This is a genomic window from Mesorhizobium sp. B2-4-14, assembly GCF_006442155.1.
In the GTDB taxonomy this organism is placed as follows: domain Bacteria; phylum Pseudomonadota; class Alphaproteobacteria; order Rhizobiales; family Rhizobiaceae; genus Mesorhizobium.
The window spans coordinates 1-55,681 of sequence record NZ_VFVA01000013.1; the positions used below are offsets into that span (position 1 = coordinate 1).

Genomic DNA, 55,681 nt, shown 5'->3' on the forward strand with positions numbered 1-55,681 from the left:
GGTACTCGTAGGGCGAAAGCCTTGGCCCCATATGCGATAGCCCTGCTTGCGGGGGGGGGGGAGATGTCCGGCAGGACAGAGGGGAAGGAACGCTACCGATAGGGACGCACGGTCATCAAGCCGTAGCAATGCCGATCCCAGATTGACGGACCAGAAACGGACCAGCCGAGATGCCAGTCGCACAATGGAAGAACCGCGCCGTCGCCGCTTCAATATTGGCCATCGCCGCGATCTTCTCTGCAACCATCGTCCGCGCCGGCGCCGGCAGCGCTCATCCCGGGCCGCTATCACGCGCGCAAGCCTTCGCGCGAGCCAACGCGCTGACCGCGCTTGGCCGGAAAATGTTCTTCGACCCCTCTCTGTCGGCCTCGGGCAAGCAGGCCTGCTCGTCCTGCCATGACCCGCGCCATGCCTTTGGCCCGGCCTCGGCCACGCCGGTCGAGAGGGGCGGGCCGAACCTCGACCGGCCGGGCGTCCGCGCGGTCCCCTCGCTGCGCTACCTGCAGGCGGCGCCCGCCTTCACCGAGCATTTCCACGATTCCGAGGACGAGGGCGACGAGAGCGTCGACAACGGGCCGACCGGCGGCCTGACCTGGGACGGCCGCGCCGACCACGGCAAGGACCAGGCGAAAATCCCCCTGCTCTCGCCTTTCGAGATGGCCAACAAGGATGAAGCCGCCGTCGCCGCCGCCTTGCGCAAGGCCGCCTATGCCGACGAAGTCAAGGCGGCCTTTGGCGACGACGTCTTCGACCATCCCGACGCTGCTTTCGGCGCCGCCGTCGAGGCGCTCGGCACCTTCGAGCAGAGCGCGCCCGACTTTTATCCCTATTCCAGCCGCTACGACGCCTTCCTCGCCGGCAAGGGGACACTCTCCGCCCGGGAATTGCGTGGCCGCGCGTTGTTCGAGAACGAGGCCAAGGGCAATTGCGCCAGTTGCCATCTCAGCGAACCCGCCAACAATGGCGAGCCGCCGCAATTCACCGATTTCGGCCTGATCGCCATCGCCGTGCCGCGCAACCCTGCCATTCCGGCCAATGCCGATCCCGCCTACGCCGATCTTGGCCTCTGTGGCCCGCTGCGCATGGATTTCAAAGGCCGCACCGAATACTGCGGCCTGTTCATGACGCCGACGCTGCGCAATGTCGCGCTGCGCCAGAGCTTCTTCCACAATGGCCGTTTCCACACGCTGCGCGACGCGGTCGCCTTCTATGCCAGCCGCGACACCGATCCGGGCCGCTGGTATCCAAGGAACGCCGACGGGACTGTCAACAAATATGACGACCTGCCAAAGGTTTATTGGCCAAACCTCAACCAGGACCCGCCCTTCAACGGCAAGAAGCCCGGCGACCAGCCGGCGCTGACGGATGCCGAGATCGACGACATCGTGGCTTTCTTGCAGACGCTGACGGATGCGGATCAATTGGTCGCGAAACCGGCGCAGTGAATGCGTGGCACGGATGACGCAAAGCTAGCTTCTGGCCTTGATGGCCAATTCCGAACGCAGCCGGGCCACTTCCGCGAGCAATGCCGGGATATCCTGCCGTGCCGCAGCAATGAAGCCTTGATCGGCGTTGGTGGCTCCCAGCAATTCTATGTCGGCATCGCTTCCGGTTCGGATGATATTCGACCCTGAAGTGTGATCGCGACCCTCAATCCAGGACTTCCATGGCCCTGATGTGGCACGTAAGCATCGCTCTGCAATTTCCTTGAGTTCCTGCTCTTCCATAATCCATCCCGGGCGTCAGAGGTGCTGCCAGATCACCTTCAGCGGTGAACCCATGGCTTGCTCAATCGTCCGCAATTGTTCACTGCTGACGGAGTTCACGCTCGGACTGATGACCGTAAGCGCACAAACGCCAAATGCCGCCGGCCAGACGTAGCGCAGATCGTTCAGCGAGGTCGGCCTGTGGCAGCATGGCGTGGTGACCGAAAGGTTCTCGAAGCGCAACTCAGCCGCTTGGTTCATCGCGTCGTCCCACCATTCCTCGATATCGCTGCCACAAAACGGACAATGGACGCTTTCCGTATTGGCTCCGGCGTCGAAGAAAGTCACCCCTTGCTCGTATTCGACAGCAATATGTCCCGCCGCCGGGAACAGCCCGTGCGCAGCATTCACAGCCGCAGTCGCCGCGTGTTGAGCCGGATACCAGTGTGGATTATAGGGCACCAGTCGCAGGTAGTTGTCAGACATTGCTCTCTCCGTCTCGGGCCAAGGATGAGCGTTCAACCAATAGCATGCAACAGCCGCGAGACCGTTCAGGCTAGATAATGAGGGTCTCTTTCCTTGACGTCTCTGCTGTTCCGCTGGCGCAAATTCCGCGTCCCGACATAGGCTTGCCGCCCCAGCCCTTCACAGCGCCCGAATAATACCCCCATCCACGCGAATATTCTGGCCGGTGATGTAGCCGGCTCCGTCCGAGGCCAGGAAGGCGATGGTCGCTGCAATCTCCTCCGACGTGCCGTAGCGCTGCATCGGCACGCTGTCGCGGCGCTCCTCTGTGATCGGCAGGCTGTCGATCCAGCCGGGCAGCACGTTGTTCATGCGCACATTGTCTGCCGCATAGGTGTTGGCGAAGATCTTGGTGTAGGCGGCAAGGCCGGCGCGGAACACGGCCGAGGTCGGGAACATCGCGTTCGGCTCGGCGACCCAGGCCGTCGAGATGTTGATGATGGCGCCGCCCTTCTGCTTGACCATCTGTGGCGCCATGATGCGCACCGGCCTGATGACGTTGAGCAGATAAACATCCATGCCGGTGTGCCATTGCTCGTCGGTGATGTCCAGGATCGGCGCGCGCGGCCCGTGGCCGCCGCTGTTGACCAGCACGTCGATGCGGCCATAGCGCTCCAATGTCAGGTCGGCGAGGCGCTGCAGGTCGTCGTTCGACAGGTTGGAACCGGTGACGCCGAGCCCGCCCAACTCCTTGGCCAGCGCCTCGCCCTTGCCCGAGGACGACAGGATGGCGACCTTGAAACCATCCGCCGCCAGCCGCTTGGCCGCCGCCGCCCCCATGCCGCTGCCGCCGGCCACGATGACAGCTGTTTTTTCTGAACTCATTGGGTTTTCCTCTCGGGTTGGCCGGCAACGGAACTGCCGCTTCGGCGTCGATATAGCCGGTTTTACCGGCCAGTTCGAACCGGAAAGACTGAATTCAGCCTGCAGAAAAACTCAACGCAATCCGGCGCCACCGGCCAGCCCTGAACCAGCTGGGGCAGCAACAGCCTTTATTGCTGATGTCCGGGGCCGCCCTATCTTTGCGCTCGCTGATTCCCGAACTCATCCGGCCAGGCGCCAATCGTTGCCCCAGCTTGCGGAGGACTATCCGATGAATGAAGACGAGAAAGCCATCAGGCAGGTGGTCGACACCTGGATGACGGCCAGCAAGAACGGTGACACGACGACCGTTCTCTCGCTCATGACCGATGACGTGATCTTCATGGTTCCCGGCCGGGAGCCGTTCGGCAAGGCGGCCTTCGCCAAGGCCTCGCAAGGCATGGCCGACGCGAAGATAGACGGAACGAGCGAAATCGTGGAACTGCAATTGCTTGGGGACTGGGCCTTTATCCGCAACCGCATTGAAATGAGCGTCATCTCGCCGGATGGCAGCGTCCATCGTTCGGGATATACGCTGACGCTGCTGCGCAAGGAGAAGGACGGCCAATGGCGCGTCGCGCGCGATGCGAACCTTCTTGCGACGAAAAAGGAATAGCCAGCATCGACAGGCACATATACGGCATCGATAGCCGGATCACCTCCGCTGACATGTCAGCGCCGATGACATGTCAGCGCCGCTGAGATGTCAGCGCCGGCTGCTGTCGGTGTCCAGCAGCAAGGCCAGATGACGCGCTGCCGCACTCTCGATGATCAGTTGTTCGAGATCGAAGTCGTTCAACTCGGTTTCGACCAGCTTCCGAATGGCCTCGATTGCATGAGAGAGCGAGATCGGTGCGAGCTTGGCCTGATCATCCAGGTAGCGGCCGATCTCGATGACTGCGTCCGCATCGACATTCCTTGGCAATTCTCGCATGGCCACCCCCATTCGGTTCGCCGACGAATAATAGCGCCGATTCGTTGTCCGCCGCATCATCTGTATGAATTCCAAAACGCCGCCCCCGGAATAGGAAGCCCCTACCCCTCCACCGTCTCCAGCACGCTGAGCAGCGTGCCTTCCATGTCCGGCTCCTCGCCGGAGCAGACGCACAGCACTTCGGCGTCGTCCTCACTGACCGACAGATAGGCATGGCCCATGGTGGAATCGATGTAGACGCTCTCGCCTTGCTTGAGCCGCACCGGCGCGTACAGGTCGGTGTGCAGTTCGATCTCGCCCTTGAGCACGATCAGGAACTCCTCGCCGGCATGCCTGGTCAGCGGGCCGAACTCCTCCGGCGTGCGGGCGCGCGCATAGGCATGGATCGGCACCATGCGTTTGCGCACCAGGTCGGTGGCGAGATACCGGTAGTCGTAGTTGCGGGTCAGCTGGCGCAGCGTGTTGGACTGTGACGTCACCGAGCGCCGGGTGCGCGCCGCCGGCTGCTTGCGGTCGCCGCTGAGCAGCTCCGTCACATGGATGCCGAGCCCCTCGCAGATCTGCAAGAGCTTGTCATAGCTCAGCGACATCTGGTCGTTCTCGACCTTGGACAGCGTCGACACCGCGACGCCGGTCAGCGCGCTGACTTCCTGCAAGGTCCAGCCATGCGTTTTTCTCAAGGCGCGCAGACAATCACCGAGGTTCGGTTGCTCCGACATTGTCAGCTCCATGGCGCGGCCACGAGACCGCCTGTTCACCCTACGTAGTCCAACTCCCCGCCACCATCAACAACGCCAGAAATTTTCTTATACGCTAAATATTGACTGGATACGAAATTATTTTTACAACTGATGGATGCAGTCGAATTCTCCCAAAAAAATCGTCGTTATCGGCGGCGGCATCGCCGGCCTGTCAGTGGCTGCCGCGGTGGCGGACTGGGCCGATGTTATTGTCCTCGAGCGCGAGCCGCATCTCGGCTACCACGCCAGCGGCCGCTCGGCCGCCCTGTTCACCGAGACCTACGGCAACCGGGTGGTGCGCGGGCTGACGCTGGCCAGCCGGCTGGCCATCGTGGAAGGCGGTTTCGTCGCCCATCGGCGCGGCGCGCTACATGTCGGCTGGAGCGGCGACGGCGACGCCATCGACAGGCTGGCCGGCGAATTGCAGGCGCTGGTGCCCAGCGTGCGGCGCCTGTGGGCGGCCGAACTCCACGCGCTGGTCCCGGTCATTGCCGCCGAGGCCACCTGCGGCGGCGTCTACGAGCCGGACGCGGTGGATGTCGACACGGGCAAGATGCTGGAGTCAAGCGCCTCGGCGCTGAAGGCCGGCGGCGGCATCATCCGCATCGGCGAGGAGGTCCGCGCCATTTCGCCCGACGGCGGCGGCCTGCGGGTGGAGACGAATGCTGGTGTCTATACGGCCGATATCGTCGTCAACGCCGCCGGTGCCTGGGTCGATGTCGTCGCCGGCATGGCGGGGCTCTCCGGCCTCGGTTTCCAGCCGAAACGGCGCACCGCCTTCCTGTTCGACCCGCCCGCCGGCACGGACATATCCGGCTGGCCGCTGGTCGTCGACCTGCACGAACAATTCTACTTCAAGCCCGATGCCGGCAGGTTGATCGGCTCGCTCGCCGACGAAACCGATAGCGAGCCTTGCGACGCCTATCCTGAAGACATCGACGTCGCCATCGCCGTCGACCGCATCGAGCAGGCGACGTCGATGCGCATCGACCGCCCGTCGACGCCCTGGGCCGGCCTGCGCACCTTCGCGCCGGACCGCACGCCAGTCGCCGGCTTCGACCCGCGCCTGCCCGGCTTCTTCTGGCTCGGCGGCCAGGGCGGCTACGGCTTCCAGGTATCGCTGACACTGGCCAGGCTGAGCGCGGCGCTGATGCGCGGCGAGCCTTTGCCCGCGGACGTCACGGCCCTTGGCGTCACTGCCACAGCGCTGGCGCCCGACCGCTTCCTTGTCCCGGCGGCGACGCCATGAAGTTCATGCCCTTCCCTCAACCCGTAAAGTGTCATCAGGAGCGTTTGCGATGAAATCCACCCTTCTGCGCGCAGTGCTTACCTCGACCCTTCTGGCTTCGTCCGTCCTTCTCGGCGGGCAGGCCTACGCCAAAACCCTGGTCTATTGCTCCGAAGCCAATCCCGAGACCTTCAACCCGGCGATCGGCATCGCCGATTCGACCATGGACGCCGCCGCCAAGACGATCTTCAACCGGCTGGTCGAGTTCAAGCCGGGCACGACCGAGGTCGGGCCGGCGCTGGCCGAGAGCTGGGATGTCTCGCCCGATGGCAAGACCTACACCTTCCACCTCAGGCACGGCGTGAAGTTCCAGTCGAACGAGCACTTTACGCCGACACGTGACTTCAACGCGGACGACGTGCTCTACACCTTCAACCGCCAGCGCGATGCAAATAATCCCTATCACAAGCTCGGCGGCGGCTCTTACGAGTATTTCAATGCGCTCGGCATGGGCACCCTGATCGACAAGATCGACAAGGTCGACGACTACACCGTGCGCTTCACGCTGACCGCGCCCAACGTCACCTTCCTGGCCGGCATCGCGCTCGACTATCTCTCCATCCTGTCGCTGGAGCAGACTGAGAAGATGGTCGCGGCCGGCACGCCGGAGCTGATCGACAGCATGCCGGTCGGCACCGGGCCGTTCGTGCTTCAGGCTTATGTGCCCGACAGCCAGGTCCGCTATGCCGCCAACAAGGATTACTGGCGCGGCGCGCCGAAGATCGACACGCTGGTCTTCGCCATCACCCCCGAGCCGACCAGCCGCGTCGAGCGCATCAAGGCCAATGAATGCCAGGTCGCCGCCCCGCCGCCGCCAAGCGCTGTCGCCGACCTGCGCAATGATCCCGACATCACCGTGCTCGACCTCAAGGGCCAGAACATCGGCATCCTCGGCTTCAATGTCGAACACCAGCCGTTGGGCGACAAGCGCGTGCGCACCGGACTGGCCAAGGCCATCGATCGCAAGGCGATCGTCGAGGCCGTCTATGCCGGCGCCGGCACCGTGGCCGGCAGCGTCGTGCCGCCGGCGCAGCTCGGCGCCGTCACCGATGCCGGCATCGACTATGATCCCGACGGTGCCAAAAAACTGCTGAAGGAAGCCGGCCACGAAAGCGGCCTCAAGATCAGCCTCTGGGCGATGCCGGTGTCGCGCCCCTACAACCCCAACGCCAAGCGCATGGCCGAGATGATCCAGGCCGACTGGGCGAAGGTGGGCGTCCAGTCCGAGATCGTCAGCTTCGAATGGGGCGAATATCTCAAACGCACCGCGGCGGGCGAACAGGACGCGTTTCTGCTCGGCGGCAGCAGCGACAATGGCGATCCCGACAACATGCTGAGCTATCTCCTGTCCTGCGACGGCGTGAAGGGCGGCTCCAACCGCTCGCGCTGGTGCGACAAGGACTTCGAAAAACTGCTGGATGAAGGCCGCGTCGCCGCCGACCCGAAGCAACGCGCCGCGATCTACGGGAAGGCGCAGGCGATCCTGAAGGACGAGGTGCCGGTGGCGCCGATCGCCCATTCGGTGGTGGCGATCCCGATCCGCAAGAGCGTGCTCAACTACGTGCTCGACCCCTTCGGCCGACAGAATTTCGCCGCCGTCGACATGGCGGAGTAGGATGCATCTTCTTCCTTCTCGCCTTGTGGGAGAAGGGAAGAACGAAATGACAAGCGAGACCACCATGCGTGAAAACCTGACCGCCCTCCTCAACCGTTACCTCGCCGATGGCGCGGTGGGTGCCTCGCTGGCCTATGCCCTCGACGGGGCGGCGCCGACCGCCCTCACCGCCGGCCTCGCCGACCGGCAGCACAATGTCGCCGTCGCGCCGAACCAGCTGTTCAAGATCGGCAGTTGCACCAAGACCTTCGTCGCCGCGGCACTCGTCAAGCTCGCCGAGACCGGCAAGCTCGATCTCGGCGCGCCGATCGCCGCCTGGTTCCCGGACCTGCCGGGCGCGAAAGATATTTCGGTGCGCCAGTTGATCAACCATCGCAGCGGCCTGCCGGAATTCGAATATTACATTCCGATGGATCCGAGCCGGCAATGGACACCCCGGCAATTGGTCGACATCGCCTTCGCCTCCGACAAGCAGAAGGCGCCGGGCGGCCCGGCCGTCTACAACAATACCGGTTATGTGCTGGCCGGCATGGTGATCGAGGCCGTTTCCGGACAGTCGCTCGGCGCCTGTGTCAGGAGCGCGGTCCTGCAGCCGCTCGGCCTGGACAACACCTGGTCGCCGGCGACCGAAGCCTTTCCGGAAAAGTCGATGGTGCGCGGCTACTACCACCGCCCGCCGCCGGCGCCGGACGCGCCCACCGACATCGCCTCGGGCGGCGAGATGTGGCGCATGGACGGCGTGCTGCCCTATTCGGATGACTTGCAGGATTCTTCGGACTCGTTCCCGTTCTCCGCCGCCTATGGCTGCGGCGACATGGTGTCGACGCCATCCGACATGGTGGGTTTCATGCGCGGCCTGTTCTCCGGCAGGCTGTTGTCGCCGCCTTTCTTCGCGGAGATGTTCGAACACCGCGTTCCCGCAAGCTTCCCCGGCACCCGCATGCGCGAGACGGGTGCGGGCATGTTTCAGAGCGCCTATGCCGATCGCGCCTTCTACGGCCACCAGGGCAGCATTCCGGGCTACGTCGCCGTCATGCTGCACGATCCCGCGTCAGGCCTCACCATCGCCATGACCAGCAATGTCGGCTCCGGCAACCGCCTCTCCTTCCAGGCGAGCGGCATGCACCCCGTGGTCGACCAGGCGATCGCGACAATCTTGCGGCTGTGATCTGGGTAGGAAATCGAACTGCTGCCTTCAGACAGCCTCACGTCCCAATCTATAGGCTGGCAAAATCCATATTTCAGAAACATCCTCAATTTCTGCAATAGCAGAATCCATATGTCAGATTCGATCAACTTCCAAAAGCTGCTTCATTTCCACGACATGTTGCTGAAATAACAATCGGCCCTGTTTCAGAAACTTGCCTACGCGGCGCTCCGGGATGGTGGAAGCCGCGCCGGGATATGAGATCTCCCGGATGCGAGACTAACTTTGCCGCTGCTGTTGAGCTTCAATCACCGCCATGTCGACACGGCCGGCTTCCAGGCGAGCGGCATGCACCCCGTGGTCGACCAGGCGATCCAAATCATTCTCGATTGAGGGCGTTCAGCCGCTCTGCCCGGACGACGGGTCGGGCAGGCCCGGCACCATCTGGCTCAGCACGCGATCGCGCAGGAAGACGTGATGGAAGATGGCCGCGGCCGCGTGCAGGCCGGCGAGCCACATGATGATATCGCCAAGCGTGCCATGGATCTCCGCCAGCGGAGCGCCCCAGGTGCCGGAAAACGGACCGATCGCTCCCAGGCCGTAGACCGTCACCGGGTGGCCGCCGAACCATGCACCGAGCATGGCGGTCGCCGGGACCGCGAACAACAGCGCGTAGAGCGCCCAGTGCGTTGCCTTCGAGGCGACCTCCATCCAGGTGGGCATGGCCGGGGCTTCGGGAATACGGTCGAACGGGCGCCAGACCAGGCGAATGACCAGCAGACAGAAAACGGCGAAGCCGAGCGACTCGTGAAGCCGCAGCGTCGACGCCCTGGCCGCCGAATAGACGCGCTCCGGCGGGCCACCCGCCGAAACCAGGAAGGCAATGAGCACCAGTAATGCCGTCAGCCAGTGCAATGCCTGGGCGAGGCCTCCGTAGCGGGTTGTCGTGCCGGACAGCGACATGCGAGAGCTCCGAAACAGTTGGACACGTTCCTCCCGCACCCCTCCCTGAACGTGCCCTCATTTCAATTGTTCCTCAAGTGGCTTCTATCCCGTGACGCGTGACGGGATGCGCCCGGCGCCCGCGAAGACCGAGGCGCCGCATCGAGGTGGAACGCTGCGCCGGGATATGAGACGCTGTCTGATCCCCGGACGCGAGGCCGCCGCCATGAAACCCACTTTGCCGCTGTTGTTGAGCCTCAATGGCGGTTATGTCGACACGGCCGGCTTCCTGGCGCTGCAGGGCCTGTTCACTGCGCATGTGACGGGAAATTTCGTCACCCTGGGTGCCTCGTTGGTACTCGGCATTTCAGGCGTGCTGGCGAAGCTGCTGGCGCTGCCGGTGTTCTGCGTCGTGGTCATCCTGACCCGGCTTGCCGGCGAGCGCTTGCGCAGGCGCGGACGACCGGCGCTCGGCGTGCTCTTGGCAGCCAAGCTGGCGCTGCTTGTCATCGGGGCCGCGCTCGCGATCCGGTTTGGCCCCTTTGCCAGCGGCGACAGCGCCGCCGCGATCCTCACCGGCATGGTGCTGGTCGCCGCGATGGCGATCCAGAACGCGGTGCATCGGGTCCATCTGGCCGCCGCGCCGCCCTCGACGCTGATGACCGGCACCACCACCCAGATCATGATCGATCTCGGGGACCTCATCGGCGGCGTGGTCCCGGACGCCCGGCCGGCTATTGTGGCGCGCCTCAAGCGCATGGCCGCGGCGGTCGCCGTATTCGCCGCCGGCTGCGCGGCCGCCGCTCTCGGTTATGCCTTCGCCAACATCTGGTGCTTCGCCGTGCCGCCGGTGATTGCGCTCATCGCGCTGCTGCAGCGGCTTTCCGCGCCCGAGGGGGAACCCAGCTAGCGGAAGAACCTCAATCGGTGTCCCGATCGGCCCATGGCCAAGGCCTGGCAAGTGTCTGACGGCGCCTGCCGCCTGCTGGCTTCATCGAGCGTCGCCGCGAAATACCGCTACCGCGGCCGCCACGATTTCCGCATTGTCCTTCGCCGTGCTGCCATCCGCCAGCGTCTTGCCGTCTTCCAGCCCGACTCGCGTCGACCAACGCTTCCGGCGCGCAAGCTCGACGAACGGCCAGACCGTGGTATCGACGCCATGCAGCAGGATCGGCCGCCGCACTTCGGCGCGCTCGAGTACTGCCGCGATGCCCTGCGCCTCGTCGAGCGCGGCGGACAGGTCCTGCATGTCGATCTCGATCAGGATGCGCAGCACCCGGTTGTGGCCCGCAAGCGCCACAAACCGTTCCGCGTCGGCCGTCGTGGCAAGCCCGGCCTCGATGCCGACGTCGCGTTGGCGCAACAGCTCCATCACGGCCGGCGCGTCGGCCTCGGAGAGATTGACCGAGGCATAGTCGGGCAGTTCGCGCCAGCCGGCGATTGCCTCGCGGGTGCGCGCGACGTCGTTCTCGATCCAGGCGCCGGTCGACACACCTATCAGCGTGCCGGGACAGGCGCCGCGCACCGCAAGAACCGTCGCGTCGACGGCCAGGCTTTCGCGCCCGTCGGCGCCGCGCGGATGCATATGCAGTTCGGCCGCACCGGCGGCGACGCAGGCCATGGCGTCGCTGGCCATCGCTCGCGCCGTCAGCGGCAGCGCTGGATGGAAATCACGCGGACGCGCGCCGTTGATGCAGGCCTGGACGATCATGGCACCACCTCGGGGCAGGAAGAGCCGCAGTCTAGTCGCGCAGGAAACGCTCGCAAAGACCAGGCAACCTCGCTCCTGACAGCGCGGCAGCCAAGCTGCCGTGCCCTTCGCCAAAGCTCCTTCCCGCATTTGAATAAAAACCGTCTGTGGATATTTACCCCGCGTTCCACCAGTTGGCCCAAGGTATATTAGGGCGAGGCAATGGAGGAACCATTGACCAGCGATTTTTCGGCCGCCCGTATTCACATCGAACGCGCCTACCACTATTTGCGCGGCAATGACGGGACGAGCCGCTCGGCCTGCGAGGCCCTCGACCTGCTGATCGAGATGGTGGCTGAAGCCCAGCACAGGTGCCCCGAGGCAGGCGCGCTGGAGTTCCCGCAAACGACGGTGCGGCAACCCTTATGATCATGACGCCTTGCGGGTGGGCGCTCTGCTTGCCGGCCTGGTCGCGCGGATAACGATCTGCTCCAGCGGTTCAGGCCGGTGCAGCAGGAACCCCTGGCCGAAATCGACCCCCATGGCCTGCAGGACGTCGAGCGTCTCCGGTTGCTCGATCTTCTCGGCCACGACGCCGCAGCCGACGCCGCGGGCAATGCCCGCTATGGCTGAGACGATCTCGCGGTCGAAGCGGCTCTCGGCGATATGCTCGATGAAGGAGCCGTCGATCTTGATGGCATCGACCGGAAAGCGCCTGAGATACTCGAACGAGCTCATGCCGGCGCCGAAATCGTCAAGGCTGACCCGGCATCGCCGCTCGCGCGCCTTGCGCACGAACGCCTCGGCGGCGTCGAAATTGGTGACGGCCGCGGTCTCGGTGATCTCGAAGCCGATGCCGGAATGCGGCGCCCCGGTTTCCTCGATGATGCTGTCGACGAAGTCCCACAGACCGGGATCGCTCAGCGTTTGTGCCGACAGGTTGAAGCCAAGCGTGATCGCGCCGGACTTCATGGCCGCGCCATGCAGCGAGAGCGCCGTGCGGATGATCCAGCGATCGAGCCTGGCGGCAATGCCGAAGCGCTCGGCCGCCGGGATGAATTCACTGGGCGGGATGAGCTTGCCGCCGCGCCCGGCCAGCCGCGCCAGCACCTCGACATGGCGGCTTTCCTGCCAGGGCCGGCCCAGCCGGTGGATCTCCTGGCCGAACAGTTTCAGCCGGCCGTCATCCATGGCGTCGACCGTGTCGGCGGCGAGCCGCGCCGCGTTGAGGCCGCCCGAGGCCGCCTCGGCCGAAAACACCGCGAAGCGATCGCGCCCCGCGGCCTTGGCCGCGTAGCAGGCGTCGTCGGCGCAGGCCAGCGCGTCGGCCACCGTGGTGGCGTGATCGTCGACGATCGCGATGCCGATGCTTGCCGCGAGCCGCCGCGAGGTCGCTGCAAGACCGAGATCGGCGCCGCGCACCGCCGCCAGGATGGCGACGGCCAATGGCTCGGCTCGCGCCGCGTCGCAATTGGGCACCAGCAGGGCAAACTCGTCGCCGCCGAGCCGCGCCGCATGCGCCGAGGGCGGCAAGCAGCGGCCAATGCCCGCCGAGACGCTCTTCAGCGCCAGATCACCAGCCGCGTGGCCGGCGAAGTCGTTGAGCGCCTTGAAGTAGTCGAGATCGACATAGAACACCGCCAGCGGCACGCCCGTGGCGATGTGGTCGGCGAGCAGCCTGTCGAAGGCGGCGCGGTTCCACAGGCCGGTCAGCGCGTCGTGACGGGCGGCGAAGGCAAGCTCCTGTTCGCGCAGCTTGTCCTCGGTGATGTCGCGCACCGTGCCGAGGATCTGGCCGGCGGCACCCGCGGCGGCAATGAACCGCACCAGCGATTCGATATGGCGGATCTCACCGTCGCGCCTGATGATGCGATATTGATTGGCGATGACGCCGTCCGTTTCGAGCGGAGCCCGGTGGGCGCGCTCGGTGGCTTCCTTGTCGTCGGGGTGCAGATAGCTGTGCCAGAGGTCGCCCGGCACCTCGTCGATATCGGCGACAAGGCCGAATATGTCCCTGGTGCGGGCGTCCCAGTAGCTCTTGTTGGTGGCGATGTCGAAATGCCAGATGCCGGTGCCGCTGGCGGCGAGCGCCAGGCGGAAGCGCACATTGACCTGTTCGAGCGCGGCTTCGGCCGCTTTCTGCTTCGAGATGTCGGTCTGCACGCCCATCAGCCGCAGCGGCTGCCCGTCCGCGCTGCGCTCGACGATGCCGCCGCGGTCGAGCACCCACACCCAGTGGCCCTGCTTGTGCTTCAGCCGGAGTTCGGTCTCGATGGTATCGGTCAGTCCGGCAATATGGCGGTCGCCGCTGGCCAGCGCCCGCTCGCGGTCGTCGGGATGGGTGAGTTGCAGCCAGAGGTCGCTGGTATTGGCAAGTTCATCCTCGTCATAGCCGAGCATGCGCGCCCAGGTGGCCGAATAGAAGCAGTCGCTGGTGCGCAGATCCCAGTCCCAGACGCCGAGATGGGCGCGCTCCAGCGCCTTGGCCCAGAATGCTCCGCTACGATTTTTCTTGTCCTGACGCGCCATGTCCTGCTTCGCCCGCCCCCACCATCGGACAATCTGCCGCAGAACCAGAGAAGAAACCGTTACTCGGCCTCGCGGGAGATAAAAATAGGCGCCTCGCCGTCCGCCGGCCCGCCGCCATTGGCTTTCGATTGGCGGGCAAGAACCGGAGTTTTGCGGGTCCGGGATGGTCTTATCGCTTACCCCGGGTCGGCGAAAACCGCCGATCCCTGCCAAACACCATAAAGGACCTCGCAATGACCAAACAGGAAGACAACAAGGCGGTCGTCGTCCGCTGGTTCACCGACTTCTGGGGTGAAACCTGCGATCTCTCCGTCGTCGACGACATCGCGGCACCCGACATGCTGCTCAAATATTCCTTGCATGAGCCGCGCCGGGGCCGTGACGACATCAAGGCCTTCATGACCGATTTCCGCGCCGCCTTCCCGGACCTCAACTTCTGGGCGACCGCCGATCTCATTGCCGAGGGCGATTATGTCGTCGGCCAGTGGGAGGGCGGCGGCACGCATACCGGCCCAGCCTTCGGCGATTTCCTCGCCGGCTCGCTCCCCGCCGCCACCGGCCGCGCCATGCGCTTCACCGGCACCACCGTGCTGAAGGTGATCGACGGCAGGATCGTCGAGGAAATCGGCCTCGATGACGGCGTCGCCGCCCTCACCCAGCTCGGCCTCATCAAGCCCGCCTGATCGGAGGGCCATCGCCGACGCGGCGGTGGTCCGCCTTCACAGGTGAAGCGGACGTGCTGCATCTTGGTCAACAAATTCTTGAAAACAAATAATGTATTATAAACATCTAATATCTTGAGGATTTACTTTGAACAGAGTGTAACCAACCGGTAATACATAGCATGTGAAATAGTAATCGGGTTTTAAGCGGCTGACGGGGCGTCCTTCGATGAGCATGCAGACCGGGCGGAGCGGCGAGGATGGTCGCTCCGGTGTCCTTCTTGGCCTGGATAGCGTGGCAACCAGGAGCGGCTGGCTGCTGACGGCCTTGTGTCTGGCCTATGTTTTGACGGCGGTTTGCCTTCGGCCGGAGCGTTACCTGCGGCTGTCCATACAGTATTTCGGGACATTCCTCAGCGTGCTGCCGGTTCTCCTGGTGGTTGGTCTCGGACTGGCGGCCCTGATATTAGGTGGGGCAAGGCCAATAGAGTTCATGGTGCACATGCTCAAGGAACGTGGGCCGGGGGCAGCGCGGGTCGTCCTCTTGTTCTTTCTCGGCATCACCGCTTTCACGGCGTTCAGGATCACCATACCGGAGATCGTGCCCTACTATGCCGATCCCAAGCTGGCCGAAATCGATCTTTCGCTGCACGGCATCGATCCTTGGGTATGGACGCACAGCATCGTTTCAGAGCCCGCCTCCATGCTGGTTTTCGAGGCCTACATGTCCTGGTGGTTCATGCAATGGTTCGGCGTCGTGCTCTTCGTCGCCTTCTGGAACGATCCCGCCCGGCGCCTCCGCTATCTCTGGGCATTCGCGCTCACCATGCTGGTATGCGGCACCGTTCTTGCAATCACACTGTCGTCCACCGGGCCGATATTCTACGAGCGGTTCTACGGCGACGACCGATTTGCCGGGGTGCTGGCCGCGCTGATGGCTGACCCGCATGCCTTGCCGGTAAGATTCGCCGCCAACTATCTGCTCGACGCACATGAGAGCGGCAGATCCCAGTTAGGCACCGGCATCACCGCGATGCCAAGCATGCATGTCGCCATCGCCACGCTCAACGCCTTCTTTCTCGGCGGTTTCGGCCGCCGCTGGGCCGTCGCCGGCTGGTGCTTTGCGGCACTCATCCTGTTCGGCTCGGTCTACACCGGCTGGCATTATGCGGTGGATGGCTATCTCTCGATCCTGGTCGTGTCCATGCTCTGGTACCTGACCGGGCGTTTCGTTCTGCCGCAAAGGAAGAGGGAGATCACCGGGATCGGGCTGCCAATGCCCGAACCCGTATCGCGATGATCAGGCCTGTCTGACATCATCAGCGGCAGCGAGAAATCATCTGCTTCGCCGCATGGCTGATGCCGGCGGTGATCGACAAAAGTCGACGGAACTTCGGACAACGGCCGGGCGGCATTGGCGCCGCCCGCCCCTGCCGGCTTACTGGCTTGGCGCCATCGCGTGTTCGCACGACACTTTCGGGTTCATGTCGGCGAAGGTGCCGGTCGGGTTGCCTTTCCAGGCCCAGACATGCAGTTCGTAAAACTCGCCCAGGCCATAGCGGTTGGGGGCGCTGTTGAAGTTGAATAGCTGTCCTTCCAGCGATGCCGGACCCTTGGAGGTGATGTATTCGACCGCCACCAGCTTCAGCGTGCCGTCGGCCATCGGCTCGTACATCACGGCTTCAGGACGGGCGATGTCGATCTTGTCGTCCTTCAGGTATTGGCCGTTGACGTAGTGGATGCCCATGGCGCCGCCGGTGATGCCGCTGGCGCAGGGAATGGGCGCATAGCCTTCGGCCGTAGCCGCCCTGACGTCGAGAAACCGGCTGTTCGCTGCCCGCACCTTGTCGGCCAGCGGATTGGGACCGGACGTGGCTTCAGCCGCCTCCTGATGCGCCTGCGCGACGCCGGTGCAGGCGCACAGCATGGCCGCGGCCGCGGCCATGAAGAGCCTGTTGCGAAAGTTCATTGTCATGCTCATTCCATTCTTCCTGAAAATGCACAGCGGGCCGGCCGCCGGAAATACGGAGGCCCGACAGGCAAGCGCTGTGGCTGTTGTTGCTTGGTGATCCCGGATAGGGTGCAAGAAATACCGGGAAGGATCATCCCTTCGGCAGATACGGGATCGTTCCGGCCAGATCGGTGTTGTCGATCAGCTGGAAGCGGCTGTCGCTGCCATCCTGACGCGCCGAAACGAAAGGCGCATAGGCAGGATCGTTGGCGAAGGCGCGTGCCGCTGCTTCCGACGGGAAGGCCATCAGCGCGATCAGCGTGGTGTCGAGCGGCTTGCCTTCAAGCGTCTTCACATTGCCGCTGCGCGACAGATATCTGCCGCCATGCTTGTGGACGAGGTCGTGCACCGAGGCGGCGTAAGCCGGCACCCACTTCGGGTCCTTCACCTTGATGTCTGCAATGACGTATGCGGTCATGGGTAGTCTCCTGGTTGCGGCGCACAGGGGGATCCCGTGCAACCGGCCAAAGGGCTCGCATGACCGGGCCCGCGCCAACCAGTCCGCGATCTGTACCGGGCCAGTACAGTTTCCGTACTGGCCGCTTCCTTCACGAGAGCCTAATGTTGCGCCCAGGTTCGAGGGAGGGACGTCGACCATGGTCCAGCACGGATACAAACAGTTCTGCCCGCTGTCGATGGCCGCCGAGGTGCTGTGCACCCGCTGGACGATGGTGCTGATGCGCGAACTGGTGGCGGGTTCCACCCGTTTCAACGACCTGCGCCGCGGCGTCCCCAAAATGTCGCCAACCCTTCTGTCGCAACGGCTGAAGGAGCTTGAACTCGCCGGCATCGTCGAGCGCAAGGAGGTCCAGGGCGAGAAGGGGATTTTCGACTATCGGCTGACTGAAGCCGGCCGGGATTTGCGCCCGGTCGTCGAGGCAATGGGCTTCTGGGGACAGAAATGGGTGGAGTCCCGGCTGTCGCTCAAGAACCTCGATCCATCGCTGTTGATGTGGGACATGCGGCGCAACCTGAACCCCTCGCCGCTGCCCGAGGGCCGCACGGTGATACAATTCCTGTATCAGGAGCTTCCGGCGTCCAAACGCTCGTGGTGGCTGATCGTCGAGAAGCACGGCGAGGTCGATCTGTGCTGGTACGATCCGGGTTTCGACGTCGACCTGTATGTCTCCACGGACCTCTACACGATGACGGCGATCTGGATGGGGCTGCTCACCGTCGAGAAGGCCGGCGCGAAGGTGGCCCTGACCGGCGATCAGGCGATCGGCAGGAAGATGCAGGCCTGGCTTGGGCTAAGCCCGTTCGCGATGGAGCCCAAGCGGGCGGCATAGGAGCGAGGCGAGCCTCAGCGATCCTGCGGCTCTTGGCAGGAAACGGGTGGCGGAGCCGGCCCTTGGCGGCTTCAATGGCGCCATGTTCATCACGCTTCAAAGAGAGCTGAAATCCGCGCCGCTGCCGGTGGCCGAAGATCCGCGCTGGAGGCTGATCGTCAGGCGCGACAAGTCGGCTGACGGCAAATTCTGGTATTCGGTGGCGACCACCGGCGTCTATTGCCGGCCCTCCTGTCCATCGCGGCGTGCCAACCTCAGGAATGTGCAGCTGCACGACACGCTGGCCCAGGCGAAGGCGACCGGTTTCCGCGCCTGCCGCCGCTGCAACCCGGATGGCCCGTCGATCGATGCCGGCAACGCCGCGATGGTCGCCAAGGCCTGCCGCATGATCGAGGACAGCGAGGAAGAACCCTCGCTTGACCAGCTGGCGGTCGCGGCGGGCCGCAGCCCCGGCTACTTCCATCGCGTCTTCAGGGCGATCACCGGACTGACACCGAAGGACTATGCCGCCGCGCGCCGTGCCGCCCGGGTCCGCCAAAGCCTGGAAGACGGCGTCAGCGTGACAGCCGCGATCTACGATGCCGGTTTCAATTCGAGCGGGCGCTTCTACGAGAAATCGACCGGCATGCTCGGCATGACGCCGACGCGCTACCGCGCCGGCGGCGCCAACGAAGACATCCGCTTCGCCGTCGGCGAATCCTCGCTCGGCGCCATCCTGGTCGCATCGAGCAAAAAAGGCGTCGCCGCGATCCTGCTTGGCGACGACCCGGACGCGCTGGTGCGCGACCTGCAGGACCGTTTCCCCAAGGCGCGGCTGATCGGCGGCGACCGCGACTACGAGGCGCTGGTCGCCCGCGTCGTCGGTTTCGTCGAGGCGCCGGCACTCGGTCTCGACCTGCCGCTCGACGTGCGCGGCACCGCCTTCCAGCAGCGCGTCTGGCAGGCCTTGCAGGACATCCCGGTCGGCGGCACCATATCCTACGCCGAGATCGCACAGCGCATCGGTGCGCCGAAGGCGACCCGTGCCATCGCGGCCGCCTGCGCCGCCAACGCGCATGCCATAGCCATTCCTTGCCATCGCGTGATCCGCAAGGACGGGACCCTGTCAGGCTATGCCTGGGGCGCCGAGCGCAAACGCGCGCTGCTCGAGCGGGAGGCCGGCGGGTCGATGAAAGCAGCCGACAACGCCCGCCGGTCTTCGCGGGGCTGACGACCGGCGATGCGCGCGATGGCAAGCTCTTCCGCCGCCGGTGCGAACAGCCAGATTTCCGCCGGCGCTGCCGTTAGCCGTGAGGATGCGAAATCACAGGTGTTGGCCGCCATCGGCGAGCTTGTCGATGCCGGCAAGGCCGAGTTGCGCCACGGGCCGAAAGGCGAGACCGAATTGCGGCTGCCGTCAGGCGAGGTTTTCGTGCTCGGCGAAGTCGCCGTCACGCGTGTCGCGTGAATATACTCAGCACCTGCGGCACTTACCTTTTCACCGCTCGTCCCCAGACCCCGAGATTCGAATTTGAAAGCAAGCATCGGAGTGAGAGACGCAAAGCAGACGTCTAGGGTCAGCCACACAGAAGGAGTGAAGGCAATGAACCTCATGCAAACCGACGTGCCGGCGGCACCCTTTGACGCCGCCACCCTCGCCACCATCGCCTACGCCATCGGCGAATCCGCGATCGGCACCATCCTGGCGGCGCGCAGCCGCATCGGCGTCTGCGCCATCCTGATCGGCTCCGACGCAGAAACACTGGAGCAGGATCTCGCCGACCGCTTCCCCGGCAGGATGCTGGCCGAGGACGGAGCCGCCCTGCGCGACGACCTCGTGGCAATCGCGCGCTTCATCGAGACGCCGGCCGCCGGCCTCGACCTGCCGCTCGATATGCGCCACGGCACGCCTTTCCAGCAAAGGGTGTGGGAGGTGCTGCGCACCATCCCGTGCGGTGCCACCATCACCTATACGGCCCTTGCCCGGCGCCTCGGCCTGCCCGATGGTGCCCGCGCCGTGGCGACGGCTTGTGCCGCCAACGCGATCGCGCTCGGCATTCCCTGCCACCGCGTCCTGCGCGCCGACGGCACGCTGTCCGGCTACCGTTGGGGCGTCGAGCGCAAGCGCGCTTTGCTCGACAGGGAGGCCGCGATATGAATGCCCACGCCAAGGTGGCCACAGCGGCGGTCGAAGCGGCGGAGACACGCATCGCAGGCTACGACTGGCAGGCCTTGGCCGCCGAACTCGACGGCTTCGGCTGCGCGGTGATGGAAAAGCTGCTGTCGCCGCAGGAGTGCCGGCAAATCGCCGGCCTCTATCCGCAGGAAGAGCATTTCCGCAGCCACATCCACATGGCCAGGCACGGTTTCGGCAAAGGCGAATACCGCTACTTCCGCTATCCCCTGCCGGACCTGATCGGCGGCCTGCGCACCGCACTCTATCCACGGCTGGCCGAAATCGCCAACCGGTGGAACGAGCGCATGGGGATCGCGATGCGCTATCCCGCGACGCATGCCGAATTTCTCGACCAGTGCCATGCCGCCGGACAGGTCAGGCCGACGCCGCTTCTGCTGCAATATGTGCCCGGCGACTTCAACTGCCTGCACCAGGATCTCTATGGCGATCTCGCCTTCCCGCTGCAGGTCGCGATCCTGCTTTCGGAGCCGGGCAAGGATTTCACCGGCGGCGAGTTCGCGCTGACCGAGCAGCGGCCGCGCATGCAGAGCCGGGTCGAGGTGGTGCCGCTGCGCCAGGGCGACGCCGTCGCCTTCGCCGTTCACAATCGGCCGGTGCAGGGTACGAAGGGCAACTACCGCGTCAATCTGCGCCACGGCGTCAGCCGCCTGCGCTCAGGCATGCGCCACACCGTTGGCATCATTTTTCATGATGCCACCTGAGTGCCGGCTCACGCCTCCCAATAAGGCGGATCGCCGAAGACATCGCGCAGCCATGCGATGAGCGCGCGCAGTTTGGCGGACCCGCGCCGGTCCTCGGGACAGGCGATGTAGATGGTGGCTCCTTCCGGCTCGGCACCGACATCGACGACCGCCAGTCGCTTGTCGGCAAGCTCCGCCTGGATGAAGTATGCGGGCAGCAGCGCCAGGCCGAGGCCGGCAAGCGCGGCATCGCGCATCAAAATCCCATTGTTGACGCGCAGCGCGGTTTCCGGGCGGATCGTCACCAGCCGCCGCGAAATCTTGAACCGCCAGTCGGCGGCACCCCGGATGGAAAAGATGATGCCCTTGTGGCGTTTCAGGTCCTCGATCGTCGCGGGCCGTCCAAACCGCTCGAGATAGTCCGGCGAAGCCACCAGAGAGCGGCGGCTGGAAGCCAGTTTCTTGACGATGACGGGTCCGTCCTCGACGACCGGCCCGTGACGCAAAATGGCGTCATAGCCCTCGGCCACTATGCTGACGAAGCGGTCATCGAGATCGAGCGTCAGTTCGATCCCCGGATGCCTGGCCAGGAAGCCGTACAGCGCCGGGCCGAGATGCAGGATGCCGAAACTGGTTGGAGCCGCTATCCTGAGCGGCCCGGCAAGTTCGCCCCGGCGCTCCGCGACTTCGGCGCTGGCATCGGCCACCTCCTGCATGATGCGCTTGGCGCGTTCGTAGAAACTGCGCCCCGTCTCGGTAATGGAGAGCTTGCGCGTCGTGCGATCGAGCAGCTTCGTGCCGAGGCTGCGCTCGAGTTCCGACAACCGCTCGCTGACGACCGATTTGGACAGCGCCATGCGCCTGGCCGCTTCGGTGATCGAACCGGATTCCGCGACGGCGACAAAGGCGGCGGCGGATTCGAGCTTCAGCATTGTTCGGCTTTCCCGAATTCACAATCAGGCGACCGTCGCCTAACGAAATCAAGGACATGGTGTCATAGTTGGCGAGGCCGCGATATGGCGGCCGCAAACAAAATCTCGGCGGGAGTATGGTATGTTTCGTCCTTTGGTCATCGTCCTTGGTCTGTTGGCAATGAGCGTTCCAGCTTCGGCCCGCGTGGTCCCCTTTCCGGCCGGTTTCAAGACGCGGACGATCGAGACCAACGGCACCAGCCTGCATGTGCGGGTTGGCGGAAAAGGCCCGGCGGTCGTGCTGCTGCACGGCTTTGCCGATACGGGAGACATGTGGGGAGCGGCAGCGATAAGGTTGATGAAAGATCACACGGTGATCGTGCCCGACCTGCGCGGCATGGGCCTTTCGGCGCATCCCGACGGCGGCTATACCAAGAAAAACCAGGCCGCGGACATCGCCGGCGTGATGAATGCGCTCAAGATCGACAAGGCCGATCTGGTGACGCACGACATCGGCAACATGGTCGGCTATGCGCTGGCCGCGCAATATCCGAAGCGCATCACCAAATGGGTCGTCATCGACGCGCCGCTGCCGGGCATTGGCGACTGGGACAAGATCAAGCAGAGCCCGCTTTTGTGGCACTTCAATTTCCGCGGCCCCGACATGGAACGGCTGGTCAAGGGCCGCGAGCGCATCTATCTCGATCGCTTCTACAACGAACTGTCGGCCGACCCGAAGAAGATCGACGAGGCGACGCGCGTCCACTACGCCAAGCTCTATGCCCGGCCGCATGCGATGCATGACGCCTTCGAGCAGTTCAAGGCATTCGATCAGGATGCGATCGACAACCCGGCGATGCTGGCCAGCGGCGGCAAGCTGACAATGCCGGTGCTGGCGGTGGGCGCCGAGAAATCGGCCGGCACGAGCCAGGCCGACATTCTGCGCCTCGTCGCCAGCGACGTGACCGGAGCCATCGTGCCCGCCTCCGGCCATTGGATCATGGAGGAAAACCCTGACGCCACCGTCAAGCTGATCACGGATTTCCTCGCCAGGTAACAACCTCGCGGAGCGGCCATTCCGGGCTTTGCCGAGACCGGTTTTGTAAGGCAAAACCGAACGGGGTTGACCGGCCACAGCCCCCGGTCACCCCGCCGGCGCGTAGCGGCTGACCACCATGCCGCAGGCATAGGCCTTCGAGGCGAGCAGCCGCAGCTTCCCGAAACCGCCCTGGTCGAAGATGCGGCGGCCCGCGCCCAGCACGGCCGGGTTGACGAACAGCTGGAACTCGTCGACCAGCCCGGCCGCGATCAGCGAGGAAGCAAAACCGGCGCCGCCGAAGACGGCGATGTCGCCGCCCTCGCCGGCCTTCAGCGCCGTGACCTCACGCGGCAGGTCGCCGCTCACCACCGTCGTGCGTTCCCATCGCGAGGCCTTGAGCCTGTCGCTCGGCACCACCTTGTGGGCCTCGACGATGCGCCGGGCGAAGGCGTAGAACGGATCGGCCGGATATTTCCGCGCCGCATTGCCCCAATGGGTGAGATAGCCCTCCTCGGCCATCTTTCGGCTGAGCAGGATGGTGTCGATGCCGGCGAACACGGCATTGAAGTCCCGCTTCAGTTCGGCGTCCCAGCCATTGTCGTCGCCCCATTCCCAGAGCTGCCAGTCATGGTCCTCATTGGCGCCGACGAAACCGTCGACCGATATCTGCATCTGAAGGATCAGCTTTTTCATGTCTGGATGTGCTCCTCGTCTCAATCGCCAAAGTGGTTTACTTCTGGAACCATTGACGCGAAACCAAAATGATGTCAATAGTAAAGTGATTTAGAAAGGGAACCATAGACATGTCGACGCGCGAAAGATCCGGCTGCCCGATCAACCTGTCGCTCGAACTGCTCGGCGACCGCTGGACGCTGCTTATCATCCGCGACCTGGTCTTCGCCGGGAAAAAGCATTTTCGCGAGTTCCTGCAATCGGATGAAGGCATTTCCTCGCGTACGTTGGCCGAGCGGCTGCAGACGCTGCAGGATGAAGGCATTCTCACCCGCAGCGACGACCCGACCCACGGGCTGAAGGCGATCTACCGGCTGACCGAGGCCGGTATCGACCTGTTGCCGGTGCTGGCCACGCTCGGCGCCTGGGGCAGCAAGCATCGCAAGGCCGACGATCATCTCGCCCGCATCGCCGACGAACTGGCCGCCGGCGGCGATGCGGCGCTGGAACGGATCAAGGCAGCGCTGCGCGCGGAGCATGCTGGATAGGGCCGTGGCAGGCCTTCCGTCCAGGTGATCGGTTTAATTTTAGCGTTTCGTAAAACAATACGTAGAAACCCCTGCTGTAGTACCTGGTACTGATCTGACGAGGGGCGCTGTCGTGTTGAAAGACTTCTGGGCTTCGGAGCGCGGCAATTTCGCGCTGACCACGGTGATCGCGATGCTGCCGCTGATGCTTGGCGTGGCCGGCGCGATCGATCTGGTGGGCACGAGCGACGACGCCGACCACTTGCAGAACTCGCTGGACGCGGCGGGACTCGCCATCGGGACAAAATATTATGCCGGCATGGCGGCTGGCGACGTGCAGCAACTCGGCCAGAACTTCTTCACGGCCAATATGCGCGCCGCCGACCAGCAGGAATATTCGGGAAGCGTCGCAGCCCTCTCGAGCGCCGCCAGCGGCGGCCCCAGCGCCTACTATATTTCGCTTTCGTCCAGCATCAGCCGTCCCAGCTTCATCAGCGCCCTGCCCCCCTGGCAAGCCTCGCGCTCCACCATGGTCAAGATCGTGCCCGGTGCGCAGGCCTGCGTACTTGCGCTCGATCCTCACGCATCCGCTGCGGTCAACCTGCAAGGCTCGACCGACGTCGCGATGAACCATTGCGTGATCGCCGCCAACTCGGACGCGGCCGATTCCGTCAACAGAGGCGGATCTGCGCTGGTGAGCGCCAGCTGCGTTTCGACCGTTGGCGGCACGTCCGGCCTCTTGCCGCCCAACGCCAGCTTGAGTTGCGGCAATCCGCTCGAACATCAGTACGCGTCGTTTGACCCGCTGGCTAACGTCACCCCTCCCCCTTACACGCTTTGCCAGAACGCACCCAACGGCAAATCCATCACCCTTTCGCCCGGCACCTATTGCGACAAGACATGGTCGGGAAACATCACGCTCAACCCCGGCGTCTACATACTGCGTGGGGTCACCATAAAGCCCGGCGGAAATGGCAGCCTCACCGGCCAGGGCGTGACGATATTCCTGATGGAAGGCGCGCAAATCTACATCAACGCAAATGAACAGGTGACCCTCTCGCCGCCCACCAGCGGCACCTATGCCGGCATCACCATATTCCAGGATCGCGGCAATACATCGCCGCTGACACTGAATGGCGGGGCCGGCTCGGTGATCAGCGGCTTCATCTACGCACCGGACGCGCCGATATTCTACGCGGGCAACTCGGATATGAATTCCCAGGGCGACTGCATCCGGCTCGTCGGCGATACCGTGCAGATGACAGGAAATTCGGCCGTGCAGTCGGATTGCGCGGCGGCGCTCGGAAATCGCGAAATGTATGCGGGCCGCCTGATCACGCTTGTCAAATGAGCCGAGAGAGCTGGCCGCCGGCGGCAAGCCGTCTCTGGAAGCGATGAAGACGGCGTTGCGGGCTGGACATATTGGTTAGGCGGCGATGCTTTTCCAGGTTCAAGCGAAGCAGCTTTCTTCTCTAAGCCAGCGCCGCCCCTCACCTGCCTGCCGGCATCCTCTCCCCGTAGAGTTACGGGGAGAGGATCGCTCATCGCCGATTTCGCCAATCTGCGGGACGCCTTCAACAAATCCGTTCCTTGCTTGACAATGATCCCTTTTTGTTCTTCATTCGTTCGCATCTATCAGCAACTGCGGATGAGCGGTCGGGAATGGAGACGACAGCCACCATCCTGCATGCCGATCTCGATGCCTTCTATGCCTCGGTCGAGCAGCTGCTCGATCCGTCGCTGCGCGGCAAGCCGATCGCGGTGGGTGGCGGCGTGGTGCTGGCCGCCTCCTATGAGGCACGCGCCTTTGGCGTGCGTGGCGGCATGCCGGGGCGCAAGGCGCGCGAGCTTTGCCCGCAGCTGATCTTCGTCGGCGGCAATTTCAGCCACTACCAGCGGCTGGGCGACGCGGCGATCAAGGTGCTCGACGATTTCACGCCGGTGGTGGAGCGCATCTCCATCGACGAAGCCTTCGCCGATGTCGCCGGCTGCACGCATCTGTTCGGCCCGCCGGACGAAATCGCCAAAACCATCCGCCGCCGCGTGCGGGCCGAACTCGGCCTGCCGATCTCGATCGGCGTGGCCCGTACCAAGCATCTGGCCAAGATCGCCTCGCAGGTGGCCAAGCCCGACGGGCTGGTGGTGGTCGATCCCGGAACCGAGCTTGCCTTCCTGCACGACCTGCCGGTCTCGCTGATGTGGGGCGTCGGCCCGGCGACCAGGGCGCGGCTGGCCGAAATCGGCATCGAGACCATCGGCCAGTTGGCCAGGACCCACAGCGGCGCGCTGACGCGACTGCTTGGCCCCGCCGCCGGCGAAAAACTCGCCGCCCTGTCGTGGAACCGCGACCCGAGAAAGCTGGAGACGAAGCGGCGGGCGCATTCTGCCGGCGCGCAATTGGCGCTTGGCCAGAAGCCCGCCGTGGCGCGGGTGATCGTGCCGACTTTGCTGCATCTGGCTGACCGTGTCGCCAGCCGGCTGCGCGCCAAGGCGCGGCCCGGCCGCACGGTGACGGTGCGCGTGCGCTTTGCCGATCTCCGCGCCGTGACGCGCTCGATCACGCTCGACCAGCCGATCTCGGCGACCACCATGCTGGCCGAAATCGCCGGCGATCTCGTGCGCGGCGTGCTCGCCGACCACCCTCGGGAGAAGACGATCTCGCTGCTGGCGATCTCGGTCTCGCATCTGGAGGAAAGCGCCGAGCTGCAGCTCGACCTGCCGCTCGGGCTTGCCGACGAGAAGCGCCGGCCCGGCACCCAGAAAGGCCTGGCACGCTTTGGCGCCGACCGCGCCATCGACAAGATCCGCGAGCGCTTCGGCAAGCAGGCGGTCGGCTACGGCGCCGTGGCGCTCGAAGCGGCGCGTTCGGTGCCCGACGAATTCAGGGAACTGGCGGAAAAGGAGCTGTGAGCGGACGGCGCACCCGTCTCAGCCTCTGATCGCCCTACCCGTCTGCTGCAGCAGCTCAAACGCCGCGAAGCGCTTGGCGTGCCAGCCGGTCAGCGACGCGTTGGGATGATAGGCTTCGCCGAGTTCCGACATGGCGGCCATGGCCGTCACCAGATCCTCATAGGCTCCAGCAGCGACGGCTCCGAGCATCGCCGAGCCCAGCAGCACCGGCTCCTGCGAGGTCGACGCCACCACAACCAGGCCGGTTGTATCGGCCAGCAGTTGGCGGACCAATGGGCTTTGGCCCGCGCCGCCGCTGACGACGATCGTATCGACGGCAATGCCCTTTTCGCGCTCGGCGCGCACGATCTGGCGCGCGCCATAGCCAAGACCGCAGATGCCGGCGACATAGAGCGCGACCAGGCTGTCGAGACTGGTGTCGAGATCGAGCCCGGCGATCAGCGCATGTGCGTCCGGATCGGCGAAAGGCGCGCGATTGCCAAGAAATTCCGGCACGACATGGATGCCGCCGGCCAGCGCCGGCACAGCCGCCGCCCCGCCCCGGCTTTCGGCCAGCAGCGACAGCCAGACGCTGAGAGTGAGCCCTGCGGCTCGTGCTTTCTCCGTCGCTTCGCCGGCTGCCGGATGCAAGCGCACCAGGTGGTCGATGGCCGCGCCTGCCGCCGATTGCCCGCCCTCGTTCAGCCATAGGCCCGGCACCATGGCCGAGAAATACGGACCCCAGACGCCGTCGACAAAAGCCGGCTCGGCCGTTGTTGACATGGTGCAGGCCGAGGTGCCGAAGACATAGGCCATGCGCGACAGAACACTGCCGGCTGCGCCGCGCGCGCCGACCGTGCCGATACCACCGGCATGCGCGTCGATCAGGCCCGCCGCTACGGCTGTTCCCTCGGCCAGGCCCAGCTCTGCGGCCGCTTGCGCCGTCAGCCCGCTGCCGAGTGCCGCACCGGCTGGCACGATCTCGGTGCCGATGCGCGTGAAGGCCTCGTCGGCGAGTGCCCCAAGGCCTATCTCGCGGAAATATCCTTCGTCCCATCGGTTTTCATGCGCGAGGTAGGTCCATTTGCAGGTCACCGTGCAGACCGAGCGGGCAAGGCTGCCGCTGGCACGCCAGGTCAGGAAGTCGGCGAGATCCAGAAACTGCCAGGCCGCGTCGAAGGTAGCAGGCAGGTTTTCGGTCAGCCACAGAAGTTTCGGCGTCTCCATTTCCGGCGAGATGACGCCGCCGACATAGTTCAGCACCGCCTCGCCACTGCGGTTGATGCGGCGCGCCTGTTCCGCCGCACGGTGATCCATCCACACGATGATGTTGCGCTCCGGATCGCCAGATGGGCCAACCGGCAGCGGCGCACCGCCTTCGCCCAGCACCACGAGCGAGCAGGTGGCGTCGAAGCCGATCCCGGCGATCGTCTCCGGCGCGGCGCCGGATTGGGCGACGGCCCCGCGCACCGCGGCGCACACCGCACGCCAGATGTCGCGGCTCGACTGCTCGACGATGTCGCCGGGCTCGCGCCACACCTTGATGTCCCGCTTGGCCGAGGCCAGCAGGGTGCCGGACAGATCGAACACCCCGGCGCGCGCGCTGCCGGTGCCGACGTCGATGCCTATGTAATGGGGCAAGGAAAACCTCTGATTTCAGGGAGCAGCAGGTCGTAAGCAGTGAGTGGACGGTGGTGAGGTGGAGCCCGGCTACCGACTACTCCTCAGAGATCATTGCTCTGCGGCAGGATCACGAGATCCCTGATGGTGACGTTCCTTGGCCGGGTCAGCATGAACATCACCGCTTCGGCCACTTCGCGCGGCTGCATCAGGCCACCGGCGGCGAGCTCTTCCTCGAGCTTTGCCTTCGGCCAGTCGTCGACCAACGCCGTCACCACCGGGCCGGGCGCCACCGCACCAACGCGCAAGCCGTGCCTGGCGACCTGCCGGCGCACCGTGTGGACAAAGGCCTGCACGGCATGCTTGGAGGCGGTGTAGATCGGCTCCCAGACCACCGGAACCAGTCCGGCGATCGAACTGGTGACGATGATGTCGCCGGTCTTGCGCTCGACCATGTGCGGCAGGACGGCCTGGATCGAGCGGAAGCAGGCGTTGATGTTGAGGTTCAGCACGCGATCCCAGAGGTCGGGATCGCCGTTTGCCACCTCGCCGCCGACATAGGCGCCGGCATTGGCGTGGAAGATGTCGAGCTGGCCGGCCTTTTCCAGGATCCGCGGCATCATCGTTGCAACGCTTGCCGGCTGCATCAGCTCGATCGACAGCGGGATCGCCTTCGGACCGAGTTCGGCACAGAGTGTGTTCAGCGTCGCCTCGGCGCGGTCGACCAGCACCACGGTGGCGCCTGCCGCCAGCATATGCCTGGCGCATTCCAGACCGATGCCTGAAGCCGCACCGGTGACGGCGGCAACTTTTCCGGACAGTTCTTCACTCATGTCTTCATTTCCTGTTGATGGGTTCAGGCTCGGCCATGAGAGACACGCGAGCGGCGTGCCAGCGAGTCGACGATGACTGCGATGGCAAGCACGGCGCCGGTGATCATGTACCGAAGCGACGAGGACAGATCGAGCAGCGTCAGCCCGCTGGCGATCGACTGGATGACGATGATGCCGAGCAGCGCCGAATAGGCACTGCCGCGACCGCCGAAGAGGCTGGTGCCGCCGATGACGGCGGCGGCGATGGCGTTGAGGTTGACGTCGCCGGTGCCGGCCTGCTGGCTGGCCGACGCAAGGCGGGCCGCCGATAGCACGCCGCCGAAAGCGGCCAGCATCGAGCACAGCACGAAGGCGCTGGAATAGATCTGCCCCACGTTGATGCCGGCACGCCGCGCCGCCTCGCGGTTGCCGCCAACCGCCGACATCGAGCGGCCCCATTTGGTCCGCGTCAGCGCGTAGTGCATGGCGATGACCAGGCCGACGAAAAGGCCGAACATCCAGGGAATGCCGCGTGCCTGGTTGAGATAGAAGACGATGAATTCCAGCACGAGCGTCATCGCCACGGCGCGCGTGATCAGGCCACCGCTCGACGGCGCCGACAAATTGGCGGCACGGCGGCGCGCCACGGTGCGCAGGCCGGTGACCAGCATGACGATGCCCGGCACGGCCGCCAGCCCGAAGGAAACCCATTTCGGCATCACCAGCAGCTGGCCGAAATTCACCAGGTTCGAGCCGTAAGGCAGGTTTATCGAGCCGGTCGATCCCAGAATGTAAAGCTGCAGGCCGAGTACCGCGAGCAGGCCCGCCAGCGTCGAGACGAAGCTCGGCATGCCCAGCCGATTGAACAAAAGCGCATAGAGCGCGCCGATGAAGCCGCCGAAGGCGACTGCGGCAAGAATGGCGAGCGCCACCGGCCAGCCCTGGTTGACCCAAAGCGAGCCGACCAGTGCGGAGGCAAAGCCGCTGATCGAGCCGACCGACAGGTCGATCTCGCCGACCATGAGCACACAGACGATGCCGAGCGCGATGACGCCGACGGTAGAGCAGTCAAACAGCAGGTTGACCAGGTTGCTGCTCGACAGGAAGATCGGGTTGATGCTGGCGAACACAGTCCAGATGATGACCAGCCCGACGATGACCGGCAGCGAACCGAGATCACCGGAACGCACGCGATCGGAAAAGGCGCGGATGGTGCCACCGATCCCGGCCTCGTGCCTGACGCGCACATCGGCACGGTCGAGCGGCGCTGGAGCGGGCTTCTGGGCTTCAAGGCTCATGAGTGTTGCTCCTGCGTGTGATCCGGCCTCGCCTGCCGGCGCTCCGCACGCCGCGAAACCGAATTGTTCGACGCGCCGGTGATGGCGCTGACCAGTTCCTGGTTCGAGGCGTCGGGCGTGAAGATACCGTTGTTGCGACCAAGCCGGAGCACGACGATACGGTCGGCCACCGCGCGCACGTCTTCCATGTTATGGCTGATGATGACGACGCCGAGGCCGCGATCGCGCACGCGTTCGATCAGGTTGAGCACCTCGGCCGTCTGCGCCACGCCGAGTGCGGCCGTCGGCTCGTCGAGCAGGATGAGTTTCGGCTCGAGCAGCAGCGACCGCGCGATCGCCACGGTCTGGCGCTGGCCGCCCGACAGCGACGCCACCACCTCGCGCACGCTTGGGATGCGCGCCGACAGTTCGTTGAGCAGCGTCCAGGCGCGCACTTCCATCGCCACTTCGTCGAGCCGCAAGGGGTTGAGCTCGCGGCCGAGAAAGATGTTGGCGACGATGTCGAGGTTCTCGCACAACGCCAGGTCCTGGAACACGGTGGCGATGCCGAGCGTGAGCGCGGCACTCGGGTCGGCAAGCACCACCTGCTTGCCTTGAAAACTGATGGCGCCCGAACTTGGCTGATGCACACCGGCAAGGATCTTGACCAGCGTCGACTTGCCGGCCCCATTGTCGCCCACCAGCGCCACCACTTCGCCGGCATGCACGTCGAGGTCGATGTCGGTGAGCGCCGAGACGGCGCCGAAATTCTTCGAAACACCACGCAGGCTGAGCACCAGCTCGCCTGCCGGATCCGCCGGAGTATCGATCATGCCTGGAACACCTCTTCAAACCAGTTCGGAATATGCGCTGTCCGGCCACGGCCGGACAGCGCAGCAGCTAAAAAGTCGCGGTCAGTTGATACCCAGCTTCTTGCAGCCTTCCGCGTAACGGTCGACGCACAGTTCAGCCGCGGTGTTGATCTTCTTGTCGATGATCTCGGCCTTCAGGTTTTCCTGCGTCACGACAGCAGGCGTGAACAGCTGCGAGGGGGTATCATACAGCGTCGTCTCGGCCTTTGGCGTCTCGCCCGAAAGCAGCTTCACAGCGACGTTCGCCGCCGCGGCCGCCACGATCTCGCTCGGCTTGGAGATGGTGTTGTACTGATCGCCGGCGATGATCAGCTGCAGCGCGGCGATCGTCGCGTCATTGCCGGTCACCGGCGGAACTGGGTCGACACCGGCGGCCTTGAAGGCAGCGATGGCGCCGCCGCCGGTGCCGTCATTGGCGGCAACCACGCCGAGGATCTTCGGACCGAAGCGGGTGATCTGGCCGCCTGTCCATTGCTGCGCCTTCGGCGGCGCCCATTCCGGTGTGTCGAATTCGGCCAGGATCTGGTAGCCGCTGTTGTCCAGTCCCTCATGGATACCCTTCTTGATCAGGCCGGCAGCCGCGTCGGTTGGTGAACCGTTGATCTGCAGCACACCGCCGGTGGCCGGATCGACCTTGAGCGCCTTCAGATGGGCGACCAGCGAATCAGCGATGGCCTTGCCGATGCCTTCATTGTTGAACGAGACATAGAAGTCGGCCGGAGCGGTCGGGATCGGCCGGTCATAGGCGATGACCTTGATGCCCTGGCTTTGCGCGAGCTTGACCAGCGAGGCAGCGGCGGTCGAGTCGACAGGGTCGAGCACGATCGCCTTGGCGCCTTGCGAGATCACCGAGTTGAACTGCTGCTGCTGGCGCGAGACGTCGGCATCGGCGTTCTGGTAGATCACCTTGCAGCCCGGGCACAGCTTCTTCATCTCGGCGGCGAAGCCGGGATAATCGTGCTGCTCGTAGCGGGTCGAGGCCTGGTCGGGCATCAGGAAGGCAACCGTGGCATCGGTGACCTCGGCGGCACGGACGCTGGCAGCGGTGCCGGCCAGCAGCGACAGCGCGAGCGCCGCCATGCCGGTCGACTTTATTGAAATTCTGGTCATTCGGTCTTCTCCGTTTCTGGATATGGTTGTAAGAAGGTCGTTGACTGCTTTGTGTAGAGACGCGACCTTTCCTGGTCCCAACTGGTATTGGGACCAGGGCCGGGAGGCGGCCTTTCCAGGCTGCGCCGACATCCTCCTGGCGCGGAGGATTTCCCGGACAAGCGCTCTCCATCGCGGACCGCTTCCTTGCGGTCCACGTCCTCATGTCGAAAACTGTATCTCCTCCCTTGGCTCCTCCCGTTAAGCGGCTTTTCCCGCGTTGATATTGTCGGCCAGCAGGCGTCTGAAACGCGAGGGCGGCATGCCCTTCTCCGCCAGGAATTGCCGGTTGAAATTGGACAGGTTGTTGAAGCCCACCTCGTAGCAGATGTCGGTGATCGAGGCCTGCTCGTCGCTCATGAGTATCTGGCAGGCAAGATTGATGCGCAGCCGCTTGACATACTGCACCAGCGACATGCCGGTGTGGCGGCGAAACGAACGCGAAAACGCGCCGGTCGATTGCCCGGCGATGGCCGCAAGGTCGGCCTCATCGAACAGCTGCGTCAGATTTTCCCTGATATAGGCGAGTGCTTTGTTCATGCCGGCTGTCATGTAGCCGGAGGGGTCGGGCCGGTAACTGGCGCTGGCCAGCAGCCGGATTTCCTGGGCGCGGCTGAGCAGGCCCGCGATCATCATGAACAGCTCGATGCGGCGCACGCCCTGCGCCTGCATCATCTCTTCCATCAGCGGCGCCAGCTCCTTGTTGGTGCGGGCGGAAAACAGCACGCCGCGCCGCGATGCCTCGAGCAGCGGGCCCAGCCCCGCGAGCTCCGGCAGAATATGCATGGCATCGCCGATGAAACTCTCCGAGAACTGGATGATGCGACCGCGCAGTGGAATGGAACTGTCGCGCGGAATGTCGCTGACCCAATTGTGCGGCAGGTTGGGTCCGGTCAGCACCAGATTGCCAGGCTCGAACTCGCCGATGAAGTCTCCCACGAAATACCGGCCGCTGGTGAAGATCACCTGATGAAGCTCGTATTCGGGATGGAAATGCCAGCGCACTGTGTGGAAGGGATAGCCGTGCGACCACGCTTTGAAAGACTCACCGCGTCTGATCTGGACAACTTCCAGGTCCGGTTCCATGTCCGTTTCCTCCCGGGCCGGCACGGATCATTGCCGCATTCGGCCCCAATTCCCTAAACCGGCCGAATTGGTTTCGGCTCTGCATTTCGAAACCACGGTACCGGCTCGTTTGAGCAGGCGCCACCACGATTCAGGGCAGCGGATGATACTTTTTTGACCGGGAGGGGATGCGGGGAAGCGATATTCGGACAGCCTTGCTGATTGCCGCGCAATGGTTCGCGCCGGCACCGAGAGGGGGCCACCGCCTACCCTCGTCCTGGCGCGTTGCCGCGGTCGATCTGTAGGCCCAGATCACCAAGCCCGCGCCGCCATGCAAGTTCCGTGATCGTAGGCATGTGCGCCATCACCCGAGGCCCTGCTTCAGCAGCTGTTCGAAGTTCGCGCCGCCATGGCTGGCCAGAGCCGAATTCCAAACAGTGTTCAGAGCCGTGCCGTGCCGAAAACCCGGTCCCAGAAAATCGACGTCACGCCGAAATTGGCGGTGTCATCGACATGGTGGTGCACCGCGTGGCGGCGCTTGAGCGTGTAAAGGTAGCTCGGATGGCTGGGGTGCCAGTGATGGATCATGTGGTGGACGCTGATGTACCAGAGATAGCCCAGCATCAGGCCGCAGCTCACCGCGCTCGCGGCCACGAAGCCGGAAACCAACCAGACAGGCAGGAACGCGACCAGCGCATGGACGCCCAGGCTGAGCCAGGTCGGCGTGCCCACCGAGCTGCGCTCCTCGACATGATGGCGGTCGTGCAGATCCCTGATCCAGGGAATGTGGTGAAGGACGAAGCGGTGCAGGACGTATTCGATCAAAGTCCACAGGCCAAGGCAGACCAGCATCGTGCCGATCCAGTCCGGCGCGCTCTCTTCTCCGGCCTCGATCAGCCCGGCCACCCCCAATATGGCGATGACCAGGGGATAGACCACGAAGTCGCTGTAGTAGCCGATCAGACCCAGTTGCATTCGGACGCCCCACTGACTTTCGACGCCAAAACGATGCTATCAGATTGCCGAACTCGCTGGTGAGGTGCAATGCAGATGCATCTGAAATAGCGTCGCAATTCCCTGATGCAAGGATCGGCACCCATCATCCCGGACGAATCAGATGGCGGCCGAAGTCGCACCGGCGCCACAAACGGACATGCAAAAATGGCAAAACGCAGTGCGGGATTGCTGATCTATCATCGACGCGATGGCGATATCAGGGTGCTTCTGGTTCATCCCGGCGGACCGTTCTGGGCGAAGAAGGACGATGGCGCCTGGTCGATCCCGAAGGGCCTCGTCGGCGAAGACGAGGATGAGCTCGCGGCAGCGCAACGCGAAACCGAGGAAGAGCTCGGCCTCAAGGTGGAAGGCCCGTTCGAGCGTCTCGGCGACTACAGGCAGCCGGGCGGCAAGATCGTTGTGGCCTGGTCCGCCGAAACCAGAACCGGGATCGATGTGGCCACGATCAAGAGCAACATCTTCACGATGGAATGGCCGCCGCGGTCCGGGTCGATGAAGGAATTTCCGGAGGTCGACAGAGCGGGTTGGTTCAGCCTGCCCGAGGCCGAGGTCAAGATCCTTGCCGGCCAGCGGCCGATGCTGACGGATTTGTTAGCGCAGTTGGATGGCGCGTGATTGTCTCCCTGCCTTTTGTGGGGCCGAGGAGACCCGTGGCTCGCCCCGGCACCAGCGTGCGCGCATTCTCGCCATGGACGGAGAACCGCAATTCCTCTGGCCGCCTGCCGGACCATTCGAGCCCGGCTCTGTCGCGATGGATGCGCACGGACAGATCATTGTAGCGGTCGACGAAGTCTGGCTGGCCAGGATCGTGCCGCGTGCTGCGTCCGTCCAGCGCACCTCGCCGAACCGGGGAACCTCCTGCCAACAGCTGTTTCGCCACCGAGCCGATGACGGCGATCGTCTCGATCTCGGGAATGGGCGCCGCAACGGGCGCGACTTCCGGGATTGACGCGCATGTCTGCTCGCTGCAATGTCTATTAACCAGCTGTTAACCTTGCGACGGCGGAGATCGGGGGCACTTTGGAACCGTTTCTGGACGCGAACCTGCTGAATTGGGACGATCGGGCCGAAATACACGCGACCGACAGAACAGGCAGCTACCGCATCGAGAATGTGCTGGCTGGCGGATCCAATCTCTATGAGCTGGAAACGCGCGAGGTCGGAGACATTTTCGGCAAGGACATCGTCCATCTGCAATGTCATATCGGGCTTGACACGATCAGCCTGAGGAATCTCGGCGCGGGCAGCGTGACCGGCCTGGACTTTTCACCGAGGGCGATCGCTGCGGCGCGGGATTTCGCCTCCAAGGCAGGCAGTGACGTTCGCTTCGTGGAGGCGCCGCTATACGAGGCGGTCGAAGCGCTCGACCAGACCTATGACGTGGTCTACGTCACCTGGGGGTCGGTGAACTGGCTTGACGATGTCTTTCGTTGGGCGCGGGTGGTCGCCGATCTTCTGCGGCCCGGCGGCCGGCTGTACATGGCCGAGGGCCATCCCTTGATGTTCCAGTGCAATCGCAAGGCTGCCGCCCTCGAATTGAAGGACGACTGGCGAACGCCGGTGGCGCGACCGCTCGCCTGGAACGAGAAGCAGACCTATACCGGCGATGAACGAACCTTGAAGCATCCTCGATACTATGAGTGGATCCATCCGATCAGCGATGTGGTGAACGCGCTGATCGCAGCGGGGCTGACGCTCGATTTTCTCAACGAGCATGACACGGTTTCCTGGAAGCATTTTTCTTTCGCGGTGAGGGCCGGCAAGGATATGTACGGTCTGCCCGAAAAAACTGCAAAGATTCCAATGGCCTATTCAATTGGAGCAACCAAGCGCGGCGTCGGGACGTATCGGATCGTCCAGAAAAAAGTCGATAGCCACTAAGCCGCTATGTGGCGAGTGCTGGTGCGATTGCCCGCGCCAGCGCCGAAGGCGCAAAAATTTTAAAGACTGTGAAGGCCAAAATTAAGTTATTGCGAACTAATATTCCCTTATGAGGCTCACCCGGAGAGCCTGACAAGCACAGGGAATCTCGCCCTATTGGCTCTTTTCGCCAAAATGCTAGGCCGCGTAAGGGGGGCCGTATTCTCGCCGGCAAGGATCCCGGTGGGGATTGCGATTGTGGTTATTGCCGTTTGCGCGGCGTTCGCGGACCATCAGAACAGGATCGTTGCGGACCAGGCCGCCCGCGTGGATGTGCTGGCCAAGGTCAATGTCATTCGCGCCAAGCTCGAAGGAAACATTAATGGCAACCTTCAGCTGGTTCGAGGTCTGGTCGCCGCGGTCACGACCGAACCATACATGGGAGAGCAACGCTTCACGGAACTTGCCAGCCGCCTGTTCAGCGAAGAGTCCCAACTTCGCAATATTGCCGGCGCGCCCGACCTGGTCATTTCCTTGATGTACCCGATGGCCGGCAACGAGAAGGCCATCGGTCTCGATTACCGCAAGAACGACCAGCAGCGCGCGGCTGCCCTGCGTGCGCGCGACGAGCGCAAGCTCGTTCTCGCTGGCCCGGTCGATCTGGCGCAGGGAGGACAGGCTTTCATCGGTCGATTCCCGGTATTCGTAAAAAGCGCGGGCAACACCGACCGGTTCTGGGGCATTGTTTCCGCGGTCGTCGACGTGCAGCGCCTTTACCAGGCGACGGGTCTCCTCGACAAGAATCTCGGGATTGACGTGGCGCTCATCGGCAGTGATTCCTCTGGCGCGAAGGGAGTCCAGTTCTTCGGTGACGAGAGAGTCATCAAAAACAATCCGGTGACGGCCGACGTTCTGCTCCCGTCGGGCTCCTGGCAGATCGCCGCCATTCCCAAGAACGGTTGGCCCGCCACTCCCGCCAACGCATGGCTGCTGAGGGCGATCATGGCGGCAGCGGCCGCACTGATCTTGATCCCCTTCCTGGCGGCAGGCCGCCTTATCGACGAGAGGCAGCGAAACTACTGGGAACTGCATCGGCTGTCGCGACGGCTGGAACTTGCTCTGGAGGCGTCGGCCATCGGAGTATGGGAGCACGACCTCGAAACCAACCATCTCACGTGGGACGATCGGGTCAACGAGATCTATGGCAGAGAGCCCGATGGCGGATCGCGCGGATATTCGGACTGGGCCGGAGCCATTCATCCTGCCGATCTGCCTGGCGCGCTTGCGGATTTCGACAAGGCAGTGGCCGGGCGAAGCACATATTCGTCGGAATACCGGATTGTTCGGCCGAACGGCGAAATTCGTCACGTCCGGTCCACGGCGATCTTCTACGAGATCGCAAACAATTCGCCTCGAATGGTCGGCGCGGAGTGGGACGTGACGGCAGACGTCTTGCTGAATACCGATCTGGTTCGCGCAAAACAGCTGACCGAGTCGAAAAATACCGAACTCGAGGCTGCCAAGGCGCGCATAGAACACATCGCCCTGCACGATTCGCTGACGGATTTGCCCAATCGGCGTTATCTGGACCAGGTGCTGGAAGATCATGCGGCAAAGGCCAGACTCGACGGCGGCTGCGCGGCGCTGCTTCACATGGATCTGGACCGCTTCAAGCACATCAACGATACGCTTGGTCATGCGGCGGGCGACGCAATGCTGGTACACGCGTCGTCCGTTCTCAAATCCAACGTCGGCGACCGCGGTTTTGTCGCTCGGATTGGAGGAGACGAATTCATCGTGCTCTGCACGGTGCACGGCGATGTCGGCCAGGCCGCGGCGCTCGCCGACAACATCATCGAGCAGATGCGCAGACCTGTTTATTACCACGGCCATCAATGTCGGTTTGGCGTCAGCGTCGGAATTGCGATCGACAATGATAGTGACGCCGATGCCAGGCAGTTGCTGGTGAATGCCGATATTGCCCTCTACCGGGCAAAGACGCGGGGCCGCAACCGCTATGAATTCTTCAGTGGAGAACTGCAAAGCGAAATCGTAAACACGAAGAGAGTTGCCGACGAGATTCTAGCCGGTCTCGAGCGAGACGAATTCATCGTATTCTACCAGCCTCAATTCGATGCAAAGACCCTGGAGATCGTCGGCGTTGAAGCGCTGGCGCGGTGGAGGCATCCAGAGAAGGGGATTCTGACGCCTGACGCTTTCCTGAAGACCGCTGAAGAACTGAACGTCGTGTCGGAGATAGACCGGAAAGTCCTCCAGCAATCGCTTGTGGATTTCGAAGCGTGGTCCGCCGACAAGATCGGTATTCCGCGCGTGTCAGTCAACGTATCGGCACGACGCCTTCAAGACGAGGAACTCCTGAAGAGCTTGCGTGACCTCAACATCAGAAAGGGGACTTTTTCCTTTGAACTCGTCGAGTCGATCTTCCTCGACAACAATGATGATCTGGTCACATGGAACGTCGAGCAGATCAAGGAACTCGGCATCGACATCGAAATCGACGATTTCGGCACCGGTTATGCCTCTATTGTCAGCCTGCTCAAATTGCAGCCTCGCCGCCTGAAGATAGATCGTCAGTTGGTGGACCCTATCGTGAACTCACCCCAGCGACGGCAGGTCGTCTCGTCGATCATCGAAATCGGCAAATCCCTAGGTATCGAGATCATAGCCGAAGGCGTCGAGACGATGAAGCACGCACGTGTGCTCAAAGGGCTTGGCTGCGACATATTGCAAGGCTACGCATTCGGGCACGCAATGGATTCCGACCGGCTGAGAAGCTTTGCTCGATCTCGACGGTTGCCCGTGGCAAGCTAGAGCAATTCCAGGAAAAGTGCGTAGCGGTTTTCCGTCCGGAATTGCGTATCAGAAAGCGTCGTGCGCCTCAGCCAAACCGCGCAGCCGTCCACGCCCCGCCCGCCGCGTTCGACTCCACCGCCGCGGCGACGAACTTCACGCCGCGCGCGCCGTCGACGACATCGGGAACCCGCGCCGCGTGCGCTGGATCGACCACGCCGCCCGACCGATGGGCGCGGATGATGTCGGCGGCGTCGCGGTAGAAATTGGCGAAGGCCTCGATATAGCCCTCGGGGTGCGCCGCCGGCATGCGTGAGACGCGCCGGCTTTCCTCGGTCGAGCCATGGCCGCCGCGCACCAGCGTGCGGGTTTCCTCGCCATATCGGGAGAAGCGCAATTCCTCCGGCCGGCCACCCGACCATTCGAGGCCGGCTCTGTCGCCATAGATGCGCACGGAGAGGTCGTTGTAGTGGCCTGGCGACGTCTGGCTGGCCAGGATCGTGCCGCGCCCCCCACCCGTCCAGCGCACCAGTACATGCGCGTTGTCGTCGAGCCGACGCCCCGGCACGGCGGTGAACAGGTCGGCCGACACAGCCTCGGCCTCGCGGCCGCTGATGTAGCTCGCCAGGTTGAAGGCATGCACGCCGATATCGGCCAGCACCGCCGACTGCCCTGCCCTTGCCGGATCGGTGCGCCATTCCGCCTGCTTCTGGCCCTCGGCGTCGATCGGCTTGGTCAGCCAGTCCTGGATATAGGCGCCATGCACGGACACGATGCGGCCGAGCTCGCCCGCCATCACCATTTCGCGCGCCTGGCGCACCATGGCGTAGCCGGTGTTGTTGAGGGTGACGACGAAGCGCCGCTTTCGCGCCCGCGTCAGCGCCACCAGCGCCTCGGCGTCGCCAAGCGTGGTCGACAGCGGCTTGTCGCAGATGACGTCGATGCCGGCCTCGAGGAAGGCGGTGGCGATCGGCGCGTGCAGATGATTGGGCGTGACGATGACGACCGCCTCGATGCCGTCCGGCCGCGCGGCTTCCGCCCTGGCCATGGCGTGGTAGTCGGCATAGCTGCGCTCCGGCGCGATGCCGATCTCGGCGGCCGAGGCGGCGGCATTCTCCGGATCGGACGACAGCGCCCCGGCGACCAGCACGATCTGGTCGTCGAGCCGCATGGCCAGCCGATGCACGGCGCCGATGAAGGCATTGCGCCCGCCGCCGACCATGCCGACCCTCAGGCGCTTCCCCGCCGATCCGTCCGATGTTGCGTAGACCATGTTGTTCTCCTCCGGCTATCTAGCCAATTCCTCGGCATAAAAGGTTTTGGGTCAGTACCCACCGTCGAGTTCTGTGGCGCCCCTCTCTGTCCTGCCGGACATCTCCCCCACTTGGGGGGAGATTGGCAACGTCAACTGCGGCGCCTTCATGCGATGGTGGTAGTTGGCGAAAGTAGAGGCGACGTCCGATCTCCCTCCTTGTGGGGGAGATGTCCGGCAGGACAGAGGGGGGCGCCGTAGAGCACCACCTTTGAACCGTTCGCATCCAAGACCACAATTCGCCATCGAACAGGATTTCCAATTTCCATATTGTAAAACGATCGTGCCGCGCTAGCCTGAAATCATGAGCGGGGCGCGCAAATCATCCGGTCGATCCAGTGCCGACGAGGCCGCGACGCGCAAGCGCGGGCGCTCGCTGGCGGCATTGGGCTATATCCAGCCGCAAACCTATGAGGAACTGCGCGCGGTGCTGTCGTCGGGCACCGTGCATTTCCCCAAGCGGCTGCGCCAGGTGGCGATCTTCCTTTGGCAGCACCCGAGCGACGTCGCGCTCGGCACCATCGCGCAGGTGGCGGCCCAGGCCGGCGTGCAGCCCTCGACGCTGGTGCGCTTCGCGCAGATCTTCGGCTATTCCGGATTTTCCGATTTCCAGGGCCTGTTCAAGGAGCATGTGAAGGGCTCGTGGCCGGAAGGGCGTGGCGAACAGCGCAGCGAGGCCGAGCCCAATGCTCGGCTGCATTTCCTGCACGGCATGGTCGGCGCCTCGCAAGCTTCGCTTGGCCGCATCGAGGCCGGCTTGGACGTCGGGAGTTTCGAGAAGATGGTGACGCTGCTGGCCGCCGCCGACCTGATCTATGTCATCGGCTCCAAGCGCGCCTTTCCCGTCACCGCCTATGTGTCGCTGACGCTCTCGCAGCAAGGCGTGCGCAACGTGCTGGTCGACAATGTCGGCTCGACCGCGCTCGACCAGGTCGGCTGCATCGGCAGCCGGGACGCCGTGCTGGCGGTCTCCTTCAGCCCCTACAATTCGATCACGCCCGACCTCGTCGCCGTGGCGCATGAGCGCAAGGCCCGCATCGTCACCATAACCGACAGCACCTTCAGCCCGCTGACCCGGCTGTCGGACAGCTGGCTGGAGGTGGTGGAATCCGACTTCGCCGGCTTCCGCTCGCTGGCCGCCTCGCTGGCGGTCGGCATGGCGCTGGTCCATGGCGTGGTGGCGCGGCGCGGCAAGTAAGGCATTGAGGCAATCGCCTTTCGTCAATGACAGTTCCGACCATCAACTGCCAAAGTCAGCGCCGCCCCTCATCGCCCTGCCGGGCACTTCTCCCCGTATAGTGACGGGGAGAAGGGGCTGGCAGCAAGGCAGGCGACCGCATCGCAAGGTCGATAATTGGCGAAAGTGGCGACGAGCTCTCCTCTCCCCGTCCCTATACGGGGAGAGGATGCCGGCAGGCAGGTGAGGGGCAGCGCCAACCAGCAGCGATTGTCCTGTGAACCCACGCTGAAACAATTGACTATCTGGGAACCATCGTTCGATATTTCAAAAAATAGAAACTTTGTTCCGGGAGGAGGAATGGAGATCAGGCTCGACGGCAAGGTGATTTTGGTCACCGGGTCGACGCAAGGCATCGGCCGCGCCATCGCCGAGACGCTGGCGCGCTCCGGCGCGGCGGGCCTTCTGGTCACCGGCCGCGACAAGATGCGTGGCGACGCCGTGGCGGCGGAGCTTTCGCAATTGGGCACGCCGACCGTCTTCGTCGCCGCCGACCTTGCGGATCCGCAAGCCCCTGCCCTCCTGGCGCAATCCTGCATAGAGCGGTTCGGCCGCATCGACGGTCTCGTCAATGCCGCCGGCCTCACCGACCGTGCCTCCTTCCTCGATGCCAGCCTCGACGACTGGGCCTCGTTGTTCGCCGTCAATGCCCGCGCGCCCTTCTTCCTGATGCAGGCGGTCATCGCCGACATGAAGAAGCGCGGACAGGGCGGCGCTATTCTCAACATCCTGTCGATCAACGCGCATTGCGGCGCGCCCGAACTCGCCGTCTATTCCGCCACCAAGGGCGCGCTGGCGACGCTGACCAAGAATGCCGCCAACGCCCACCGTTTCGACCGCATCCGCGTCAACGGCATCAATGTCGGCTGGACCGACACGCCCGCCGAACGCGTCATGCAGGCCGAGACGCTCGGCCACGGTCCGGGCTGGCTCGACGCCGCCAATGCCGCGCAGCCATTCGGCAGGCTGCTGACGCCACACGATATCGCAAATCTTGCCGTCTTCCTGCTCTCCGATGCCGCCGGCCCGATGACCGGCGCCGTGATCGATCAGGAGCAGTCGGTGATCGGGGCGAACCGGTGAACGCTTTGCCTGAAACGCTCGGGCCCGAGTTGCTGGAGAGGCTTCCCGCCACCGTCCAGAGGCCGGCCTACGACCGCGCCGCGCTCCAACCCGGTATGGCGCATCTGGGCGTCGGCGCCTTCCACCGCTGCCATCAGGCCGAATACACGGATGATCTTTTGTCGCGCCAGTTCGACCGCTGGGGCATTGTCGGCATCAACATCCGCCCGCCTCACCTCGCCAAGACGCTGGGCCGCCAAAGCGGGCTCTACACCAGGCTGATCCGAGAGAACGATCACGTCGAGGCGCGCGTCATCGGCAGCATCGTGAAGGTGGTGGACAGCCAGGACAGCGCCGGACCAGCGCTCGACGTGCTCTCCTCACCCGACATCGAACTGGTGACGATGACGGTGACCGAGAAAGGCTATTGCCATATCCCGTCGAGCGGCGAGCTTGATCTCGGTCACCCCGACATCGTCCATGACCTTGCCAACCCGGAGACACCGCGCAGCGTGCCCGGCATCCTCACGCGGGCGCTGGAGTTGCGCCAAGCCACGCATGGTCAGCCGCTGACGCTGCTCTCCTGCGACAACATCCCGACCAACGGCGTCATCCTGGAGACTGTGGTGCGGACCTTTGCCGAACGGCGCGGCAACGGCCTGGCCGACTGGATCGCAGCCAAAGCCGCCTTCCCCTCCGCCATGGTCGACCGTATCGCGCCGGCGGTGACGCAGGACGATCTCGACAGCGTCGAGCAATGGTTCGGCTATCACGACGGCGCCGTCGCCGTCGGCGAACCGTTCCGGCAGTGGGTGATCGAGAAAAAGTTCGCCGGTCGCACGCCGCGCTGGGATCTGGTCGGCGCGACCTTCGTCGACGATGTCACGCCGTTCGAGCATCTCAAGATGCGGGTGCTGAACGGTGCGCAGACGACGCTCGCCACGCTCGGCGTGCTGGCCGGGCTCGAACACACGTCAGATGCCGTCGCCGACCCGCTGCTGTCGGTCTTCGTGCGCCGCATGCTGGTCGAGGAGACACTGCCGACGCTGATGCCGGTGCCCGGCATGGAGCCGTTGGCCTATGTCGAGCAGAGCCTGGGCCGGCTGAAGAACACCGCGATCCGGCACCGCAACCACCAGATCGCCACCGATGGTTCGCAAAAGATCGTCCAGCGCCTGCTCAATCCGATCCGAGACCGGCTAAGCCGGGGCGCCAGCGTCAGACTGCTCTCGGTGCCGGTCGCCGGCTGGATGGCCTATCTGATCCAGGCCTCGGAATGCTTCGGCAAGCTCTGGCCGGTGTCGGATCCCTATGCCGGCAAGGTCGCCGCGATTGCCGACGCCACCGGCCGCGATGCGCCGGCGCTGGCTTCGGCCATCCTGGCCATCGACACGATTTTCGACCCCGGCCTTGCCGCGAACGCTGCATTTCGCGAGGCCGTGATTTCGGCGCTGGGCGAGCTGCTTTCCGGCGATCCAATGGCAGCCGTCCGGCACAGTCTTGAACAAGATGAGGTCGCGAGGTTGAAGCGATCCAAACAATCGGCATTATAGGCATCGGTCGTGAGCCACGGCCAGGGGAGGCATGATGAAACTTGGACTGCTCACCGCACCCTTCGCGGAGACGCCGCTTGGCGATGTCGCCGGCTGGGCCAGCTCGGTCGGCTTCGAGGCGCTGGAAATCGCCTGCTGGCCGAAATCCTCCGGCGCCAGCCGCCGCTATGCCGGCACCAGCCATATCGACGCCGCCTCGACCTCGCCCGCACAGGCCAGGGAGATCGTCGCCTCGCTGGCGGACAAGAACATTTCCGTTTCCGGCCTCGGCTATTATCCCAACCCGCTGCATCCCGATGCCGCGCACCGCGAGGCGGTTATTGCCCATCTGAAGAAGGTGATCGTGCTGGCCGCCAATATGGGCGTGCCGGTGGTCAACACTTTCTGCGGCGGCGATGCCTCCAAGCCCGTCGATGTCAACTGGCAGGACGCGCTGAAAATCTGGCCCGAGATCGTTGCCTTCGCGCGCGGACATGGCGTCAAGCTCGCCTTCGAGAACTGCCCGATGATCTTCAGTTACGACGAATGGCCGGGCGGTCACAACATCGCCTATTCGCCGCAGGTCTGGCGCCGGATCCTGGAGACCTGGGGCGGCGAAATCGGCATGAATTTCGACCCCTCGCATCTGGTCTGGCAGATGATCGACCAGGCCCGCTTCATCAGGGAGTTCGGCCCCTACATGCTGCATGTCCACGCCAAGGACCTGATGATTGATCATGATGGTTTGTACGAGCGCGGAATCCTATCGGCTGGCATAGGCTGGCAGGTGCCGCGCATGCCGGGGCTGGGCGATGTCGACTGGAGCGGCTTCTTCTCCGGACTCTATCGTGCCGGTTATGACGGATCCATCATCATCGAACACGAGGACAGGCGATTTGAAGGCAGCGACGATCAAGTGAAGCGTGGCTTCCTGCTTGCCCGCGACGTGCTGCGCCCCTTCGTCAAATGAATTGAAGCGCGCTGCGTGACTCAGTTTGTCAGCGGCGTGCTTTAACGAGTTGAACTGGAACTGAAAAACAATGTGGAGGAGTACTGAAATGAAGAAAACCCTGACCATGGTCCCGCTGCTTGCGGGTGCTGCCCTGCTGGCTTCGGTGGGCGTCTCGTCCGCCGCCGGCAAATACACGATCGGCATCTCCAACACCGTGCAGGGCAATGGCTGGCGCGAGGAGATGGTCTGCGCCATGAAAGCGCAGGCGCTGGCCTCCGGCGAAGTGGCAAAACTCAACATCGCCCACCGCAACACCGATGCCGCCGGCCAGTTGGAAGACATCCGCAACCTGATCAGCGCCAAGGTCGACGCCATCGTCGTCAACCCCGCCGATCCGGCCGGCATCAAGGCGGGGCTTGAGGAAGCCACCAAGGCCGGCATCGTCGTCGTCGCCGTCGACCAGGCGGTCACCGAACCATCGGCCTACATCATCTCCAACAACCAGGAACAATATGCCTATCTCGGCGCCAAGTGGCTGTTCCAGCAGATGGGCGGCAAGGGCGAAGTGTTCTACATGCGCGGTGCGGCCGGCGCTTCCGCCGACAGCGATCGCGACAAAGGCTTCAAGAAGGCGCTGGCCGAATTCCCTGACGTAAAGGTCGCTCAGGAAGTCTTCACCGGCTGGCAGCAGGACCAGGCCAAGCAGCAGATGCTGTCGTTCCTGGCCACCGGCACGCCGTTCAACGGCGTGTGGACCTCGGGCATCGACAACGTCATCGTCGACGCCCTGGTGGAATCGCAGGCGCCGCTGGTGCCGATCGTCGGCGCCGACAATGCCGGCTTCGTCGGCCAGTTGAGCTCGGTCAAGGGCCTCGTCGGTGCGGCGGTGACCAATCCCGGCTCGATCGGCGGTGCGGGCGTCACACTGGCGCTGCAGATCCTCGACGGCAAGAAGCCGGCGGAGCACACCGTGCTGGTGCAGCCGCAGCTGTGGGAAAACGCCACCGACGAAGGCAAGGCCAAGCTGAAGGCAGCGGCGGATCCGTCGCTCAGCCCCGAATGGCCGGTCTCGATCATGATCCCGGACTGGACGACCTATACCAAGGACCAGATCGTCGCCTGCAAGGGCCCGGGCGAGTAATTGGGCTGCTGACGGCCATCCGTCGGCGCCGCCCCTCACCTGCCTGCCGGCATCCTCTCCCCGTATAGTGACGGGGAGAGGGACACTCGTCGTCGATTTCGCCACCCTTCAACGTTTCGAGAAGGGCACCAGCGTCGCGGCCAGCCTCTCTCTCCCCGTTTTACGGGGAGAGATGTCCGGCAGGACAGTGAGGGGCGGCGCCGACCTTTGCACTGATTTGGTCCCACAACCGAGACCCGAACGATTTGACCGCAAATCCCCTCCTCGACGCCTCCGGCGTCGCCAAGAATTACGGCGCGGTCGCCGCGCTGCGCAATGCGTCGCTGTCCGTGCTACCGGGCGAGGTGCATGCGCTGATGGGCGCCAACGGCGCCGGCAAGTCGACGCTGGTGAAGATCCTGACCGGAGCGATTTCAGCCAATGCCGGGCACATCCTGATCCGTGGCGAGGCCCGCGACATACGCTCGCCCGCCGCCGCGCGCCGCGCCGGCCTGCTGCCTGTCTACCAGGAGCCGTCGCTGATCCCCGATCTCGACGTGCTGTCCAATCTGCGGCTCACCGGCACGCCTATCGAGCCGTTCCGCGCCTGGGTGCGCGAACTCGGCATTGCCGATCTCGACCTCCGCGACACCGCGCGCGACATTCCGCTGGCCATTCTGCGCGTGCTCGACCTCGCCCGTGCGCTCGCCGTCGAGCCCGATGTGCTGCTGCTCGACGAGATGACGGCGGCACTGCCCGCCAACCTCGCCGAAAAAGTGCTGGAAGTGGTGCGCCGCCAGGGCGATAGCGGCCGCGCCGTGATCTTCATTTCGCACCGCTTCGTCGAAATCTCGGCGCTGTGCGACCGCGCCACCGTGCTGCGCGACGGGGCAACCGTCGGCGTCGTCGACATCGAGCCGGGCGTGGAAGAAAAGATCGTCGAGCTGATGCTCGGCACCCGCATCGTCAAGACCCACGTCGCCGCCCGCACCGCCGCCCAGAAGGCAGCGCCCGCCCCTGCCCGCCCCCGGCTTGCCGTACGCAATCTGCGCGTCGGCACCAAGCTCAGCGACGTCTCCTTCGATCTCGCCGATGGCGAGGTGGCCGGCGTCGTGGCACTGGAAGGCCAGGGCCAGGACGAATTGTTCGCAGCCCTTGCCGGCTCGATCAAGCCATCTGGCGGCACGATCGAGGTCGACGGCCAGCCGGCGAAGTTTTCTCACCCCATCGACGCCATCCGTGCCGGCATCGCCTATGTGCCGGGCGATCGTTCCGAGGCGCTCGCCATGCAGCGTTCGGTGCGCGAGAACATCGCCCTTCCCTTCAGTGCGGCTCTTCGCAACTGGGGGCCTATTCGTATGCGCAGGGAGCGCGCCACGGTACTCAGCGCCATCCAGCGGCTGCAGATCGACACCCGTGCGCAAGGCGAGGTGCAGCGCCTGTCCGGCGGCAACCAGCAGAAGGTGACGATCGCCCGCTGGATCGCCGCCGATGCCCGCACCATCCTGTGCTTCGACCCGACGCGCGGCATCGACGTCGGCACCAAGCAGGAGATCTATAAATTGCTGCGCGAGCTCGCCGGCCACGGCAAGTCGGTGCTGTTCTATACGTCCGAACTGGAAGAGGTGCAGCGCGTCTGCGACCGCGTCATCGTCATCTTCGGCGGTCGCCTCGTCGACATCTTCCCGGTCGAGGAGGCCGACGAGCCGGCGCTGATGCGCGCCGCCTACGGCCTGCCGCGCGGCGCCAAGGCCGATATCGGCATTCTGGCCGATCCCTCGGCGAATCCATCGGATTCGACGTCGGGAAATGCCTCCGATACGCCGGAGGCCGCGCCATGAGCCATTTCCTGCGCCGTCAGGGCTGGGTGATTGGCCTGTTGGCCCTGCTGATCGTTCTGTTCATTGTCACCAAGCTGATCCAGCCGGGCTATGGCAGCGGCGATTTCGGCTCGCTGGCGCGCGCCGTCTTGCCCTATGCTTTCGCTGTCGCCGCGCAGACCGTGGTTGTCATCGCCGGCGGCATCGATCTGTCGGTCGCCGCCATGATGGCGCTGACCAGCGTCACCGCCGCCTCGATGATGGCGGGCGCATCGGAAGAATACGCGCTGTTCGTCGTGTCCTTCGTGCTCGCCATGGGCTTCGTGCTCGGCGCGCTCAATGGCCTGCTCATCGTCGTCACCCGCGTGCCCGACATCGTCGTCACCCTCGCGATGCTCTTCGTGCTGCAGGGTGCCGCCCTCCTGGTGCTCGAAGCGCCCGGCGGCGCGGCCGCCGAGTGGCTGAAGGCGCTGATCTCGGGCACCGTGCCGATACCGGGCCTGCCCGACGCCATCGACGCCTGGGTCCCGAAGGCGCTGCCGGTGCTGATCGTCTGCCTCGCGATCATCTGGATACCGCTCAGGCGCTCGCGCCTTGGCCTGTCCATCTACGCCATCGGCTCCAGCGAACTGGCGGCGTTCCGCAGCGGCGTACCGGTCAAGCGCACTCGCATCATCGCCTATGCGCTGTCGGGCCTGTTCGCCGCCTTCGGCGGACTGGCGCTGACCATGAGCACCGGCATCGGCGCCCCCATCCCCGGCCCTTATCTCCTGGCCAGCGTCGCGGCCGTGGTGCTGGGCGGCGTGGCGCTCGGCGGCGGCAAGGGCGGCCTGCTCGGCCCCATCGTCGCCGTCTTCGTGCTGCGCCTGGTGCGCACCGACCTGACGCTACTCGCCATCGACCCCAACGTCACTGCCATCATCGAAGGCCTGATCATGGTCGCCGTGGTGATGTTCGGGGCGTTCATCACGATGCGGGGGCGGCAATGATGAAGGGTGTGATGCTGGCAAATGAGCGTGGCGATCCTTCGCGCCCCCCTCTGTCCTGCCGGACATCTCCCCCACCAGGGGGGAGATTGGCAGCTTCGGCGCTCCGCTCAATCTTGCAATGTGGACAATTGACGAAAGCCGCGATGACAGCTGATCTCCCCCCAAGCGGGGGAGATGTCCGGCAGGACAGAGGGGGGCGCCGTAGAGCGCCTTCCTCCAAGAACACCATCGGCCCAACCTAATCGCGAACAGGAGCCGCCGCATGAGCACCACCGCGATCACGCCCCAGCCCGTTCCCTTTGGCCGCCGGATAAAGCGCTTCATGGCCGACCGGCCGCTGGTCCCGCTGGTCATCCTGCTCGTCATCCTGGTGGTGATCCTGCAGATCCTGCGCCCCGGCATCGTCAACGAGCGCTGGATCGCCAACACCATCAAATTCGCCATTCCGCTGGCGATCCTCGCCGGCTGCCAGACCATGACCATGCTGACCGGCGGCATCGACCTGTCGGTGGGCACCGTGGCGACGATGAGCGCCTTCATCATGGCGACGCAAATCGTCAACCAGGACCCTGCCGTGGCGTTCCTGCTGGCGATGATGCCGGCGGTGCTGATCGGCCTGGTCAACGGCATCGGCGTCGGCGTCTTCCGCGTCCACCCGCTGATCATGACGCTGGGCACCAGCCTGATCGGCACCGGCTGCCTGCAGGTCTACCAGCGCACGGTGATCGCGTCGGGCGCCAGGATACCGGATTTCCTCAACTGGCTGGGCACCGGCGTCACCTGGGGTTTCCCAAACGCCCTGCTGCTATACGTGCCGCTGGCCGCCCTCATCGTCTTCACGCTGGCGCGCACCGGCTTCGGCCGTCTGCTCTACGCCGTCGGCGACAATGAGCACGCCACGCGCCTCTCCGGCGTGCAATACTGGCAGGTGATCACCGCGCTCTACATCACCTCGAGCGTGCTCGCCGGCATAACCGGCCTGCTCTATATCGGCCTGATCAAGGCCCCGTCCCTGTCGCTCGCCGAACCGCTGGTTCTGCCCTCGGTCGCCGCCGCGGTGATCGGCGGCACCTCCATCTTCGGCGGCCGCGGCGGCTACACCGGCACCATCATCGGCGCACTCATCCTGACCGTTTTGACGACGCTGCTGACGATCTTGCAGATGCCGGAAGGTGCGAGACGGATCCTGTTCGGGCTGATCGTGCTGTTCGTGACGGCGGCGTATCTGCGGATTGTGGATGAGCGATAGAGAACAAACGGCTGATTCGAGCCGGAAGCCGACACCTGCCGCCCGATGGCTGCAATTCGCGAGGGGCGGTGCAGGCCCGGATCACGCGTTTGTTTGACGCCTTGGCCTTAAATGCCTTGCTCTTGGGCTTGGAAATGTCGCGTTATCCCGTTCTTAGGACACCAAGGAACAGATCCATGCGCAACATCTTGCTCGCAGCTGCTTTCATCGCCGCCTCCGCCACGCTTTCGAGCACCGCCTGTGCCCATGCCCATCTGGAAGCTGCCCAGCCGCCGATAAACGGCACGGTGAAAGATGCTCCTACCGAACTTGATCTCAAATTCAGCGAGGAGCTCAACCTGAAGTTCACCGGCGTAAACGTCACCGGACCGGACAAGAAGCAAGTCGAGACCGACGGCGACATGCTGATGGACGGCGACAAGACGTTCATGGTCGATCTTCCCGCCGGGCTCGCCGCCGGCACCTACAAGGTCGAGTGGCATGCGCTGTCGCGGGACGGCCACAAGACGCATGGCGACTACAAGTTCACCGTGAAGCCGTGATCGATCAAAGGGGCCCACGATCATGCCCCCTCTTTTCGCTTTCGTGATGACGGACCGCCCAATGTTGCCTCCCCCGGCCGCCCGATGATGCCGGACACTTTCCTCATGGCCTGCCGCTTCGTTCACGATGCGGCGCTGATGATGCTCTGGGGCGGCTTCGGCTACCTTGCGGCGCTTGTGCCTCGGCGCCTGGCCGGGCCGATCGCCGACCGGCTGGCTGGTTCCCGCCTCGTTGCGGTCGGGCTTGCGCTGGCCACCACGCTTCTCGCCCTGCCGATCCAGACCGCCATGATCGGCGACGGCTGGACCGATGCGGTGAACGGGCGGGTACTGACCGATGTGCTGATGACGACCAGCGTCGGGACGGCATGGCTGGCGCAGCTCGCGGCTGTCGTCATCCTTGTCTTTTCGCAATTGTCTCCTGCCCGCTTCAAGACGGCGGCGACCGCCGGCGCGGCAGCGCTCTGTCTGGCGGCGCTCGCCTTCAGCGGACATGCGGTCATGCAGGACGGCTGGCAAGGCGTTGTTCATCCGCTCAACGACGTCCTGCACGTGCTTGCCGCCGGCGCATGGATAGGCGCGCTGCCGCCGCTGCTCATTGTGCTCGCGCAATTCGGCCAGCCGCCCTTCAAGGCCGACGCGACGGTAGCGCTGCGCCGCTTCTCGACTGCCGGCCACTGGGCTGTCGCGCTTGCGATCCTGTCCGGTATCGGCAATAGCCTGTTCATCGTCGGCTGGCCACTCGGCATCTCCCCTACCTACCGGGCGCTGCTGACGGCAAAGATCGTCGTCGTCTTCCTCATGACGGCGGCAGCGATCCTCAACCGCTATTGGTTCGTGCCGCGCCTCGGCCGACATCGCGCCTCCGCCCTCGCCGCAATCCGGACAGGCACGCTGGCCGAGATAGGCCTCGGCCTTGCCGCGATCTTGCTCGTCTCGATCTTCGGCTTGCTCGATCCGATTGGCGGGAACTGATCGAGTCGCCTCACCATGGCGCGGTGTCCATCTCGTGCCAGAGCCGACTGTGCGACATCACCGTCGAAAAACCGAGAAGCGGTAGCTCAGAGCACCCATTGCAAGACCAAGCCCAGGACACAGAGCGACATGACCAGCGTGGATAACCATCCAAGCGCGCGTAGCCAGCCTTGCACGGGGAATTCTCCCATGATCTCCCGGCGATGCGTCATCTGCATCATGACCGCCATCACCGGCACCGCACAGACGCCATTGATCACGGCACTCCAGTAAAGCGCCTTGATGGGGTCGATCGGTGTGAACATGATCCCCATCCCCAAGGCCCCGGCGCTCGCCAGGGTGGCGTAGAAGGCGACGGCTTCCTTGGGCCGGCGCTCAAGACCGACTGGCCAGCGAAAAGCTTCGCCCACCGCGTAGGCGGCTGAGCCTGCGAGGACAGGCACGGCGAGCAGCCCGGTGCCGATGATTCCAGCGGCAAAGATTACGAATGCGAAACGGCCGGCCACCGGCTCCAAGGCCTTTGCGGCGTCTGTCGAAGAACCGATATCCGTCACCCCGGCCTTGTGCAGGGTTGCGGCACTGGTGATGACGATGGCGATCGCGATCAGATTCGAGAAGGCCATTCCCATCAGCGTGTCGGCGCGGATGCGTGAAAACGCCGGCGAGGCCTGCCAAGGCGCCCAACGGAGTGGCTTGGCCTTGGGATCGAGTTGCTGTTCCTCGACTTCTTCCGAGGCTTGCCAGAAGAACAGATAAGGCGAAATGGTCGTGCCCAGGATTGCAAGCAGCGTCGTGAAAAAGGTCTCGTTCCAGCTTATGCGGGGAATCAGAATACCGCTTGCCGCCTCACCCCATGGTACATGCGCGAGGAAAAGGGCACCGACATAAGCGAACAGGCTGAGTGTCGTCCATTTGAGGACGGTGACGTATTTCGAATAGTTCAGGAACACGATCGCCGAGATGCAAATCGCACCGAAAAGGACGACATAAAGCGAGCTCGGGCCACCAACCAGGAGCTTTAGAGCGTCGCCCATGGCGCTGAGATCAGCCCCGATGTTGACGACGTTGGCGACAAACACCAGCGTAACGACAAACCACGATAGCGAAACCGGGTAGTGTCGGCAGAGATTGCCGGATATGCCCCGCCCCGTGGTTCGGCCTAACCGCGCCGCTATCTCCTGGATCGCCGCCATGAGAGGGAAAGTGAAGAGGAGCGTCCAGCTGATAGAGAACCCGAGTTGCGCTCCAGCCTGGCTGTAGGTGCCGATGCCTGAGGGATCGTCGTCGGAGGCGCCGGTGATGAAACCCGGGCCGATGGTCCGCAGGAGGCGCTGAAATGGTCCTTTTGCCAAGACGTTGCTTTGGTCCTTGGCGACTTTGGCGCTGAGATCGGTCATGATTGCCCTCGCGCCCCTCAACGACGGCCGACCACATTGGTTTCATAATGCTAATAAAAAGCGTGGCTTACCAAGGTGCGAGCCATCGGCACTGAGACTGCGCTCGTGCTGGTTTATGGCTTGGGCCACTTACCAAGCCCAGGCGCCGGCCGACCAAGTTCCGTGCTGGCCGAATTGGTCTGACCGGCGCGTCGTTCTTTTGGCCACTACAGCGCTTCCAGCGCTGACTTATCAAAGGCAGGCTGATCCGCGGATCGAGCCTAGACCGGTTTGGCGTACTGTTCGGCGCTCAGCACTTCGATGCACTGGAACGGTGCCTTGCCTTCCACCCAGGCGTCGTGGCCGGGCGGGATCGTGTAGGACATGCCTTCACTGAAGGTCTTTTGCGTCCCGTCCTTCATTTTGATGGTGATTGTCCCGGACACGACATAGCCGACATGTGAGACCTGGCAGCTGTCGGTCTTGACCACCGGCTTCACGCATTCGGACCATCGCCAGCCTGGCTCCATGTTCATCCGCGCGAGCGTGTAGCCTGGCAGCCGCACCACCTCGACGCGCGTCTTGGCGGGCGAGCGCACCTCGTCCGGTTTGTCATGCGATTTGGCTTCCAGTTTCGTGACGTTCATTGCAGCTTCGGCCATGGCATCCTCCCATCTTTTGAAGCGGAGCCCGACACCGCGATCGCCGGGGACCGCTTTCGCATCCATACACCATTTCATCAGCGTTCGCTAATGCAACAGGCCTGGTCCGGCCTCGTTGGAGACAACTGGCGGCCGCGCCACCCTCACCAGAAGCCGATGAGCGACCTCAGGACCGCCGCCGTGCCAGCGCCGTTCCGCCTGCTCTTGCGGAAGCCGGCTCGCAGACGGGCAACATTGCCGTCGGGCAGCCTGCGCGATCCGCCGGATGCTGAACGCGTCATAGTCCCCTCACAGCGCCAGGCTGCCCTGCTCCGCCTCCTCGGCATTGGGATCGCCGGGCGCCGTGGCCCAGGCGAGTTCCACCAGCGTCACGGTGCGCTTGCCCGTGCCGTGGACCTGGCAGACGATCAGGCCCTGCTCCTCAATATAGGTCAGGAGACGCCGGGCCCGGCGCAGCGAATGCGAGCCATAGGCGCGGGCGATCGCGGCGTCGCTCGGGCACGGCCAGCCCTCTTTCGCCGCACGCGCGATCATCATGAACACGCCCTGCATGTCGTCGGGCAGCAGGGAGGCGCGGACCGAAACGTCGCGCCACGCATCGTCCTCGGTGGTCTCGGACCCCAGCCCGGCACGGGCGCGCGTCAGCATGCGGCGGAACGCGGGCAGATCGGGCACCACCGAAGCCAGCCCCTCGATGCGGCAGCGCACGACGAATTCCTGGTAGAGCACGCCGATGACGCGGAACCCGGCATCGGGCTCCGCCAGCACGGCGCGCAGCACACGGTCGACCCGCTCGCGCCGCTCCGCCAGATCCTCGGCGCTGATCGGCGGTTCCATCGGCTCGGGCCGGATTTCCAGCGCCGCCGATTTCGCCGCCATCAATTGATCCAGCAGGTCGGGCGAAGCCGTCCGGCGCGGTGCGCGCACCGTCTCGGGCGGCGGTGCCGCCAGGATGATCGCGCGCGCGTCCTCGAGCGCTGCCCCCGGCAGCGGCATCAGCCGCGGCGTGCCGTTGCGCGGGCTCGTATCGGTCGGGCCGATGCGCAGGCCGAGCGGCCGCCGCGACAGCGCCGGCCCCAGCGCCATGAACTGCCCGCGCTCCAGGTCGCGAAACGCTTCCGCCTGGCGCCGCTCCATGCCCAGGAGATCGGCCGCGCGCGCCATGTCGATGTCGAGGAAGGTGCGGCCCATGAGGAAATTGGACGCCTCGGCCGCGACGTTCTTGGCGAGCTTGGCCAGCCGCTGTGTAGCGATGATGCCGGCAAGCCCGCGCTTGCGGCCACGGCACATCAGATTGGTCATGGCGCCGAGCGAAAGCTTGCGCGCCTCGTCGGACACCTCACCGGCCACCGCCGGCGCGAACAGCTGCGCCTCGTCCACCACCACCAGCATCGGATACCAGTGGTCGCGCGCCACCTCGAACAGCCCACCGAGGAAAGCGGCGGCCCGCCGCATCTGGTTCTCGGCATCGAGCCCTTCGAGATTGAGCACCGTGGAGACACGATGGATGCGCGCCCGCTCGCCGGCCGCCTGCAGG

General features: G+C 64.4%; 55 protein-coding genes (1 of these 55 cut by a window edge). 32 read left to right on the forward strand and 23 right to left on the reverse strand.

Translation table 11 applies throughout. The features are described 5' to 3' along the window. The first annotated feature begins 170 nt into the window (after positions 1-170). On the forward strand, positions 171-1,445 hold the full coding sequence (locus FJ938_RS13630) for a cytochrome-c peroxidase (protein ID WP_140694433.1): 1,275 nt from the start codon (positions 171-173) through the stop codon (positions 1,443-1,445). A gap of 24 nt (positions 1,446-1,469) precedes the next feature. On the opposite strand, the gene FJ938_RS13635 is transcribed toward FJ938_RS13630, so the two are convergent. From FJ938_RS13635 to FJ938_RS13645, 3 genes are all read right to left on the reverse strand, one after another. Next, positions 1,470-1,727, reverse strand: coding sequence for a hypothetical protein (locus FJ938_RS13635; RefSeq protein WP_140694435.1), 258 nt, complete (start codon positions 1,725-1,727; stop codon positions 1,470-1,472). Between the two features lie 15 nt (positions 1,728-1,742). Beyond that, complete coding sequence (locus tag FJ938_RS13640; protein ID WP_140694437.1) at positions 1,743-2,192, reverse strand: hypothetical protein; 450 nt, start codon at positions 2,190-2,192, stop codon at positions 1,743-1,745. A 159-nt stretch (positions 2,193-2,351) separates the two neighbouring features. After that, complete coding sequence (locus FJ938_RS13645; RefSeq protein ID WP_140694439.1) at positions 2,352-3,056, reverse strand: SDR family oxidoreductase; 705 nt, start codon at positions 3,054-3,056, stop codon at positions 2,352-2,354. Here FJ938_RS13645 and FJ938_RS29935 point away from each other — a divergent pair. Then, a complete protein-coding gene (locus tag FJ938_RS29935; protein ID WP_246673306.1) occupies positions 3,031-3,708 on the forward strand; it encodes an SgcJ/EcaC family oxidoreductase in 678 nt (225 codons plus the stop codon). The genes FJ938_RS13645 and FJ938_RS29935 overlap by 26 nt on opposite strands. Positions 3,709-3,798: 90 nt before the next feature. Here FJ938_RS29935 and FJ938_RS13655 read toward each other — a convergent pair whose 3' ends face one another. Together FJ938_RS13655 and FJ938_RS13660 are read right to left on the reverse strand one after the other, a co-directional pair. Beyond that, a complete protein-coding gene (locus FJ938_RS13655) occupies positions 3,799-4,086 on the reverse strand; it encodes a hypothetical protein (RefSeq protein ID WP_140694441.1) in 288 nt (95 codons plus the stop codon). 41 nt (positions 4,087-4,127) lie between these two features. Beyond that, a complete protein-coding gene (locus tag FJ938_RS13660) occupies positions 4,128-4,745 on the reverse strand; it encodes an XRE family transcriptional regulator (protein ID WP_140694444.1) in 618 nt (205 codons plus the stop codon). A gap of 136 nt (positions 4,746-4,881) precedes the next feature. Between FJ938_RS13660 and FJ938_RS13665 the strand changes: the two genes are divergently transcribed. From FJ938_RS13665 to FJ938_RS13675, 3 genes are read left to right on the forward strand one after another with little or no spacing between them, the layout of a single operon-like run. After that, positions 4,882-6,015 (forward strand): FAD-binding oxidoreductase, encoded by a 1,134-nt coding sequence (locus FJ938_RS13665; protein WP_140694446.1) that lies wholly within the window; start codon positions 4,882-4,884, stop codon positions 6,013-6,015. 49 nt (positions 6,016-6,064) lie between these two features. Next, entirely contained in the window at positions 6,065-7,669 is a 1,605-nt protein-coding gene (locus FJ938_RS13670; protein WP_140694448.1) for an ABC transporter substrate-binding protein, read from the forward strand. 46 nt (positions 7,670-7,715) lie between these two features. Next, positions 7,716-8,837, forward strand: coding sequence for a serine hydrolase domain-containing protein (locus tag FJ938_RS13675; RefSeq protein WP_246673308.1), 1,122 nt, complete (start codon positions 7,716-7,718; stop codon positions 8,835-8,837). Positions 8,838-9,215: 378 nt separating this feature from the next. On the opposite strand, the gene FJ938_RS13680 is transcribed toward FJ938_RS13675, so the two are convergent. Continuing rightward, on the reverse strand, positions 9,216-9,779 hold the full coding sequence (locus tag FJ938_RS13680; RefSeq protein WP_140694450.1) for a cytochrome b: 564 nt from the start codon (positions 9,777-9,779) through the stop codon (positions 9,216-9,218). A gap of 205 nt (positions 9,780-9,984) precedes the next feature. Here FJ938_RS13680 and FJ938_RS13685 point away from each other — a divergent pair, with 205 nt between their 5' ends. Next, positions 9,985-10,668 (forward strand): YoaK family protein, encoded by a 684-nt coding sequence (locus FJ938_RS13685; protein ID WP_140694452.1) that lies wholly within the window; start codon positions 9,985-9,987, stop codon positions 10,666-10,668. Between the two features lie 81 nt (positions 10,669-10,749). On the opposite strand, the gene FJ938_RS13690 is transcribed toward FJ938_RS13685, so the two are convergent. Beyond that, positions 10,750-11,469 (reverse strand): 3-keto-5-aminohexanoate cleavage protein, encoded by a 720-nt coding sequence (locus FJ938_RS13690; protein ID WP_140694455.1) that lies wholly within the window; start codon positions 11,467-11,469, stop codon positions 10,750-10,752. Positions 11,470-11,682: 213 nt separating this feature from the next. Between FJ938_RS13690 and FJ938_RS13695 the strand changes: the two genes are divergently transcribed. Then, a complete protein-coding gene (locus tag FJ938_RS13695; protein WP_181169083.1) occupies positions 11,683-11,877 on the forward strand; it encodes a hypothetical protein in 195 nt (64 codons plus the stop codon). On the opposite strand, the gene FJ938_RS13700 is transcribed toward FJ938_RS13695, so the two are convergent. Continuing rightward, complete coding sequence (locus FJ938_RS13700; protein WP_140694461.1) at positions 11,878-13,977, reverse strand: EAL domain-containing protein; 2,100 nt, start codon at positions 13,975-13,977, stop codon at positions 11,878-11,880. It abuts the gene before it with no gap. 233 nt (positions 13,978-14,210) lie between these two features. Between FJ938_RS13700 and FJ938_RS13705 the strand changes: the two genes are divergently transcribed. Continuing rightward, entirely contained in the window at positions 14,211-14,660 is a 450-nt protein-coding gene (locus FJ938_RS13705; RefSeq protein ID WP_140612927.1) for an ester cyclase, read from the forward strand. A gap of 208 nt (positions 14,661-14,868) precedes the next feature. Next, positions 14,869-15,939 (forward strand): phosphatase PAP2 family protein, encoded by a 1,071-nt coding sequence (locus FJ938_RS13710; RefSeq protein ID WP_140694464.1) that lies wholly within the window; start codon positions 14,869-14,871, stop codon positions 15,937-15,939. 138 nt (positions 15,940-16,077) lie between these two features. Here the strand turns inward: FJ938_RS13710 and FJ938_RS13715 are convergent, their stop codons facing one another. Together FJ938_RS13715 and FJ938_RS13720 are read right to left on the reverse strand one after the other, a co-directional pair. Next, entirely contained in the window at positions 16,078-16,620 is a 543-nt protein-coding gene (locus FJ938_RS13715; protein ID WP_181165750.1) for a hypothetical protein, read from the reverse strand. A 121-nt stretch (positions 16,621-16,741) separates the two neighbouring features. Continuing rightward, on the reverse strand, positions 16,742-17,068 hold the full coding sequence (locus FJ938_RS13720; RefSeq protein WP_140612929.1) for a DUF1330 domain-containing protein: 327 nt from the start codon (positions 17,066-17,068) through the stop codon (positions 16,742-16,744). A 178-nt stretch (positions 17,069-17,246) separates the two neighbouring features. On the opposite strand from FJ938_RS13720, the gene FJ938_RS13725 reads away from it, so the two are divergent. The 5 genes from FJ938_RS13725 to FJ938_RS13745 all read left to right on the forward strand — a co-directional run bounded on the left by FJ938_RS13725 (position 17,247) and on the right by FJ938_RS13745 (position 20,816). Next, positions 17,247-17,939, forward strand: a complete 693-nt coding sequence (locus FJ938_RS13725; protein ID WP_140694467.1) for a helix-turn-helix domain-containing protein — start codon at positions 17,247-17,249, stop codon at positions 17,937-17,939. 82 nt (positions 17,940-18,021) lie between these two features. Then, on the forward strand, positions 18,022-19,149 hold the full coding sequence (ada, locus tag FJ938_RS13730) for a bifunctional DNA-binding transcriptional regulator/O6-methylguanine-DNA methyltransferase Ada (protein WP_181169092.1): 1,128 nt from the start codon (positions 18,022-18,024) through the stop codon (positions 19,147-19,149). Between the two features lie 18 nt (positions 19,150-19,167). Continuing rightward, complete coding sequence (locus FJ938_RS13735; protein WP_246673310.1) at positions 19,168-19,386, forward strand: hypothetical protein; 219 nt, start codon at positions 19,168-19,170, stop codon at positions 19,384-19,386. Positions 19,387-19,521: 135 nt separating this feature from the next. Further along, positions 19,522-20,076 carry a methylated-DNA--[protein]-cysteine S-methyltransferase gene (locus tag FJ938_RS13740; RefSeq protein WP_140694476.1) on the forward strand — a complete coding sequence of 185 codons (555 nt, stop codon included), beginning with the start codon at positions 19,522-19,524 and terminating at the stop codon, positions 20,074-20,076. Then, positions 20,073-20,816, forward strand: a complete 744-nt coding sequence (locus tag FJ938_RS13745; protein ID WP_140694478.1) for a 2OG-Fe(II) oxygenase — start codon at positions 20,073-20,075, stop codon at positions 20,814-20,816. The genes FJ938_RS13740 and FJ938_RS13745 overlap by 4 nt, the downstream gene beginning before the upstream one ends. An 8-nt stretch (positions 20,817-20,824) precedes the next feature. On the opposite strand, the gene FJ938_RS13750 is transcribed toward FJ938_RS13745, so the two are convergent. Further along, positions 20,825-21,727 (reverse strand): LysR family transcriptional regulator, encoded by a 903-nt coding sequence (locus tag FJ938_RS13750; RefSeq protein ID WP_140694481.1) that lies wholly within the window; start codon positions 21,725-21,727, stop codon positions 20,825-20,827. Between the two features lie 121 nt (positions 21,728-21,848). Here FJ938_RS13750 and FJ938_RS13755 point away from each other — a divergent pair, with 121 nt between their 5' ends. Further along, positions 21,849-22,763, forward strand: coding sequence for an alpha/beta hydrolase (locus tag FJ938_RS13755; RefSeq protein WP_140694483.1), 915 nt, complete (start codon positions 21,849-21,851; stop codon positions 22,761-22,763). 87 nt (positions 22,764-22,850) lie between these two features. On the opposite strand, the gene FJ938_RS13760 is transcribed toward FJ938_RS13755, so the two are convergent. Next, a complete protein-coding gene (locus tag FJ938_RS13760; protein WP_140694485.1) occupies positions 22,851-23,438 on the reverse strand; it encodes a dihydrofolate reductase family protein in 588 nt (195 codons plus the stop codon). 110 nt (positions 23,439-23,548) lie between these two features. Between FJ938_RS13760 and FJ938_RS13765 the strand changes: the two genes are divergently transcribed. From FJ938_RS13765 to dinB, 3 genes are all read left to right on the forward strand, one after another. Beyond that, positions 23,549-23,965 (forward strand): helix-turn-helix domain-containing protein, encoded by a 417-nt coding sequence (locus tag FJ938_RS13765; protein ID WP_140694488.1) that lies wholly within the window; start codon positions 23,549-23,551, stop codon positions 23,963-23,965. A gap of 154 nt (positions 23,966-24,119) precedes the next feature. Further along, positions 24,120-25,295 carry a pilus assembly protein gene (locus tag FJ938_RS13770; RefSeq protein WP_348642281.1) on the forward strand — a complete coding sequence of 392 codons (1,176 nt, stop codon included), beginning with the start codon at positions 24,120-24,122 and terminating at the stop codon, positions 25,293-25,295. Positions 25,296-25,606: 311 nt separating this feature from the next. After that, on the forward strand, positions 25,607-26,854 hold the full coding sequence (dinB, locus tag FJ938_RS13775) for a DNA polymerase IV (protein ID WP_140694491.1): 1,248 nt from the start codon (positions 25,607-25,609) through the stop codon (positions 26,852-26,854). An 18-nt stretch (positions 26,855-26,872) separates the two neighbouring features. Here the strand turns inward: dinB and FJ938_RS13780 are convergent, their stop codons facing one another. The 7 genes from FJ938_RS13780 to FJ938_RS13810 form a co-directional block, all read right to left on the reverse strand. After that, positions 26,873-28,474, reverse strand: coding sequence for an FGGY-family carbohydrate kinase (locus FJ938_RS13780; RefSeq protein ID WP_140694494.1), 1,602 nt, complete (start codon positions 28,472-28,474; stop codon positions 26,873-26,875). An 83-nt stretch (positions 28,475-28,557) separates the two neighbouring features. Further along, positions 28,558-29,286: an SDR family oxidoreductase gene (locus FJ938_RS13785; RefSeq protein ID WP_140612941.1), complete on the reverse strand. Its 729-nt coding sequence runs from the start codon at positions 29,284-29,286 to the stop codon at positions 28,558-28,560. 23 nt (positions 29,287-29,309) lie between these two features. After that, complete coding sequence (locus tag FJ938_RS13790) at positions 29,310-30,563, reverse strand: sugar ABC transporter permease (RefSeq protein WP_140694497.1); 1,254 nt, start codon at positions 30,561-30,563, stop codon at positions 29,310-29,312. After that, positions 30,560-31,375, reverse strand: coding sequence for an ATP-binding cassette domain-containing protein (locus tag FJ938_RS13795; RefSeq protein ID WP_140694500.1), 816 nt, complete (start codon positions 31,373-31,375; stop codon positions 30,560-30,562). The genes FJ938_RS13790 and FJ938_RS13795 overlap by 4 nt, the downstream gene beginning before the upstream one ends. An 81-nt stretch (positions 31,376-31,456) precedes the next feature. Next, positions 31,457-32,524: a sugar ABC transporter substrate-binding protein gene (locus FJ938_RS13800; protein WP_140694503.1), complete on the reverse strand. Its 1,068-nt coding sequence runs from the start codon at positions 32,522-32,524 to the stop codon at positions 31,457-31,459. Between the two features lie 240 nt (positions 32,525-32,764). Further along, entirely contained in the window at positions 32,765-33,649 is an 885-nt protein-coding gene (locus FJ938_RS13805; protein WP_140694506.1) for an AraC family transcriptional regulator, read from the reverse strand. 420 nt (positions 33,650-34,069) lie between these two features. Then, the gene (locus FJ938_RS13810; RefSeq protein ID WP_140694508.1) at positions 34,070-34,603 is read right to left on the reverse strand and encodes a sterol desaturase family protein; all 534 of its coding nucleotides are present in this window, start codon (positions 34,601-34,603) and stop codon (positions 34,070-34,072) included. 186 nt (positions 34,604-34,789) lie between these two features. Between FJ938_RS13810 and FJ938_RS13815 the strand changes: the two genes are divergently transcribed. The 4 genes from FJ938_RS13815 to FJ938_RS13830 all read left to right on the forward strand — a co-directional run bounded on the left by FJ938_RS13815 (position 34,790) and on the right by FJ938_RS13830 (position 39,337). Then, complete coding sequence (locus FJ938_RS13815; RefSeq protein WP_140694511.1) at positions 34,790-35,260, forward strand: NUDIX domain-containing protein; 471 nt, start codon at positions 34,790-34,792, stop codon at positions 35,258-35,260. A gap of 73 nt (positions 35,261-35,333) precedes the next feature. Then, positions 35,334-35,594 (forward strand): hypothetical protein, encoded by a 261-nt coding sequence (locus tag FJ938_RS29475; RefSeq protein WP_181169084.1) that lies wholly within the window; start codon positions 35,334-35,336, stop codon positions 35,592-35,594. A 71-nt stretch (positions 35,595-35,665) separates the two neighbouring features. Further along, positions 35,666-36,526: a class I SAM-dependent methyltransferase gene (locus tag FJ938_RS13825; protein WP_140694514.1), complete on the forward strand. Its 861-nt coding sequence runs from the start codon at positions 35,666-35,668 to the stop codon at positions 36,524-36,526. 174 nt (positions 36,527-36,700) lie between these two features. Further along, the gene (locus tag FJ938_RS13830; RefSeq protein WP_181169093.1) at positions 36,701-39,337 is read left to right on the forward strand and encodes an EAL domain-containing protein; all 2,637 of its coding nucleotides are present in this window, start codon (positions 36,701-36,703) and stop codon (positions 39,335-39,337) included. 67 nt (positions 39,338-39,404) lie between these two features. On the opposite strand, the gene FJ938_RS13835 is transcribed toward FJ938_RS13830, so the two are convergent. Further along, a complete protein-coding gene (locus FJ938_RS13835) occupies positions 39,405-40,589 on the reverse strand; it encodes a Gfo/Idh/MocA family oxidoreductase (RefSeq protein ID WP_140694516.1) in 1,185 nt (394 codons plus the stop codon). Between the two features lie 343 nt (positions 40,590-40,932). Here FJ938_RS13835 and FJ938_RS13845 point away from each other — a divergent pair, with 343 nt between their 5' ends. From FJ938_RS13845 to copD, 10 genes are all read left to right on the forward strand, one after another. Beyond that, positions 40,933-41,826 (forward strand): MurR/RpiR family transcriptional regulator, encoded by an 894-nt coding sequence (locus FJ938_RS13845; protein WP_140694519.1) that lies wholly within the window; start codon positions 40,933-40,935, stop codon positions 41,824-41,826. A gap of 339 nt (positions 41,827-42,165) precedes the next feature. Further along, positions 42,166-42,948 carry an SDR family oxidoreductase gene (locus tag FJ938_RS13855; RefSeq protein ID WP_140613563.1) on the forward strand — a complete coding sequence of 261 codons (783 nt, stop codon included), beginning with the start codon at positions 42,166-42,168 and terminating at the stop codon, positions 42,946-42,948. Beyond that, on the forward strand, positions 42,945-44,480 hold the full coding sequence (locus tag FJ938_RS13860) for a mannitol dehydrogenase family protein (protein WP_140694521.1): 1,536 nt from the start codon (positions 42,945-42,947) through the stop codon (positions 44,478-44,480). Before FJ938_RS13855 ends, FJ938_RS13860 begins: the two co-directional genes overlap by 4 nt. 34 nt (positions 44,481-44,514) lie before the next feature. Then, positions 44,515-45,429, forward strand: a complete 915-nt coding sequence (locus FJ938_RS13865; RefSeq protein ID WP_140694729.1) for a sugar phosphate isomerase/epimerase — start codon at positions 44,515-44,517, stop codon at positions 45,427-45,429. An 88-nt stretch (positions 45,430-45,517) separates the two neighbouring features. Then, complete coding sequence (locus FJ938_RS13870; protein ID WP_140613565.1) at positions 45,518-46,552, forward strand: ABC transporter substrate-binding protein; 1,035 nt, start codon at positions 45,518-45,520, stop codon at positions 46,550-46,552. Positions 46,553-46,797: 245 nt separating this feature from the next. Next, positions 46,798-48,372 (forward strand): sugar ABC transporter ATP-binding protein, encoded by a 1,575-nt coding sequence (locus FJ938_RS13880; RefSeq protein WP_140694524.1) that lies wholly within the window; start codon positions 46,798-46,800, stop codon positions 48,370-48,372. Beyond that, on the forward strand, positions 48,369-49,340 hold the full coding sequence (locus FJ938_RS13885; protein ID WP_140694527.1) for an ABC transporter permease: 972 nt from the start codon (positions 48,369-48,371) through the stop codon (positions 49,338-49,340). Before FJ938_RS13880 ends, FJ938_RS13885 begins: the two co-directional genes overlap by 4 nt. Before the next feature lie 262 nt (positions 49,341-49,602). Next, positions 49,603-50,589 (forward strand): ABC transporter permease, encoded by a 987-nt coding sequence (locus FJ938_RS13895; protein WP_140694529.1) that lies wholly within the window; start codon positions 49,603-49,605, stop codon positions 50,587-50,589. A gap of 176 nt (positions 50,590-50,765) precedes the next feature. Continuing rightward, positions 50,766-51,131 carry a copper homeostasis periplasmic binding protein CopC gene (gene copC / locus FJ938_RS13900; protein WP_140611984.1) on the forward strand — a complete coding sequence of 122 codons (366 nt, stop codon included), beginning with the start codon at positions 50,766-50,768 and terminating at the stop codon, positions 51,129-51,131. A 105-nt stretch (positions 51,132-51,236) separates the two neighbouring features. Beyond that, on the forward strand, positions 51,237-52,106 hold the full coding sequence (copD, locus tag FJ938_RS13905) for a copper homeostasis membrane protein CopD (RefSeq protein WP_181169085.1): 870 nt from the start codon (positions 51,237-51,239) through the stop codon (positions 52,104-52,106). A gap of 86 nt (positions 52,107-52,192) precedes the next feature. Here the strand turns inward: copD and FJ938_RS13910 are convergent, their stop codons facing one another. From FJ938_RS13910 to FJ938_RS13920, 3 genes are all read right to left on the reverse strand, one after another. After that, a complete protein-coding gene (locus FJ938_RS13910) occupies positions 52,193-53,503 on the reverse strand; it encodes a divalent metal cation transporter (protein ID WP_140694534.1) in 1,311 nt (436 codons plus the stop codon). 260 nt (positions 53,504-53,763) lie between these two features. Then, entirely contained in the window at positions 53,764-54,144 is a 381-nt protein-coding gene (locus FJ938_RS13915) for a cupin domain-containing protein (protein ID WP_140611992.1), read from the reverse strand. 288 nt (positions 54,145-54,432) lie between these two features. After that, a protein-coding gene (locus tag FJ938_RS13920) for an ATP-binding protein (RefSeq protein WP_140694537.1) crosses the window boundary here: on the reverse strand, positions 54,433-55,681 show its 3' portion. 254 nt of this gene lie beyond the right edge of the window; only the last 1,249 of its 1,503 coding nucleotides appear in the window; the start codon falls outside the window, past its right edge; the stop codon is at positions 54,433-54,435.

Bases quoted from the DNA above. Each gene is read 5' to 3' on its own strand.
- FJ938_RS13685 (WP_140694452.1), top strand. From the start codon at position 9,985: ATGAAACCCACTTTGCCGCTGTTGTTGAGCCTCAATGGCGGTTATGTC.
- FJ938_RS13885 (WP_140694527.1), top strand. From the start codon at position 48,369: ATGAGCCATTTCCTGCGCCGTCAGGGCTGGGTGATTGGCCTGTTGGCC.
- FJ938_RS13700 (WP_140694461.1), bottom strand. From the start codon at position 13,977: ATGGCGCGTCAGGACAAGAAAAATCGTAGCGGAGCATTCTGGGCCAAG.
- FJ938_RS13870 (WP_140613565.1), top strand. From the start codon at position 45,518: ATGAAGAAAACCCTGACCATGGTCCCGCTGCTTGCGGGTGCTGCCCTG.
- FJ938_RS13735 (WP_246673310.1), top strand. From the start codon at position 19,168: ATGGCAAGCTCTTCCGCCGCCGGTGCGAACAGCCAGATTTCCGCCGGC.
- FJ938_RS13745 (WP_140694478.1), top strand. From the start codon at position 20,073: ATGAATGCCCACGCCAAGGTGGCCACAGCGGCGGTCGAAGCGGCGGAG.
- copC (WP_140611984.1), top strand. From the start codon at position 50,766: ATGCGCAACATCTTGCTCGCAGCTGCTTTCATCGCCGCCTCCGCCACG.
- FJ938_RS13655 (WP_140694441.1), bottom strand. From the start codon at position 4,086: ATGATGCGGCGGACAACGAATCGGCGCTATTATTCGTCGGCGAACCGA.
- FJ938_RS13755 (WP_140694483.1), top strand. From the start codon at position 21,849: ATGTTTCGTCCTTTGGTCATCGTCCTTGGTCTGTTGGCAATGAGCGTT.
- FJ938_RS13680 (WP_140694450.1), bottom strand. From the start codon at position 9,779: ATGTCGCTGTCCGGCACGACAACCCGCTACGGAGGCCTCGCCCAGGCA.
- FJ938_RS13790 (WP_140694497.1), bottom strand. From the start codon at position 30,563: ATGAGCCTTGAAGCCCAGAAGCCCGCTCCAGCGCCGCTCGACCGTGCC.
- FJ938_RS13675 (WP_246673308.1), top strand. From the start codon at position 7,716: ATGACAAGCGAGACCACCATGCGTGAAAACCTGACCGCCCTCCTCAAC.
- FJ938_RS13865 (WP_140694729.1), top strand. From the start codon at position 44,515: ATGAAACTTGGACTGCTCACCGCACCCTTCGCGGAGACGCCGCTTGGC.
- FJ938_RS13720 (WP_140612929.1), bottom strand. From the start codon at position 17,068: ATGACCGCATACGTCATTGCAGACATCAAGGTGAAGGACCCGAAGTGG.
- FJ938_RS29935 (WP_246673306.1), top strand. From the start codon at position 3,031: ATGACAGCTGTTTTTTCTGAACTCATTGGGTTTTCCTCTCGGGTTGGC.
- copD (WP_181169085.1), top strand. From the start codon at position 51,237: ATGGCCTGCCGCTTCGTTCACGATGCGGCGCTGATGATGCTCTGGGGC.
- FJ938_RS13750 (WP_140694481.1), bottom strand. From the start codon at position 21,727: ATGCTGAAGCTCGAATCCGCCGCCGCCTTTGTCGCCGTCGCGGAATCC.
- FJ938_RS13760 (WP_140694485.1), bottom strand. From the start codon at position 23,438: ATGAAAAAGCTGATCCTTCAGATGCAGATATCGGTCGACGGTTTCGTC.
- FJ938_RS13715 (WP_181165750.1), bottom strand. From the start codon at position 16,620: ATGAGCATGACAATGAACTTTCGCAACAGGCTCTTCATGGCCGCGGCC.
- FJ938_RS13835 (WP_140694516.1), bottom strand. From the start codon at position 40,589: ATGGTCTACGCAACATCGGACGGATCGGCGGGGAAGCGCCTGAGGGTC.
- FJ938_RS13795 (WP_140694500.1), bottom strand. From the start codon at position 31,375: ATGATCGATACTCCGGCGGATCCGGCAGGCGAGCTGGTGCTCAGCCTG.
- FJ938_RS13690 (WP_140694455.1), bottom strand. From the start codon at position 11,469: ATGATCGTCCAGGCCTGCATCAACGGCGCGCGTCCGCGTGATTTCCAT.
- FJ938_RS13665 (WP_140694446.1), top strand. From the start codon at position 4,882: ATGCAGTCGAATTCTCCCAAAAAAATCGTCGTTATCGGCGGCGGCATC.
- FJ938_RS13630 (WP_140694433.1), top strand. From the start codon at position 171: ATGCCAGTCGCACAATGGAAGAACCGCGCCGTCGCCGCTTCAATATTG.
- FJ938_RS13785 (WP_140612941.1), bottom strand. From the start codon at position 29,286: ATGAGTGAAGAACTGTCCGGAAAAGTTGCCGCCGTCACCGGTGCGGCT.
- FJ938_RS13635 (WP_140694435.1), bottom strand. From the start codon at position 1,727: ATGGAAGAGCAGGAACTCAAGGAAATTGCAGAGCGATGCTTACGTGCC.
- FJ938_RS13765 (WP_140694488.1), top strand. From the start codon at position 23,549: ATGTCGACGCGCGAAAGATCCGGCTGCCCGATCAACCTGTCGCTCGAA.
- FJ938_RS13705 (WP_140612927.1), top strand. From the start codon at position 14,211: ATGACCAAACAGGAAGACAACAAGGCGGTCGTCGTCCGCTGGTTCACC.
- FJ938_RS13800 (WP_140694503.1), bottom strand. From the start codon at position 32,524: ATGACCAGAATTTCAATAAAGTCGACCGGCATGGCGGCGCTCGCGCTG.
- FJ938_RS13740 (WP_140694476.1), top strand. From the start codon at position 19,522: ATGAACCTCATGCAAACCGACGTGCCGGCGGCACCCTTTGACGCCGCC.
- FJ938_RS13910 (WP_140694534.1), bottom strand. From the start codon at position 53,503: ATGACCGATCTCAGCGCCAAAGTCGCCAAGGACCAAAGCAACGTCTTG.
- FJ938_RS13645 (WP_140694439.1), bottom strand. From the start codon at position 3,056: ATGAGTTCAGAAAAAACAGCTGTCATCGTGGCCGGCGGCAGCGGCATG.
- FJ938_RS13845 (WP_140694519.1), top strand. From the start codon at position 40,933: ATGAGCGGGGCGCGCAAATCATCCGGTCGATCCAGTGCCGACGAGGCC.
- FJ938_RS13725 (WP_140694467.1), top strand. From the start codon at position 17,247: ATGGTCCAGCACGGATACAAACAGTTCTGCCCGCTGTCGATGGCCGCC.
- dinB (WP_140694491.1), top strand. From the start codon at position 25,607: ATGGAGACGACAGCCACCATCCTGCATGCCGATCTCGATGCCTTCTAT.
- FJ938_RS13660 (WP_140694444.1), bottom strand. From the start codon at position 4,745: ATGTCGGAGCAACCGAACCTCGGTGATTGTCTGCGCGCCTTGAGAAAA.
- FJ938_RS13810 (WP_140694508.1), bottom strand. From the start codon at position 34,603: ATGCAACTGGGTCTGATCGGCTACTACAGCGACTTCGTGGTCTATCCC.
- FJ938_RS13640 (WP_140694437.1), bottom strand. From the start codon at position 2,192: ATGTCTGACAACTACCTGCGACTGGTGCCCTATAATCCACACTGGTAT.
- FJ938_RS13815 (WP_140694511.1), top strand. From the start codon at position 34,790: ATGGCAAAACGCAGTGCGGGATTGCTGATCTATCATCGACGCGATGGC.
- ada (WP_181169092.1), top strand. From the start codon at position 18,022: ATGTTCATCACGCTTCAAAGAGAGCTGAAATCCGCGCCGCTGCCGGTG.
- FJ938_RS13915 (WP_140611992.1), bottom strand. From the start codon at position 54,144: ATGGCCGAAGCTGCAATGAACGTCACGAAACTGGAAGCCAAATCGCAT.
- FJ938_RS13895 (WP_140694529.1), top strand. From the start codon at position 49,603: ATGAGCACCACCGCGATCACGCCCCAGCCCGTTCCCTTTGGCCGCCGG.
- FJ938_RS13805 (WP_140694506.1), bottom strand. From the start codon at position 33,649: ATGGAACCGGACCTGGAAGTTGTCCAGATCAGACGCGGTGAGTCTTTC.
- FJ938_RS13710 (WP_140694464.1), top strand. From the start codon at position 14,869: ATGAGCATGCAGACCGGGCGGAGCGGCGAGGATGGTCGCTCCGGTGTC.
- FJ938_RS29475 (WP_181169084.1), top strand. From the start codon at position 35,334: ATGGACGGAGAACCGCAATTCCTCTGGCCGCCTGCCGGACCATTCGAG.
- FJ938_RS13830 (WP_181169093.1), top strand. From the start codon at position 36,701: ATGCTAGGCCGCGTAAGGGGGGCCGTATTCTCGCCGGCAAGGATCCCG.
- FJ938_RS13855 (WP_140613563.1), top strand. From the start codon at position 42,166: ATGGAGATCAGGCTCGACGGCAAGGTGATTTTGGTCACCGGGTCGACG.
- FJ938_RS13670 (WP_140694448.1), top strand. From the start codon at position 6,065: ATGAAATCCACCCTTCTGCGCGCAGTGCTTACCTCGACCCTTCTGGCT.